The 50,880-nt window shown below is 62.9% G+C and carries 40 protein-coding genes, 8 tRNA genes and 1 pseudogene; 30 read left to right on the top strand and 19 right to left on the bottom strand.

Annotated elements, in window-relative coordinates; all coding sequences use genetic code 11:
* Positions 1-270, bottom strand: a pseudogene (locus Q358_RS17740) (IS481 family transposase); the annotation flags it as partial.
* A 185-nt stretch (positions 271-455) separates the two neighbouring features.
* On the opposite strand from Q358_RS17740, the gene Q358_RS18745 reads away from it, so the two are divergent.
* Positions 456-1,046 (top strand): hypothetical protein, encoded by a 591-nt coding sequence (locus Q358_RS18745; RefSeq protein WP_156940951.1) that lies wholly within the window; start codon positions 456-458, stop codon positions 1,044-1,046.
* Between the two features lie 537 nt (positions 1,047-1,583).
* Positions 1,584-1,784, top strand: a complete 201-nt coding sequence (locus Q358_RS0114810) for a hypothetical protein (RefSeq protein WP_027962687.1) — start codon at positions 1,584-1,586, stop codon at positions 1,782-1,784.
* 17 nt (positions 1,785-1,801) lie between these two features.
* Here the strand turns inward: Q358_RS0114810 and Q358_RS0114815 are convergent, their stop codons facing one another.
* The gene (locus tag Q358_RS0114815) at positions 1,802-2,878 is read right to left on the bottom strand and encodes a type I restriction endonuclease (RefSeq protein ID WP_027962688.1); all 1,077 of its coding nucleotides are present in this window, start codon (positions 2,876-2,878) and stop codon (positions 1,802-1,804) included.
* A 105-nt stretch (positions 2,879-2,983) separates the two neighbouring features.
* Positions 2,984-3,151: a hypothetical protein gene (locus Q358_RS18455; RefSeq protein WP_211248343.1), complete on the bottom strand. Its 168-nt coding sequence runs from the start codon at positions 3,149-3,151 to the stop codon at positions 2,984-2,986.
* 242 nt (positions 3,152-3,393) lie between these two features.
* Between Q358_RS18455 and Q358_RS18750 the strand changes: the two genes are divergently transcribed.
* Positions 3,394-4,593: a hypothetical protein gene (locus Q358_RS18750; protein WP_156940953.1), complete on the top strand. Its 1,200-nt coding sequence runs from the start codon at positions 3,394-3,396 to the stop codon at positions 4,591-4,593.
* Positions 4,594-4,641: 48 nt separating this feature from the next.
* On the opposite strand, the gene Q358_RS17745 is transcribed toward Q358_RS18750, so the two are convergent.
* Positions 4,642-5,196, bottom strand: a complete 555-nt coding sequence (locus Q358_RS17745) for a contractile injection system protein, VgrG/Pvc8 family (RefSeq protein WP_245598335.1) — start codon at positions 5,194-5,196, stop codon at positions 4,642-4,644.
* A 152-nt stretch (positions 5,197-5,348) separates the two neighbouring features.
* On the opposite strand from Q358_RS17745, the gene Q358_RS0114840 reads away from it, so the two are divergent.
* The 4 genes from Q358_RS0114840 to Q358_RS0114855 all read left to right on the top strand — a co-directional run bounded on the left by Q358_RS0114840 (position 5,349) and on the right by Q358_RS0114855 (position 7,936).
* Positions 5,349-5,951 (top strand): hypothetical protein, encoded by a 603-nt coding sequence (locus Q358_RS0114840; protein WP_051530439.1) that lies wholly within the window; start codon positions 5,349-5,351, stop codon positions 5,949-5,951.
* A 90-nt stretch (positions 5,952-6,041) separates the two neighbouring features.
* The gene (gene gltX / locus Q358_RS0114845) at positions 6,042-7,520 is read left to right on the top strand and encodes a glutamate--tRNA ligase (RefSeq protein ID WP_027962692.1); all 1,479 of its coding nucleotides are present in this window, start codon (positions 6,042-6,044) and stop codon (positions 7,518-7,520) included.
* A gap of 241 nt (positions 7,521-7,761) precedes the next feature.
* Positions 7,762-7,837, top strand: a tRNA-Ala gene (locus tag Q358_RS0114850).
* A gap of 23 nt (positions 7,838-7,860) precedes the next feature.
* Positions 7,861-7,936 (top strand) — tRNA-Glu (locus Q358_RS0114855).
* A 394-nt stretch (positions 7,937-8,330) separates the two neighbouring features.
* On the opposite strand, the gene Q358_RS0114860 is transcribed toward Q358_RS0114855, so the two are convergent.
* Both Q358_RS0114860 and gltA read right to left on the bottom strand, forming a co-directional pair.
* On the bottom strand, positions 8,331-9,221 hold the full coding sequence (locus tag Q358_RS0114860; RefSeq protein WP_027962693.1) for an NAD(P)-dependent oxidoreductase: 891 nt from the start codon (positions 9,219-9,221) through the stop codon (positions 8,331-8,333).
* Between the two features lie 107 nt (positions 9,222-9,328).
* Positions 9,329-10,612 (bottom strand): citrate synthase, encoded by a 1,284-nt coding sequence (gltA, locus tag Q358_RS0114865; RefSeq protein ID WP_027962694.1) that lies wholly within the window; start codon positions 10,610-10,612, stop codon positions 9,329-9,331.
* 452 nt (positions 10,613-11,064) lie between these two features.
* Between gltA and sdhC the strand changes: the two genes are divergently transcribed.
* From sdhC to sucD, 9 genes are all read left to right on the top strand, one after another.
* Positions 11,065-11,442 (top strand): succinate dehydrogenase, cytochrome b556 subunit, encoded by a 378-nt coding sequence (sdhC, locus tag Q358_RS0114870; RefSeq protein ID WP_027962695.1) that lies wholly within the window; start codon positions 11,065-11,067, stop codon positions 11,440-11,442.
* On the top strand, positions 11,436-11,783 hold the full coding sequence (gene sdhD, locus Q358_RS0114875) for a succinate dehydrogenase, hydrophobic membrane anchor protein (RefSeq protein ID WP_027962696.1): 348 nt from the start codon (positions 11,436-11,438) through the stop codon (positions 11,781-11,783). Before sdhC ends, sdhD begins: the two co-directional genes overlap by 7 nt.
* A gap of 3 nt (positions 11,784-11,786) precedes the next feature.
* Positions 11,787-13,559, top strand: a complete 1,773-nt coding sequence (gene sdhA / locus Q358_RS0114880; RefSeq protein WP_027962697.1) for a succinate dehydrogenase flavoprotein subunit — start codon at positions 11,787-11,789, stop codon at positions 13,557-13,559.
* A gap of 26 nt (positions 13,560-13,585) precedes the next feature.
* The gene (locus Q358_RS0114885) at positions 13,586-14,290 is read left to right on the top strand and encodes a succinate dehydrogenase iron-sulfur subunit (protein WP_027962698.1); all 705 of its coding nucleotides are present in this window, start codon (positions 13,586-13,588) and stop codon (positions 14,288-14,290) included.
* 268 nt (positions 14,291-14,558) lie between these two features.
* On the top strand, positions 14,559-17,393 hold the full coding sequence (locus Q358_RS0114890; protein ID WP_027962699.1) for a 2-oxoglutarate dehydrogenase E1 component: 2,835 nt from the start codon (positions 14,559-14,561) through the stop codon (positions 17,391-17,393).
* Between the two features lie 42 nt (positions 17,394-17,435).
* Positions 17,436-19,007, top strand: coding sequence for a 2-oxoglutarate dehydrogenase complex dihydrolipoyllysine-residue succinyltransferase (odhB, locus tag Q358_RS0114895; protein ID WP_027962700.1), 1,572 nt, complete (start codon positions 17,436-17,438; stop codon positions 19,005-19,007).
* A gap of 63 nt (positions 19,008-19,070) precedes the next feature.
* A complete protein-coding gene (lpdA, locus tag Q358_RS0114900) occupies positions 19,071-20,510 on the top strand; it encodes a dihydrolipoyl dehydrogenase (RefSeq protein WP_027962701.1) in 1,440 nt (479 codons plus the stop codon).
* 139 nt (positions 20,511-20,649) lie between these two features.
* Entirely contained in the window at positions 20,650-21,816 is a 1,167-nt protein-coding gene (gene sucC / locus Q358_RS0114905) for an ADP-forming succinate--CoA ligase subunit beta (protein ID WP_027962702.1), read from the top strand.
* Positions 21,816-22,688 (top strand): succinate--CoA ligase subunit alpha, encoded by an 873-nt coding sequence (gene sucD, locus Q358_RS0114910; RefSeq protein ID WP_027962703.1) that lies wholly within the window; start codon positions 21,816-21,818, stop codon positions 22,686-22,688. Before sucC ends, sucD begins: the two co-directional genes overlap by 1 nt.
* Positions 22,689-22,838: 150 nt before the next feature.
* Here sucD and Q358_RS0114915 read toward each other — a convergent pair whose 3' ends face one another.
* The 5 genes from Q358_RS0114915 to Q358_RS0114935 all read right to left on the bottom strand — a co-directional run bounded on the left by Q358_RS0114915 (position 22,839) and on the right by Q358_RS0114935 (position 28,131).
* Complete coding sequence (locus tag Q358_RS0114915) at positions 22,839-24,779, bottom strand: exoribonuclease II (RefSeq protein WP_027962704.1); 1,941 nt, start codon at positions 24,777-24,779, stop codon at positions 22,839-22,841.
* Positions 24,780-24,948: 169 nt separating this feature from the next.
* Positions 24,949-25,389 (bottom strand): universal stress protein, encoded by a 441-nt coding sequence (locus tag Q358_RS0114920; RefSeq protein ID WP_027962705.1) that lies wholly within the window; start codon positions 25,387-25,389, stop codon positions 24,949-24,951.
* 116 nt (positions 25,390-25,505) lie between these two features.
* Positions 25,506-26,549, bottom strand: a complete 1,044-nt coding sequence (locus tag Q358_RS0114925; protein WP_027962706.1) for a TIGR01620 family protein — start codon at positions 26,547-26,549, stop codon at positions 25,506-25,508.
* Positions 26,546-27,937: a YcjX family GTP-binding protein gene (locus tag Q358_RS0114930; protein WP_027962707.1), complete on the bottom strand. Its 1,392-nt coding sequence runs from the start codon at positions 27,935-27,937 to the stop codon at positions 26,546-26,548. Before Q358_RS0114930 ends, Q358_RS0114925 begins: the two co-directional genes overlap by 4 nt.
* An 11-nt stretch (positions 27,938-27,948) precedes the next feature.
* Positions 27,949-28,131 carry a hypothetical protein gene (locus tag Q358_RS0114935; RefSeq protein WP_027962708.1) on the bottom strand — a complete coding sequence of 61 codons (183 nt, stop codon included), beginning with the start codon at positions 28,129-28,131 and terminating at the stop codon, positions 27,949-27,951.
* A gap of 87 nt (positions 28,132-28,218) precedes the next feature.
* On the opposite strand from Q358_RS0114935, the gene Q358_RS0114940 reads away from it, so the two are divergent.
* Positions 28,219-28,764: a DUF924 family protein gene (locus Q358_RS0114940; protein ID WP_027962709.1), complete on the top strand. Its 546-nt coding sequence runs from the start codon at positions 28,219-28,221 to the stop codon at positions 28,762-28,764.
* A gap of 5 nt (positions 28,765-28,769) precedes the next feature.
* Here the strand turns inward: Q358_RS0114940 and Q358_RS0114945 are convergent, their stop codons facing one another.
* On the bottom strand, positions 28,770-29,525 hold the full coding sequence (locus tag Q358_RS0114945; protein ID WP_027962710.1) for a glycerophosphodiester phosphodiesterase family protein: 756 nt from the start codon (positions 29,523-29,525) through the stop codon (positions 28,770-28,772).
* Between the two features lie 121 nt (positions 29,526-29,646).
* On the opposite strand from Q358_RS0114945, the gene Q358_RS0114950 reads away from it, so the two are divergent.
* Together Q358_RS0114950 and Q358_RS0114955 are read left to right on the top strand one after the other, a co-directional pair.
* Positions 29,647-30,219: a hypothetical protein gene (locus Q358_RS0114950; protein WP_027962711.1), complete on the top strand. Its 573-nt coding sequence runs from the start codon at positions 29,647-29,649 to the stop codon at positions 30,217-30,219.
* Between the two features lie 137 nt (positions 30,220-30,356).
* Complete coding sequence (locus tag Q358_RS0114955; RefSeq protein WP_027962712.1) at positions 30,357-31,334, top strand: NADPH:quinone reductase; 978 nt, start codon at positions 30,357-30,359, stop codon at positions 31,332-31,334.
* Positions 31,335-31,341: 7 nt separating this feature from the next.
* Here the strand turns inward: Q358_RS0114955 and Q358_RS0114960 are convergent, their stop codons facing one another.
* Positions 31,342-32,259 carry a MurR/RpiR family transcriptional regulator gene (locus tag Q358_RS0114960; protein WP_051530441.1) on the bottom strand — a complete coding sequence of 306 codons (918 nt, stop codon included), beginning with the start codon at positions 32,257-32,259 and terminating at the stop codon, positions 31,342-31,344.
* 248 nt (positions 32,260-32,507) lie between these two features.
* On the opposite strand from Q358_RS0114960, the gene Q358_RS0114965 reads away from it, so the two are divergent.
* From Q358_RS0114965 to Q358_RS0114980, 4 genes are all read left to right on the top strand, one after another.
* Entirely contained in the window at positions 32,508-33,314 is an 807-nt protein-coding gene (locus tag Q358_RS0114965) for an enoyl-CoA hydratase/isomerase family protein (protein ID WP_027962714.1), read from the top strand.
* A gap of 108 nt (positions 33,315-33,422) precedes the next feature.
* Positions 33,423-35,636 carry an acetate--CoA ligase family protein gene (locus tag Q358_RS0114970; RefSeq protein ID WP_027962715.1) on the top strand — a complete coding sequence of 738 codons (2,214 nt, stop codon included), beginning with the start codon at positions 33,423-33,425 and terminating at the stop codon, positions 35,634-35,636.
* Positions 35,633-36,442: an enoyl-CoA hydratase-related protein gene (locus tag Q358_RS0114975; RefSeq protein ID WP_027962716.1), complete on the top strand. Its 810-nt coding sequence runs from the start codon at positions 35,633-35,635 to the stop codon at positions 36,440-36,442. The genes Q358_RS0114970 and Q358_RS0114975 overlap by 4 nt, the downstream gene beginning before the upstream one ends.
* 64 nt (positions 36,443-36,506) lie before the next feature.
* Positions 36,507-38,396: an SLC13 family permease gene (locus tag Q358_RS0114980; protein WP_027962717.1), complete on the top strand. Its 1,890-nt coding sequence runs from the start codon at positions 36,507-36,509 to the stop codon at positions 38,394-38,396.
* Between the two features lie 130 nt (positions 38,397-38,526).
* On the opposite strand, the gene Q358_RS0114985 is transcribed toward Q358_RS0114980, so the two are convergent.
* The 4 genes from Q358_RS0114985 to betI form a co-directional block, all read right to left on the bottom strand.
* Entirely contained in the window at positions 38,527-40,974 is a 2,448-nt protein-coding gene (locus Q358_RS0114985) for an acyl-CoA dehydrogenase (RefSeq protein WP_027962718.1), read from the bottom strand.
* A 145-nt stretch (positions 40,975-41,119) separates the two neighbouring features.
* Entirely contained in the window at positions 41,120-42,817 is a 1,698-nt protein-coding gene (betA, locus tag Q358_RS0114990) for a choline dehydrogenase (protein ID WP_027962719.1), read from the bottom strand.
* 55 nt (positions 42,818-42,872) lie between these two features.
* Positions 42,873-44,357: a betaine-aldehyde dehydrogenase gene (gene betB, locus Q358_RS0114995; RefSeq protein ID WP_027962720.1), complete on the bottom strand. Its 1,485-nt coding sequence runs from the start codon at positions 44,355-44,357 to the stop codon at positions 42,873-42,875.
* Between the two features lie 11 nt (positions 44,358-44,368).
* A complete protein-coding gene (gene betI, locus Q358_RS0115000) occupies positions 44,369-44,998 on the bottom strand; it encodes a transcriptional regulator BetI (RefSeq protein ID WP_211248344.1) in 630 nt (209 codons plus the stop codon).
* 152 nt (positions 44,999-45,150) lie between these two features.
* Between betI and Q358_RS0115005 the strand changes: the two genes are divergently transcribed.
* The 5 genes from Q358_RS0115005 (at position 45,151) to Q358_RS0115025 (ending at position 46,712) form a co-directional block, all read left to right on the top strand.
* Entirely contained in the window at positions 45,151-46,128 is a 978-nt protein-coding gene (locus tag Q358_RS0115005; RefSeq protein WP_027962722.1) for a choline ABC transporter substrate-binding protein, read from the top strand.
* Positions 46,129-46,215: 87 nt separating this feature from the next.
* A tRNA-Met gene (locus Q358_RS0115010) sits at positions 46,216-46,292 on the top strand.
* Between the two features lie 130 nt (positions 46,293-46,422).
* Positions 46,423-46,498 (top strand) — tRNA-Asn (locus tag Q358_RS0115015).
* Positions 46,499-46,532: 34 nt separating this feature from the next.
* Positions 46,533-46,608 (top strand) — tRNA-Asn (locus Q358_RS0115020).
* A gap of 28 nt (positions 46,609-46,636) precedes the next feature.
* Positions 46,637-46,712: transfer RNA gene (locus Q358_RS0115025), tRNA-Asn, on the top strand.
* Between the two features lie 220 nt (positions 46,713-46,932).
* Here Q358_RS0115025 and Q358_RS0115030 read toward each other — a convergent pair.
* On the bottom strand, positions 46,933-48,999 hold the full coding sequence (locus Q358_RS0115030) for a carboxy terminal-processing peptidase (RefSeq protein WP_027962723.1): 2,067 nt from the start codon (positions 48,997-48,999) through the stop codon (positions 46,933-46,935).
* A 140-nt stretch (positions 49,000-49,139) separates the two neighbouring features.
* Between Q358_RS0115030 and Q358_RS0115035 the strand changes: the two genes are divergently transcribed.
* Positions 49,140-50,441, top strand: coding sequence for a M18 family aminopeptidase (locus Q358_RS0115035; protein WP_043488567.1), 1,302 nt, complete (start codon positions 49,140-49,142; stop codon positions 50,439-50,441).
* Between the two features lie 160 nt (positions 50,442-50,601).
* Here Q358_RS0115035 and Q358_RS0115040 read toward each other — a convergent pair.
* A tRNA-Met gene (locus Q358_RS0115040) sits at positions 50,602-50,678 on the bottom strand.
* A 126-nt stretch (positions 50,679-50,804) separates the two neighbouring features.
* On the opposite strand from Q358_RS0115040, the gene Q358_RS0115045 reads away from it, so the two are divergent.
* Positions 50,805-50,880 (top strand) — tRNA-Glu (locus tag Q358_RS0115045).

The raw sequence follows: 50,880 nt of genomic DNA on the forward strand, positions 1-50,880 counted from the left end.
AACGACCAGAAGGTCATCCAGGCCGAGGCGCAGGAACTCACGAGCCGTGATCAGCACTTCCTCCTGCTCGGACGTGAGCGTCGCCAGGAGGTTGTGTCGCGTGTGAGATCGATCATAGACATTATCACGGTAACGCCAGCGCCGGATGGTCGCGGTGGCGACGCCATACTGACGGGCCAGCTCGCTATCCGTGATACTGGAGGGTGCTGCCTGAATCTCGGCACGGATCTTCGGTGTCGTCGTCGCTTGTTTATGCAGTTTGATGTCCATGAACCTGCTCCCGGATGAATTGCTGAAGAAGCTCCCTCGCGGCTAGCAGAGGATAACTCCTATAGGCGATTTGATCATCCGGTACCCCACATGTAGACTTTAATTTCTTTGCTATCAGAAAGGATACTTTTAAAGGGGTTTATCAGTATTACCATAACTCCTGTAGTCCTAATACTTTTGGGGATGTGTGCAAAAAGTTCTTTTATTCTAGCAAAAATGAGAAAATAAAAGATGAGTACGCAAGCTTAGCTCCAGGGGAAGAATTTTTTGTCAACAAAAAAGCACATAAAAAGGCAAGTTCAAAATATCGAGGCAGGCCTTTCTTTGCCATCCTTTTCGATAAAAGGAACATGGATCAAATAATCCGTTCTTTTAAAGAAGTTAAAGAGCTGGATGTTACGTTTGAAGCAGTGGATTCTCCAACAGACGCCGCCGTTGCAGCTAAACAACTCTCGGATACAGTGTCTTTGCGCTACAAATTTGGTATTACGCAGAAAGTTAACGATATTGCGCAAGCAGCTAATCAGCTTCTTTCTCGTTCAGGTTTTAGGCGTGGACGAGCTGTCGTGGTCAATGATTTTGATGAAGAAAGGACAGTCGATCTTATTAAATGTCCTCAAGGCTTTGGGCAAGAAAACTTTGATGAGCTGGCACAAAGGGTTGATGATTTAAAAGCTTCCGATTTTCAAAAAAATGATATAATAAATGATTTGATACATACGCTTGAGAGTAAAGAAAATGCACCCACTTTTGCGCAGATTGACAAGGCTTCGTAAGTTTTTGTTGTTTGATAAGCTTGCGAGGGATATTGAGGCAAGTCTTCGGCTACAAATTTTGATTTTGCTGCTCTTTTCTTTGATAATTTTGAAGTTTTCTATTTCCTTCTATTCGGTTAAAATAGATGACTTTGTCGTTTTCTATGATCAAAAGTTGCGAGGTTTTTTGTTTTCAGGGTTCTTGACTGTTGGGTCATTTCTCCTATCGCTTAAAACCTTCGTGGTTGTAAATTTAAAAGATAAGCTTTTTGACTCGGATGCCTATCTTGAAAGGTATATGAATAGGCATGGTTTTTCATCTCGAGAAGAAGTTCCTAATAATGAATACTACAGGCCGCTCTCTAACTTAACAGGGTTTCTTTTCTTGTCTATTCTTTTTTCAATATTTACAGCGGTGGCTCAGTTTTCAATAGGCTTAATCCCTAATATATGCTTGGTGGTTTTTTGTATATGGTTAGCTTTGTTTACTGTTATGTTGTTGATAAATAGCCTGCGCCTCATTCGAAGAAATTTGATGGTCTGGCTAGGTTATGAATAATGTGCGGCCGCTTCGCTCTCTATAGTCCTTATCCCAAGTTCTCCCAGGCCCTGCGTCTGCCGCTTGAGCCTGAGGAACTGACGCCGCGCTACAACGTGGTGATTTTGCCCGCCGCCCTGCTCACCCACAGGCCTGTGAGCACGCGGGTGAACAAGCCGACCAATGACGATGCCGGCTTGATTGAGATGCAGTTTAACTGATAATTGGAGAGTGGCTGCTACTTGAGGTATTCGCTGACCGTCGTTTTCAGCTGCTCCTTGTGCTGGAAGAGGTCACTGACGGAGTCTATATCGATGCGACTTTCTTTCCTTTCGTTGAAGAAGCCTACTCGCTTGACTGACTTTGCGTTGAAGTGAAAGCGGCAGATCGGTTTCCGATTATTATCGTCTAGTAGGACGGCGCAGTAGGACTTTGCATCCCGCATGGCGATTCTGCTGACATCGACCTGTTCCGCGAGGAGTGACCGGACGATGTTGTAGGCGTCGATCTCCTCTTGGGTGGTGATGATGCCGTCATCCTCTGTATCTTCGCCCTGCGAGGAGATTTCTTGATCAGTGGTGGGCTGAGGTATATCAATATCGTTGCTTGCCAAGGCGCCACGTAAGCGCTGGGCGACTTGTTCCTTGATGTAGAGCTTGCCAGCTTCACTGATGATTGGGGTAAACTCCTCGATTACCTGACGTGTCTGGCGCCCCTCATAGACCTTGCCCACGATGAACTTGACGAATTCTTCCGGTGTGTCTTTGAAGACTTCATCAATAGCCTGTTTGGCAAGGTTGGTGTACTTGAGCCGATTTGCCGTTCCGAGGATAGCGTCTACGTCGAAGTTGGGCTTTGTGAATTTTTGGAGTTCTTCGATATCCTGCTCGTTGAAGTCTTCCAAGTCGAATGTGAAAAAGGGGCGAGTATCTAGCTTGTTCTCAGAGTCCAGGTCAGAGTAGAAGCGGTACTCAAAACCGTTGGTCAAGATAGCGAATTTGGCATCTGTACAGGCAAAGTACCGGTAGAGTTGGTTGTATTGGACGTTGGCGAGGTTAGTACCCAGTGGCTTGCATTCCATGAGGATCGAGATGTTGCCATCGGCACGAATGGCGTAATCGACTTTTTCACCCTTCTTGGTACCTACATCTGCTGTGAATTCGGGGACCACCTCGCGTGTATCAAAAGGATCGTATCCAAGCGAGCCGATAAACGGCAGAACCAAGGCCGTCTTGGTCGCTTCCTCGTTCTTGATATGGTCAATCTGTTCTTCACCGCGGCGTGCGATGCCGTTCAGTTTCTCGCTAAGGTCCATTGTGCCTCCCTGCGTTTCTATTTTTGATGGCATTTCTAGTCTTACACTACTCGACTTTTCCTCTACATACCAAAAGGTCAAAGTCAAATCAGAGTCCTATCGGGGTCATACCTTGGTATGAACCAGCCGCTCGTTGAGGCCGAGCCTGCGGCCGACGTAGTCCTCCGCCGGCGAGGGGAAGCGGAAGATGCCGGCGCGGATGGTGGCCAGCGGATGGAGCAGGGCGCGGTACGGTGGTGCCGGGTGCGGATGATGGGTCTCGGGATCGCGCATGACGGTGTCTCTTGTCAAATACTGTTTTTTATACAGCTATTAGAAAACAGCACACCCCTAGGCAAACGCTAATATGAACAACGCGCCGGGATCGTAGGCGGCCGGGCCCGGCATGGCGCGGCTGGTGGCAGGATCGCGAATTGGCAGGGACGACATACGAGTGAACTACCTGGGCCCGGCAGTCGGAACTCAGAGGTGTGGTAGTGTATCAGAGAAGGTTAATGGTTGAGGGGCAGTATATTATGAGCGATGAAAAAGGCTCTTATAATACCTCCGAAGGGTCGGAAGGTTTGAAAATAGAACTAAAAAACTTTTCGTTCAATAGCCCTTCAGAAAAAAGAAGTGCGTTGGATGAAATAAGTCGTCAAGTTGATGTGAGAAATGATGAGCTTGAAAAAGCTTTCTCAGGAAGCGCTGTAGAGAAAGGTTTTCGACAAGAAGAAAAGCGAGATAAACTTCTAAGAAGGGCGCTCAGTGGAGGTGTCTCAGAAGAAGTTATGCGGCAAGCAGAAGAGCAGGAAAGACTTTTCAATACAGCTGTTGGCGGAGATTACGTAGCAGAGTTTTTGCGGAAAACCGAGGAGCAAGATCGTCTGCTTCGAGACTCTCTTGGCGAAAGTGGTGCAGAAGGTGTTCTTCGGCAAGTAGAGGAACAGAGTCGGCTGTTTCATAAGTCGCTGGCGGGAGGTGCTGCAACAGAGGCATTGCGTCAAGCTGAGGAGAAAGATCGCCTGTTGAAAGAATCCCTTGGTGGAAGTGCTGCGGAAGATATGCTTCGGCAAGCAGAGGAGCAGAGTCGGCTGTTTAATGAGACGCTGGCGGGAGGTGCTTCAGCAGAGGCATTTCGTCAAATTGAGGAGCAAGATCGCCTGTTGAAAGAGACCCTTGGTGGAAGTGCTACGGAAGATGTGCTTCGGCAAGCAGAGGAACAGACTCGGCTGCTCAATGATACGCTGGGGAGCGGTGCTGCAGCAGATTTATTTAGGCAGGTTGAAGAGCAGGATCGAATTTTTAGAGAGTCGCTGGGTGTTGGCGGCACCGAGGGTAAGGAAGGAGATAATCCATATGATGCCCTTCTACGGGATCTTCCTCCTCCAAGCGTTAATCCCAGAGAAAGTGTTTTACCATTAGACTTTGTTGATCCTGAAAGAAAGAAAAGGAAACAGCGTGAAGATGCAAGAGATGAAAGAGGTCATCGGTTGGAGGATGTTTTAAGGAAGCAGTTGGAAGTTGCTTCCCAGCAATATGTCGAGGGACAAGAAGATAAGGCTCATCAAAGGCGCTATAACAGGCTGAACATTGTGGTCCTCGTGGTCGCGACACTTTCCTTGCTATTTGAGCCAACAGATATCAGGCCTTTCTTGATGGTGACAATTCCTGACTTTCTTCAAAATGCATGGTCGTACCTTATATCTGCACTTGAATCAGGAGTGAGAAGCTAAAGATATTGTCCTCTACGCTGGTAAACGTTTTTCAATAGTTTTCTCAAGTTAAGGGTTCGTTTTCACCTCACACTGGACCCGCGTGCCGAAGCCGTTGTCGCCCAACGAGTGCTCCACCTCCGTCACCAACCAGGGCGTGGCGTCGATCTCTGGCTTGAAGCCGCTGACCCGCAGCGGCGACTCGGGCAGCACGTCGGCACGGCCGTGGGCCATGGTCAGCTCGAACTCGGCCAGGCCGCGCTGGATGCGGCGCCATTCGGCCCGGGCGGCGTCCAGGGCGTCGGCCTCGCTGGCGTGAGTGGGGCGTAGCTGCTTGGCGTTGTCGTCGCTGCTGGCGAGCACGCTCTGGCGCTCGGCGTCGTCAGTGTCGTTCCAGAAGGCCTTTACGCCGATGTAGGCGTCGCGGTCGGTGGTGCTGTAGCGGTGCTGGTCGCCGTCGCGGCGCGCCAGGGTGACGCCGGGCATGGTCAGGCCGCTGGCTGTCTGCGCCTGGCCCGCCTGGGTGAACAGGAGCCGGTCGTTCACGCGCGGGGTGATGTCGGTGCTGCCCAAGGTAATGCGGTAACCCGGGCGCCGGTAGCGGCGGACGGTAGCGTCGTTCATGCTTAGGCTCCCGCCAGGCGGGCGACCACTGAGGTGGTGAGGCAGTCGATCAGACGACGCGAGGCCTGTGCGGTGGTAGCCTGAAGCTTGATGATGCTGTCTGGAGAGAGCGGATGATAAGGGCGCTGTGCGCAGCATGTTCGTTGGCGATCATGCTGACAGGCTGTGGTGGCGAGCAGGAGGCGGATACCCAGTCTACCGATATCCAGTCTACTGAGACGCAGGAGACTACTGCTCAGTCGAGTACCTCCGAGACCCGCAAGGCTGAGGCGAGTACCGATGCGAAGAGTCGCGAGCCGGCATCCGATGAGGCGCCCGAGGTGCCGCCCTTCAACGAGGCGGTGACGTTCGATCTGGCTCCCAGCCTGGGTAGCGATCGTCGCCTGACGGTGGCGGGCGAGACCAACCTGCCCGGGGAGACTCGCCTGCAGGTGATCGTCGAGCGTGAGCTCAGCGGTGTCCGCTGGCGGGAGCGTGTAGCGGTGGCCGAGGGCCGTTTCGTGGCAGGCCCCTTCGGTCCGGGGAGTGGACTCCCCGATGGCGGTTATCGGGTCACCGTCGATGTCCAGGAGGGCAGCGTTCAGCCGGCCGCGGTGCAGGAGCGCCTGGGCGAGGAGAACGAGCATCTGAGCGGGCCTCTGGTTCAGCAGTCACAGCACGGTCTGGGGAAGGTGGCCCGCTATCGCCAGCGTTTCCTGGTGGGTAGCGAGACACGGCGTACCCACGACCAGGTCGAGGTATTGCGTGTCGAGTAGCCCTCGTGTGGCTGCCGAGGCGTCGGCAGGTGCGTATAATGCCTGCCATCACTCATCCATCCACCCCTGGATCCGGGATACCGCAACGACATGACCGTACGCACGCGTATCGCGCCGTCACCCACCGGCGACCCCCATGTGGGCACTGCCTACATTGCCTTGTTCAACCTGTGTTTCGCTCGCCAGCATGGCGGGCAGTTCATCCTGCGTATCGAGGACACCGACCGCGTGCGTTCCACCGCGGAATCGGAACAGATGATTCTCGACTCGCTGCGCTGGTTGGGTCTCGAATGGGACGAGGGCCCCGATGTGGGCGGTCCCCACGGCCCCTACCGTCAGAGCGAGCGCGGTGACATCTACGCCGAGTACGCTCGTCAATTGATCGAGTCGGGCCACGCCTTCAAGTGCTATCGCACCAGTGAGGAGCTTGACGAGCTGCGTGAGTCACGCAAGGCCGCCGGCATGCACCTGGCGCTCAAGCCCGCCGACCTGGCACTGCCCGCCGACGAGCAGGCGCGTCGTGAGACGGAAGGATGGCCCCATGTGGTGCGCATGCGGGTGCCCTCGACCGGTACCTGTGTGGTCCAGGACATGCTGCGCGGCACGATCGAGGTGGACTGGGCCCAGGTCGACGCCCAGATTCTGCTCAAGTCGGATGGCATGCCGACGTATCACCTGGCCAACGTGGTCGACGACCACCTGATGGGCATCACCCATGTGCTTCGCGGCGAGGAGTGGATCAATTCGGCGCCCAAGCACCAGCTGCTCTACGAGTATTTCGGATGGGAAATGCCGGCGCTCTGCCATATGCCGCTGCTGCGCAACCCGGACAAGTCCAAGCTCTCCAAGCGCAAGAACCCCACATCGATCAACTACTATCGGCGCATGGGCTATCTCCCGCAGGCGGTGACCAACTACCTGGGCCGCATGGGCTGGTCGATGCCCGACGAACGCGAGAAGTTCAGCCTCAATGAAATGATGGCCCACTTCGATATTCAGAGGGTCTCGCTGGGCGGGCCGGTCTTCGACCTGGAAAAGCTCACCTGGCTCAACGGCCTCTATATACGCGAGGAGCTCGACGACGAGGGATTCCTCAAGGCGCTGATGGAGTGGGCCTTTAACGAGCAATACGTGAAGGAAATCCTGCCTCAGGTGCGCCCGCGAGTCGAAACGTTATCAGAGGTGGCTCCCCTGGCCGGACACTTCTTCTCCGGCGTGCCGCAGATCAATGAGGCCAGCTTCGACGCCGTCAAGCTGGGGCGCGAGGATCTCGTCAAGCTGCTGCAGTTCCTGGTATGGCGCTTCGAGGTCGTGCCTGCCTGGCACAAGGAAGCACTGCTCGCCGAGGTGAAGGAACTCTCTACCCACTTCGAACTGAAGATGAAGGACCTGCTGGCGCCGGTCTTTATCGCCATCACGGGTTCCAGCGCGAGTACCTCGGTCATGGATGCCATGGCGATACTCGGTTCCGACATGACCCGGGCGCGGCTGCGACACGCCATCGAGGTGCTGGGGGGCGTCTCCAAGAAGCAGGCCAAGCGCTTCGAGAAGGAGTACAGACAGCTATAAGCCATACGCTGTAAGCTATACGCAACCCCCTTGTCGTGAGCCTTGATAGCGATATCCTGGCTTACGGCCTCTGCCAGGGGCTGGCCCCGGCCAAGCAGCCCCGGCTCGCCTTGCGCACCTTGCTTACGGTGTCCCCTCCTCGGGGGCCTGTCCCCAAGAGAGGCGGCTTATGAGCGAAGCACAAAGGGGTTGACGAAGGCGGGGGGAATCAGTAATATACGCCTCGTCTTCACGGCACGTTGGGGCCTTAGCTCAGCTGGGAGAGCGCAACACTGGCAGTGTTGAGGTCAGCGGTTCGATCCCGCTAGGCTCCACCAAACATGTTTCGCGTGAAGATCACGTCCCATTCGTCTAGTGGCCTAGGACACCGCCCTTTCACGGCGGTAACAGGGGTTCGAACCCCCTATGGGACGCCACCTTCCCCAAGCAAGGGCACTCCTTTCGAGTGCCCTTTCTTTTTCTCTCGCCGATACCAGTGGCGCCGAGATCCTTTATGGGATGCTTGCCTTGAGCACCCATTTTTTTGGCTATTCCTGCTTGACTTGTCCACTTTCCGTGGTTCCACGCCCTTTGTTTGTGCACAGAAGGCGCGACGCACTCCTCCTGCCGTGTCTTATCATAAAACTCTTTAAAAACAACGGGTTAGAGAAGGTCAAAAAGTGAACAATCTAAGGCCAGCCCGCTGGTCATGGCGATTGTGAGACCTTTTCGAGAGGTTTTGAACAGGCTTATCCACAGAAAGTGTGGAAAACGCGGGCGTAGTGGAAAAGTGTCGTTGTGGCGGCCTGTCAAGGCCGCCACAACGAGGAGTCAGTCGAGCCGCATGTCACGCAGTCGACGCAGCAGGGCAGAGGTGTCCCAGCGGCCGCCGCCCATTACCTGGAGATCGGCATAGAACTGGTCGACCAGGGCGGTGACCGGCAGGCGAGCCTGGAGACGCCGCGCCTGCTCGAGGCAGATGCCGAGGTCCTTGCGCATCCAGTCCACGGCGAAGCCGTGCTCGTATTCATCGGCAATCATGGTGGCGTGGCGATTTTCCATCTGCCAGGAACCGGCGGCACCCTTGGCGACAACGTCAACGACGCGTTGGCGGTCGAGTCCCGCCTGTTCGGCGAAGTGGAGTCCCTCGGCGAGGCCCTGGACCAGGCCGGCGATGCAGACCTGGTTGACCATCTTGGTCAGCTGGCCGCTGCCGGCCGGGCCCATTAGTGTCACCGCCCGTCCGTAGTGATCGAGGATCGGCTCGACACGGGCGAAGTGGTCCTCCTCGCCGCCGCACATGATGGTCAGGGCGGCGTTCTCCGCCCCTTGCTGGCCGCCGGAAACCGGCGCATCGATAAAACCGACGCCGCGCTCACGGCAAGCGCTATCCAGTTCTTCGGCGAGATCGGCGGAGGCGGTGGTGTGGTCCAGCAGCAGGCTGCCCTCGGACATTCCGGAAAGGGCACCGTGCTCGCCCCTGGTGACCTCGCGCACGTCATCGTCATTGCCTACGCACACCAGGACCAGGTCGGCGCCCCTGGCGGCTTCGCCGGGCGTAGCGTGATGGCTGCCGCCATGCTCTCCGGTCCAGGCCTCGGCCTTGGCGGGAGTGCGGTTGTAGACGCGCACATCGAGGCCGGCACGGGCCAGGTGGCCGGCCATGGGGTAGCCCATGACGCCCAGGCCGATAAAGGCGACTGTCGAGATCGTATTGCTCATGGCTCTCTCTTCATATGGGTGGTCGAACGCTATCAGGATGCAGAAAGCCGCCCGAAGGCGGCTTTCAACAGCATAGCGTGTGCGGCGGTGTATCGCGCGGCCAGGCCTTACTCGGTCGGATAGTCGCGCTGGGAATGACCGGTGTAGAGCTGGCGCGGACGGCCGATCTTGTAGCTGTCGCTGAGCATCTCGTGCCAGTGGGAGATCCAGCCGATGGTGCGGGAGACGGCGAAGATGACCGTGAACATGTTGGTCGGAATGCCCATGGCCTTGAGGATGATGCCGGAGTAGAAGTCGACGTTGGGGTAGAGTTTGCGTTCGATGAAGTAGTCGTCTTCAAGGGCAATCTGCTCCAGGCGCTTGGCGATCTTCAGCTGAGGATCGTCGATGCCGAGTTCCGCCAGCACCTCGTCGCAGGTCTCCTTCATTACCTTGGCGCGCGGATCGAAGTTGCGATAGACGCGGTGGCCGAAGCCCATCAGCTTGAAGGGGTCATCCTTGTCCTTGGCCTTGTCGACGAAGCGCTGGATGTTCTCTTCGGAGTCGTCGCCGATTTCGTCGAGCATCTTCAGCACGGCTTCGTTGGCACCGCCATGGGCCGGGCCCCAGAGAGCCGCGATGCCGGCGCTGATGCAGGCGAAGGGATTGGCACCGGTAGAGCCTGCCAGGCGCACCGTGGAGGTGGAGGCGTTCTGCTCGTGGTCGGCGTGCAGCATGAAGATGCGGTCCATCGCCTTGGCGTAGACCGGGTTGATCGAGTATTCCTCACATGGATTGCTGAACATCATGTAGAGGAAGTTCTCGGCATAGCTCAGGTCGTTGCGGGGGTAGTTGAACGGCTGGCCAACGTTGTACTTGTAGGACATCGCGGCGATGGTCGGCATCTTGGCAATCAGGCGGATGGCACTGATGATGCGGTCTTCTTCCTCGGTGATGTCCATGTGGTCATGATAGAAGGCGGCCAGTCCGCCGGCCACGCCGCACAGGATGGACATCGGGTGGGCGTCACGACGGAAGCCCTTGAAGAAGTTGTTGATCTGGTCGTGGACCATGGTGTGGTTGCTGACCCGCGACTCGAAGTCGGCGTACTGAGCGTCATTGGGCAGTTCGCCGAACAGCAGCAGGTAGCAGAGCTCGACGAAGTTCGAGTTCTTGGCCAGCTGGTCAATGGGGAAGCCCCGGTGCAACAGAACGCCCTTGCCCCCATCGATATAGGTGATGGCGGACTGGCAGGAGGAGGTGGCCATGAAGCCGGGGTCGTAGGTGAACAGGCCTTCGGCGCCGAGGCCGCGGACGTCTACCACGTCGGGGCCCATGGCGCCTGAATAGACGGGTAGCTCGATTGTCTTGTCCAGGCCGTCAACTGTCAGTGTCGCTTTCCTGTCAGCCATGAAAGGCCTCCTCTCGAGTTCGTGATTAGGGCGATAAGTCATTCATTCTTTGGCGTCTTCGCTGGGGGTGCCGGCGAATAAGGTTCGCCCACTATAGAAGCGTGCCAGCGATTGTCAATTAGTCGATGGCACGCTATAGCGTGTGCAAGTTGTTTACTCTTGTCCATGGGTTGTCAAGGAAATGATGCGCAGCACCATATGGGGCGGCGCCCCTGCCTGCGCTGTGGTAAAACCCGGATGAAAAAGGAGGCCAATCGAGTTTGCACCATGGTCTAGTCGAGGCCCTCTCGGTTTGTCATGGGGCTGGCGGCCCCCTATAATCCACCCCGCGCGACTGGCAGGTGCAGCCGGTCTTGCCGCTTCCGGCAATGGCCGATGCCTTCCCGAAACCACCGCCCGCCCTGAGCTTGTCCAAGCTTCCTGAGCGTGCCATAGAGAGTGTGTAGAGAGCCGTGAATAGCAAACGACCCGTAAATCTGGATCTGTCCACGATACAGTTTCCGTTACCCGCCCTGACGTCGATCGCTCACCGCATCACCGGCGTCATCCTCTTCATCGGCCTGATCTTTGCCTTCTGGGCGTTGAGCAAGTCGCTCGCTTCCCCGGCAGGCTTTGTCGCGGTCAGTGATGCCCTGGCCGGCAATTTCCTGGCCAAGCTGATCGCCTGGGGGCTGCTGTCTGCCCTGGCCTTTCATTTTGTCGCCGGCATCAAGCATATGCTGATGGACATGGATATTGGAGTGACCCTCGAGGGCGGCCACAAGAAGGCGCAGTTCACCGTGGTGGCCAGCGCCGTACTGATCATTCTGGCGGGAGTCTGGGTATGGTAACCAACGTCACGAACCTCGGCCGCAGCGGCCTTTCCGACTGGCTGATCCAGCGGGTATCCGCCGTGATCATGGCGGCTTATACGCTCTTCATGGTTCTCTTCCTGCTGTTCAATCCGGACCTCGACTATCTGACCTGGAGCGGCCTTTTTTCCCAGACCTGGATGCGTATCTTCTCGCTGCTGGCCTTTATATCGATAGCGGGTCATGCCTGGGTGGGGCTATGGACCGTGACCACCGATTATCTCAAGTCGACCGCTATTCGCCTGACCGTTCAAATTCTTGTCATCCTGGCCATCTTTGCCTTCCTGGTCTGGGGCATTCAGATTCTGTGGGGAGCCTGATTCATGTCCAACATGCGTAGCCTGTCCTTCGACGCCATCATCATCGGTGGTGGCGGTGCCGGCCTGCGGGCCGCTCTCGAGCTGGCCCAGTCCGGCAAGAAGACCGCGGTGCTCTCCAAGGTCTTCCCGACCCGTTCGCACACGGTATCCGCCCAGGGTGGCATCACCTGTGCCATTGCCTCCGCTGACCCCGACGATGACTGGCGCTGGCACATGTACGACACCGTCAAGGGTGGCGACTATATCGCCGACCAGGACGCCGCAGAATACCTGTGCTCCGAGGGGCCCAAGGCCGTCTTCGAGCTCGAGCACATGGGATTGCCGTTCTCTCGCTTCGACAACGGCCGCATCTATCAGCGCCCGTTCGGTGGTCAGTCCAAGGACTTCGGTGCCGGCGGCCAGGCCGCACGGACCTGTGCTGCGGCCGACCGTACCGGTCATGCGCTTTTGCATACCCTTTATCAGAATAACCTAAAGAACAATACCACCTTCCTCAACGAGTGGTACGCGGTCGATCTGGTCAAGAACGCCAACGGCGACGTGGTGGGCTGTATCGCCATGGATATCGAGACCGGCGAAGTGGTGCACGTCAAGTCCAAGGCCACCGTTCTGGCGACCGGCGGCTCCGGGCGTATCTACGCCTCAACCACCAACGCCCTGATCAACACCGGCGACGGCATCGGCATGGCGCTGCGTGCGGGCTTCCCGATGCAGGACATGGAGATGTGGCAGTTCCACCCGACCGGCATCTACGGAGCGGGGACCCTGGTGACCGAAGGTTGCCGCGGCGAGGGTGGCTATCTGATCAACAAGGACGGCGAGCGCTTCATGGAGCGTTATGCCCCCAACGCCAAGGACCTGGCCGGTCGCGACGTGGTGGCACGCTCCATGGTCATGGAGATCCTCGAGGGTCGTGGCTGCGGCGAGAACGGCGACCACGTCTATCTCAAGCTGGATCACCTGGGCGAGGAAGTCCTCGGCAAGCGTCTGCCCGGCATCGTCGAGCTCTCCAAGACCTTCGCCCATGTGGACCCGGCCAAGGAGCCGATCCCGGTGGTGCCGACCTGCCACTACATGATGGGCGGCGTGCCGACCAACGTGCATGGTCAGGCCATCATGCGCGGCGAAGACGGCAAGGATCAGATCGTCAACGGCCTGTTCGCCTGTGGCGAGGCGGCCTGTGTATCGGTGCACGGTGCCAACCGTCTGGGTGGCAACTCGCTGCTCGACCTGGTGGTATTCGGGCGTGCCGCCGGCATGTTCATCGAGGGCGCGCTCAACGAGGGTATCGATTACCTCGATGCCTCCGAGACCGATATCGAGACGGCGATGAAGCGCATCACTCGCTGGAACGAGTCGGAAGGTGGCGAGACCGTGCCGGAGCTCAAGCGTGAGCTGCAGTCCATCATGCAGAACTCCTTCGGCGTGTTCCGTGAAGAAGAGAACATGCAGAAGGGCGTCAGGCAGCTGGCCGAGCTGCGCGGCCGTATCGACAACGCCTATCTGCCGGACAAGTCCAACGCCTTCAACACCGCCCGCGTCGAGGCCCTCGAGCTCGATAACCTGATGGAAGTCGCCGAGGCCACGGCCGTTGCCGCGCTGGAGCGCAAGGAAAGTCGTGGCGCCCACTCTCGCTATGACTATCCGGACCGTGACGATGTCAACTGGCTGAAGCACTCGCTCTACTTCCCGGCCGACAAGACGGTCGGCCAGCGCGATGTCAACTTCGCGCCCCGGACCGTCGACACCTTCGAGCCGAAAATCCGCACCTACTAATTCAGCTAACACGAGGGTGAGTCACGATGCTTCAGGTATCCATCTACCGCTACAATCCAGAGACCGACTCCGCGCCTTACATGCAGGAGTTCCAGGTCGACACCCAGGGCCGCGACATCATGGTGCTCGATGCCCTGCACATGATGAAGGAGCAGGATAACGGCCTGGCCTTTCGTCGCAGCTGCCGCGAGGGGGTGTGCGGGTCCGACGGCATGAACATGAACGGCAAGAACGGCCTGGCCTGTATTACCCCGCTCTCCGATGTGGTGAAGGGTGGCAAGCTGGTGCTGCGTCCGCTGCCGGGCCTGCCGGTGATTCGCGACCTGGTGGTCGACATGGGGCTGTTCTATCAGCAGTACGAGCGTATTCAGCCCTACCTGCAGAACGATGAGCCGGCGCCGGCCATCGAGCGCCTGCAGTCGCCCGAGGATCGGGAGAAGCTCGACGGTCTCTACGAGTGTATCCTGTGTGCATGCTGCTCTACGTCCTGCCCGTCGTTCTGGTGGAATCCGGACAAGTTCGTGGGGCCGGCGGGTCTGCTGCAGTCCTATCGCTTCCTGGTGGACTCCCGGGATACCGCTACTCGGGACCGCCTGTCCGAGCTCGAGGACCCGTTCAGCGTGTTCCGTTGCCGTGGCATCATGAACTGTGTGGCAGTGTGTCCCAAGGGACTCAACCCCACCCGTGCGATCGGCAAGATCCGCGAAATGCTGCTGGCCGACAGCACCTGAGCGAGTGGCACTTAAATCGTGTCTCGTGGCTTGTTATCATGTGCCGCAGCTGTCACTTGCGGCCCTGAGTCGCAGGTGACGGGGGACACAGCGTTGAAAGCCGGTGCCCTGGGTGCCGGCTTTTGACCATGAAAGTCCAGGTTTCGGGCCAACGACGGCCTGAAACGCCGGAAACGCATGGGCCCCAGCCGGCAGGGCACTACCGATGTCGCCGTGGCCGCGTCGCGGTGACGCCGATTACACCCCATCAGTGCAGGGTGACCGAGAGATGCAACAAGGCATAATGGAGTTGATGTGGCGCTCCTCTCACGTCAGTGGCAGTAATGTCCACTATGTGGAAGCGCTCTACGAGCAGTACCTCGATGACCCCTCCGCCGTTCCCGACGAGTGGCGCCAGTATTTTGACGAGCTGCCGCGCCCCGAAGACGGCCCCCAACACGATGTTCCTCTGGCGCCCGTTCGCGATCAGTTCCATCAGCTGGCCAAGCAGCGCCGCACGGCACTGGCTCCCGCGGCCGCTGACAGCGACGCCAATCGCAAACAGGTCAGAGTGCTGCAGCTGATTAACGCCTACCGCTTCCGCGGTCACCAGAAGGCCGATATCGACCCGCTCAAGCTGCGCAGCGAAAAGCCGGTTCCCGATCTGGACCTCTCCTTCCATCAGCTGACGAAGAGCGATCTCGATACCGAGTTTCAGACGGGTTCGTTCTTCCTGGGAATGAACCAGGCCCCGCTCAAGGAGATCGTCGAGGCCCTGGAGCAGACCTACTGTCGTTCCATCGGCTGCGAGATCATGCATATCGTCGATACCGAGGAGAAGCGCTGGCTGCAGCAACGCTTCGAGTCGGTACGCAGTGCACCGGCCTTCAAGAACGGGGTTCGTCAACACGTCCTGGAGAGGCTGACCGCCGCCGAGGGGCTGGAGAACTACCTGGCCTCCAAGTACCCCGGCACCAAGCGCTTCGGCCTGGAGGGGGGCGAGACCTTCATCCCGATGATGGATGAGCTGATCCAGCGCGGGGGTGGCTACGGCATCAAGGAAGTGGTCATCGGCATGGCCCACCGCGGTCGACTCAACCTGCTGGTCAACATCCTGGGCAAGAATCCCGGTGACCTGATCGACGAGTTCGACGGCAAGAAGGTGATCGAGCGTGGCTCCGGCGACGTCAAGTATCACCAGGGCTTCAGTTCCAATGCCATGACTCCGGGCGGCGAGGTACACCTGGCCCTGGGCTTCAACCCTTCCCACCTCGAGATCGTCTCGCCGGTGGTCGAAGGGTCGGTGCGTGCCCGTCAGGACCGTCGCGATGACCTCGAAGGCACCAAGGTACTGCCGATCAACGTGCATGGCGATGCCGCGTTCGCCGGTCAGGGCGTGGTCATGGAGACCTTCCAGATGTCCCAGACCCGTGCCTACAAGACCGGCGGCACGGTGCACATCGTCATCAACAACCAGGTTGGCTTTACGACGTCGCACCCCGAGGACTCGCGCTCCACGGAGTACTGTACCGATATCGCCAAGATGGTTCAGGCACCGGTCTTCCACGTCAACGGCGATGATCCCGACGCCGTGCTGCATGCCACCCAGGTGGCGCTGGATTACCGTCAGCAGTTCAAGAAGGATGTCGTGATCGACCTGGTGTGCTACCGCCGTCGCGGTCACAACGAGGCCGACGAGCCCAGCGGCACCCAGCCGATGATGTATCGCAAGATCAAGGATCACCCCTCCGCCCGGGCGATCTATGCCGAGCGGCTGGTGGCCCAGGGCGTCCTCACCGAGGACGAGGCCAAGGCGATGATCGAGACCTATCGCGAGGACCTGTTGGCCGGCAACCATGTGGCCAACGCCCTGGTTCAGGAGCCCAACACCTCGCTGTTCGTCGACTGGAAGCCTTATCTGGGGCAGGAGTGGACCGGCCACGCCGATACGTCGGTGCCCATGAAGAAGCTGCAGCGCCTGGCGGCCAGGATGTGCGAGATTCCCGGCAACGTCGAGGTGCAGCGTCAGGTGGCCAAGATCTACGATGATCGCCGCAAGATGCAGGCCGGAGGTCTGGCACTCAACTGGGGCTTTGCCGAGACCCTGGCCTACGCCACGCTGATCGATCAGGGGCATCCGGTACGCATTACCGGCCAGGACGTTGGCCGCGGCACCTTCTCCCACCGCCATGCGGTGGTGCATAACCAGAAGGACGGCAGCGTTCATGTGCCGCTGCAGCATATGGCCGATGGCCAGCCGCGCTTCACCATCCACGACTCCTTCCTCTCCGAGGAAGCCGTGCTGGGCTTCGAGTATGGCTATGCCACCACCGCGCCCAATGATCTGGTGATCTGGGAGGCCCAGTTCGGGGACTTCTTCAACGGTGCCCAGGTGGTGGTCGACCAGTTCATCTCTTCCGGCGAGACCAAGTGGGGGCGGCTGTGCGGGTTGACCATGCTGTTGCCTCATGGCTACGAAGGGCAGGGCCCCGAGCACTCCTCGGCGCGTCTCGAGCGCTTCCTGCAGATGTGTGCCGAACAGAACATGCAGGTCTGTGTGCCGACTACGCCGGCACAGATTTTCCATCTGCTGCGTCGCCAGGTGATTCGCAAGGTCAGAAAGCCGCTGGTGGTGATGTCGCCCAAGAGCCTGCTGCGCCACAAGGATGCCACGTCGAGCCTGGACGAGCTGGCCGAAGGCAAGTTCCAGATGGTGCTGCCCGACCAGGCCAAGCTGGAAGCGCAGAATGTCGAGCGCATCATCCTGTGTGCCGGCAAGGTCTACTATGATCTGGCCGCCTGGCGCGAGGAAAATGGCCGTGACGACGTCGCCATCCTGCGCATCGAACAGCTCTACCCCTTCCCCAAGGAGGAGCTGTTTGCGGCGATCAGGGACTATACCAACGTCACCGATATCGTGTGGTGCCAGGAAGAGCCGCTCAACCAGGGTGCCTGGTACCCGAGTCAGCACCATATGCGTGCCGTGGCGGACATGCTCAAGGACGGCCTGGGTGGCAAGTTGAAGTTTGCCGGGCGTCCGGCATCGGCGGCCCCGGCGGCCGGTTACATGTCCGTGCATACCGAACAGCAGCGCCAGCTGGTGGAAGACGCCTTCAATCTGTAATGGCGCCCACCGGGACGAGACAGAACTTACAAGGGATACGTTATGGCTACCGAGATCAAGGCCCCAAGCTTTCCGGAATCCGTTGCCGAAGGCAGCGTCGCCGCCTGGCACAAGCAGCCGGGAGACAGCGTCGAGCGTGACGAGCTGATCGTCGAGATCGAAACCGACAAGGTGGTGCTCGAAGTGCTGGCCCCCGAGGCCGGCGTGCTCGCCGAAACGCTGGTCGAGGAAGGCGACACCGTGGAGTCCGAGCAGCTGCTGGGCCGCATCGGTGAAGGCGAGGCCAAGGGCGACAAGGCGGCGGAGCAGAGCCAGGAACAGGGCGGCACCGAGACCGGGAAAAAGAGCGACGCCAAGGCCGAGCAGCCGGCTGCCGGCGGCGGAGAGCAGCATGAGGTGAAGGCGCCGACCTTCCCGGAATCGATCCAGGAAGGCACCGTCGCCAGCTGGAACAAGCAGGTCGGTGAGGCGGTCAAGCGCGATGAAGTGCTGGCCGAGATCGAGACCGACAAGGTGGTGCTCGAGGTCGTCGCGCCCGCCGACGGTGCCCTGGCCGAGATCAAGGCCGAGGAAGGTAGTCAGGTCGAATCCGAGGCGGTACTGGCGGTCTTCGCCGAGGGTGCCGGCGGTGCGGCGAGCACGGCCGCCGACGTCGAGCCGGGAGCCTCCGCCGACGATGGCGCCAGCGATGAGAAGGTCGGCGACAAGATTCTCGCACCCGCCGCCCGCAAGCTGGTCGCCGAGCACGATCTCGACGTCAACAGGATCGAGGGTACCGGCAAGGGCGGACGCATCCTCAAGGAGGACGTGCAGCGCGCGGTCAAGGAGGGCTCTGCCGCCAAGAGTGCGAAAAGCGCCAAGGCGTCCGGCGGTGCTACCCAGGCCGCCGCGCCGGCACCGGCCGTCGAGGGCGAGCGTCCCGAGAAGCGCGTACCCATGAGCCGTCTGCGCCAGACCATCGCCAAGCGCCTGGTCCAGGCCCAGCAGACCGCCGCCATGCTGACCACCTACAACGAGGTGGACATGGGGGCGGTGATGGACCTGCGTGCCCAGTACAAGGACACCTTCCTCAAGGCTCACGACGTCAAGCTCGGCTTCATGGGCTTCTTCGTCAAGGCAGCCAGCGAGGCGCTCAAGCGCTTCCCGGACGTCAACGCCTCCATCGACGGCAGCGACATCGTCTACCACGGCTATCAGGACATCGGCGTGGCGGTTTCCACTGATCGTGGCCTGGTAGTCCCCGTGCTGCGCGACACCGACAGCATGAAAGTTGCCGACGTCGAGAAGGGCATCGTCGATTTCGGCAAGCGCGCCCGTGACGGCAAGCTCGGCATCGATGAGATGCAGGGTGGCACCTTCACCATCACCAATGGCGGTATCTTCGGTTCGCTGATGTCCACGCCGATCATCAACCCGCCGCAGACCGCGATCCTGGGCATGCACAAGATCCAGGAGCGCCCCATGGCGGTGAACGGCAAGGTCGAAATCCGTCCGATGATGTACCTTGCGGTCTCCTATGACCACCGCATGATCGATGGCAAGGATGCGGTGCAGTTCCTGGTGACCATCAAGGAGCTGCTGGAAGATCCGGCACGCTTGCTGCTGGACATCTGAGCGGCACGAGCCGCCGGTTGATGCCGGCGGCGCCTGAACCCAAGACATGCAACAGGAGCCGATATGGCCGACAAGTTTGATGTGATCGTGATCGGTGCGGGCCCCGGTGGCTACGTGGCCGCCATTCGTGCCGCTCAGATGGGCCTCAAGACGGCCTGTGTCGAGAAGTGGATCAGCAAGGAAGGCAAGGTCGTCTTCGGTGGCACCTGCCTCAATGTGGGCTGCATCCCGTCCAAGGCGCTGCTCGAGGCCTCCCACAAGTTCGTCGAGGCCAAGCATGACTTCGACGACATGGGCATCCAGGCCGGCGACGTTCAGGTGGACGTCAAGAAGATGATCGCCCGCAAGGACAAGATCGTTAAGAACCTCACCGGGGGCATCGCCGGCCTGTTCAAGGCCAACGGCGTGACCGGCATCGAGGGGACCGGCAAGGTGACCGGCAGCCAGCAGGTCGAGGTGACCGACCAGAATGGCAAGGCCTCCACTTACGAGGCCGACAGCATCATCATCGCCGCCGGCTCCGTGCCGGTGGAGATTCCGCCCACGCCGCTGACCGATGACATTATCGTCGATTCCGCCGGTGCCCTGGAGTTTACCGAGACACCCAAGCGTCTGGGCGTGATCGGCGCCGGCGTGATCGGCCTTGAGCTGGGCAGCGTCTGGAGCCGTCTGGGCGCCGAGGTCACCGTGCTCGAGGCCATGGACAGCTTCCTGCCGATGGTCGATGGTGCCATCGCCAAGGAGACCCAGAAGCTGCTCAAGAAGCAGGGGCTGGATATCAAGCTGGGCGCCCGCGTCACCGGCTCGGAGGTCAAGGATGGCGAGGTCACCGTCAAGTACAGCGACGGCGACAACGACCATGAAATGACCTTCGACAAGCTGATCGTCTGCGTCGGCCGCAAGCCCTATACCCAGGGCGTGGTGGGCGACGGGGTCGGGGTGGAAACCGACGAGCGCGGCTTCATCCAGGTCGACGACCAGTGTCGCACCAGCGTGCCGAGCGTCTACGCCATCGGTGACTGTGTCCGCGGCCCGATGCTGGCCCACAAGGCATCGGAAGAGGGTATCATGGCGGCCGACATCATCGCCGGTCACAAGGCCGAGATGAACTACGATGCCATCCCCAGCGTCATCTATACCTTCCCCGAGGTCGCCTGGGTCGGCATGACCGAGCAGGATGCCAAGGCCAAGGGCATCGAGGTGAAGACGGGCACCTTCCCGTTTGCCGCCAGCGGTCGTGCCATGGCCAATAACGCCACCGAGGGTCAGGCCAAGATCATCGCCGATGCCGAGACCGACCGGGTACTGGGCCTGCATATCGTCGGCCAGCATGCCGGCGAGATGATCGCCCAGGGCGTGATCGCCCTGGAGTTCGGCTCCAGTGCCGAGGATCTGGCGCTGACCTGCTATGCCCACCCGACCATGTCGGAAGCGGTGCATGAAGCCGCGCTGGCCGTGGAAGGCCATGCCATCCATATGGCTAACCGCAAGAAGAAGAAGTAAGGACAACAAGCGTCGCCCTGCGGGCGGCGTGCCCCCCTCCGGCCATGCATCGGAGGGGGACGGTGGCGTCCCTTGTGTCTGTCCCGCGAGGTCGAGGCGGGGCGCCGTTCGAGTCACATGCAACCAATGGCATGAATCGATGAACCTTCACGAGTATCAAGGCAAACAGCTGTTTGCAGACTATGGTCTGCCGGTGTCCAAGGGCTTCGCCGTGGACACCCCCGAGGAAGCCGCGGAAGCCTGCAAGAAGATCGGCGGCGAGATGTGGGTCGTCAAGGCCCAGGTACATGCCGGCGGTCGCGGCAAGGCCGGTGGCGTCAAGCTGGTCAAGAGTGCGGAGGAGGCCAAGACCTTCGCCGAGCAGTGGCTGGGCAAGAACCTGGTGACCTTCCAGACCGACGCCAATGGTCAGCCGGTCGCCAAGATCCTGGTCGAGACCTGCACCGATATCGCCGATGAGCTCTATCTGGGTGCCGTGGTCGATCGTGGCACCCGTCGCGTGGTCTTCATGGCCTCCACCGAAGGCGGTGTCGAGATCGAGAAGGTCGCCGAGGAGACGCCCGAGAAGATTCTCAAGGCCGAGATCGATCCGCTGGTGGGCGCACAGCCCTACCAGGCGCGTGAGCTGGCCTTCGCACTGGGCCTCAAGGGCGACCAGGTCAAGCAGTTCACCAAGATCTTCCTGGGCCTCTCCAAGCTGTTCCACGACAAGGATCTGGCGCTGCTCGAGATCAACCCGCTGGTGATCACCGACGAAGGCAACCTGCACTGCCTCGACGCCAAGATGGGCCTGGACGGCAATGCCCTCTATCGCCACCCGGACCTGCAGGCCATGCGCGATCCTTCCCAGGAAGATGAGCGCGAGGCCGAAGCGGCGGCGTGGGAGCTCAACTACGTGGCCCTGGATGGCAATATCGGCTGCATGGTCAACGGCGCCGGCCTGGCCATGGGCACCATGGATATCGTCAACCTGCACGGCGGCAAGCCGGCCAACTTCCTGGATGTCGGCGGCGGCGCCACCAAGGAGCGCGTGGCCGAGGCCTTCAAGCTGATCCTCTCCGACGACAACGTCAAGGCCGTGCTGGTCAACATCTTCGGCGGCATCGTGCGTTGTGACATGATCGCCGAGGGCATCATCGGTGCCGTCGAACAGGTCGGTGTCAACGTACCGGTCGTGGTGCGCCTGGAAGGCACCAATGCCGAACTGGGCGCCGAGAAGCTGGCATCCAGCGGACTCAACATTATCGCTGCCGAGAGCCTCACCGATGCGGCTCAACAGGTAGTCAAGGCAGCGGAGGGCAAGTAATGAGCATCCTGATCGACAAGAGCACCAAGGTCATCTGCCAGGGCTTCACCGGTGGCCAGGGGACCTTCCACTCCGAGCAGGCCATTGCGTACGGTACCCAGATGGTCGGCGGCGTGACCCCGGGCAAGGGTGGCCAGGAGCATCTGGGCCTGCCGGTGTTCAACACCGTCAAGGAAGCCGTGGAGACGACCGGCGCCGAAGCCAGCGTGATCTACGTGCCGGCCCCGTTCTGCAAGGATTCCATCCTCGAGGCCGCCAACGCCGGCATCAAGCTGATCGTGTGCATCACCGAGGGCATCCCGACCCTCGACATGCTCGACGTCAAGGTCAAGTGTGACGAGCTGGGTGTGCGCCTCATCGGGCCCAACTGCCCGGGCGTGATCACTCCCGGCGAGACCAAGATCGGCATCATGCCGGGCCATATCCACAAGCCCGGTCGTGTGGGCATCGTGTCGCGCTCCGGCACCCTGACCTACGAGGCGGTCAAGCAGACCACGGACCATGGCTTCGGTCAGTCCACCTGTGTGGGTATCGGCGGTGACCCGATCCCGGGTTCCAACTTCATCGACATCCTCGAGATGTTCGAGAAGGATCCGGCCACCGAGGCGATCGTGATGATCGGCGAAATCGGCGGTACCGCCGAGGAAGAGGCCGCCGCCTACATCAAGGCCAACGTCTCCAAGCCGGTGGTCTCCTATATCGCCGGCGTTACCGCGCCTCCCGGCAAGCGCATGGGCCACGCCGGTGCCATCATCTCCGGTGGCACGGGAACCGCGGACGAGAAGTTCGCCGCCCTGGAAGACGCGGGTGTGAAGACCGTGCGCTCCCTGGCCGAGATCGGCGACGCGCTGAAGGCAGTGACCGGCTGGTAAGCCGAGCACGACTCGCGTAGAGTCAGACGCAAGGGCGCCCCAAGGGGCGCCCTTTCTGTCTCGTGGGGCCCCGTCCTTGAACGGGTGATCACAAGAAGGGCGGCCCGTGGGCCGCCCTGATGAGATGTCGAATGCCGCCTGGCGGCCGACTCAGCTGGCCGGGCGTGCCACCAGCGAGCGAGTCTCCTCGCGGGCCTCGACCAGTGCCACGCGCACGGAGTCGCCGAGCTTGTAGCGCTCCTCGCTTTCGATCTGGATACGCCCTTCCTTGTCGTCGATGGCGACCTTGTTGCGCTCGCTGTGCATCATCGGCGCAGGAACGAAGGCGGTGGCCCCATTGGCCGTCAGGCGCACACGCATGCCGCCGCGGTTGATCTGGATGATCTCGGCGTCGAAGGTCTCCTGGGACTCGGCCGCGGGGGTCAGGTAGCGCACATAGAGCCAGTCCTTGACGTCGCGTTCGGCCATGCGATTGAGGCGCCGCCGCTCCGTGAGCTGCTCGGTGAGCTCGAGGCTCGCCTCCGCCGGCGCCTGCTCGCCCTTGAGGACCCGCTTGATCAGTCGATGATTGACCATGTCGCCGTACTTGCGGATCGGCGAGGTCCAGGTGGCGTAGGCCGGAAGCCCCAGGCCGAAGTGGGGTCCGGGTCTTGCGGACATGCTGGTAAAGCCCTGGAAGCGGCGCAGGCGGGCATCGAGCCAGGCGTCATCGCGGCCTTCCAGCTCGCGCTTGAGTTCCTTGTAGCGCGGCAGCTGGGTCAGCGCCTCACGCTCGACCTCGATGGACTGGCTGGCCAGGAATTCCTGGGCGGCATCGGCCTTGTCTTCCTCGAAGGCGCGATGCACGTTGAAGATGCCGTGGCCCACATGCGCTGCCAGCAGGTCGGCACAGCAGGCGTTGGCGACGATCATCGATTCCTCGATCATGCGGTTGGCGATGCGCCGCTCCTCGGTGCGGATCTCCAGCACGTTGCCGGCGCTGTCGAGATCGAAGACGAAGTCGGGGCGATCCTTGAACACCAGGGCATGCTCGGCGCGCCAGGCGCTGCGCGCCTCGGTGAGGTCGCGTAGTGCCTTGAGCTGCTCGCCGATGCTGTCTGTCGGCGCCCAGTCGCCCTGGCCTTCCAGCCAGTCGGAAACCCGATCATAGGCCAGTCGGGCATGGGACATCGCGGTGGCGGCAAAGAAGCGATAGTCGCCCAGGCTGCCGTCGGCATGCACGGTGAGCGTGCACGCCAGCACGGGACGCTCCTGGTCTGCCCACAGCGAGCAGAGATCGTCGGCCAGCTGCTCGGGCAGCATGGTGACGTTCTGCCCCGGGAGGTAGACGGTGAAGGCGCGGGTGCGTGCCTCGAGGTCGGCGGCGTGGCCCTCTTCGATGTAGGCGGTGGGGTCGGCAATGGCCACGCTTAGGTCCCAGCCGCCGTCCGACCGAGTCACGATGCGCAGGGCATCGTCCATGTCGCGGGTCTTTTCCCCGTCGATGGTAAAGAACGGCTCGGCGGTCAGGTCCTCGCGCTCGAGGCTCTCGTCACGCAGCGGCCAGTCGTCGCCGGCATCCGGGCATTCCTGCTCCAGGGCATGGCGGGCGAGGGTCACGCGCCATGGCACGGCCGGGTTGTCGGCCTTGGCCACCAGTTCATCGATCTGGGTGAAGAAACCGCGGTCGTCGGTCTTCATGGGGTGGCGCACCAGGCGTGCCACCACCCAGTCGCCATCATCGATCGTGTTCTCATCGAGGCTGCGCTTGATGCGTGCCTTGAAGATGTTCTTGATGGAGGGATGGTCGGCCACCACGGCCAGGCGGCCATCGCGTTTCTGGACCCGGGCGATAAAGCGGTCCAGCCCCTGCTCGATCAGGGTGTCGGGTTCAACGCTCTTCTTCTCTCCCTCCTCATGAAGCACGGCTGCCACGCGGTCGCCATGCAGTACCTGCTTCATGGCGGGAGGGGGGACAAAATAGGAGTCGCCTTCGTCGGTCTCGAGGAAGCCGAAGCCCTTGTCGGTGGCCTTGATCACGCCCTCGACACGAGGGGTGGTAGAGCGAATCTGTTGCTTGAGCTGGGCAAGCATGGCGTTGTTTTGCAGCATGATCACGAACGTGTGGCGGGGATAGGCTGGTCACTATACGGATTCCCGGGCGCCGCGCCAAACGCGACATGCGGGCGTGTCGTGAATGGGCGGCGCGGTCGGAAAGAGCGCTTCGAAGCGCCTGCCGGCGCCGTCGGGCACCGGTGGGAGAGGCGGGTAGACGTCGGGGTCAGCGGACCGTGATCACCGTGCACTCGGCGGTATGCGCCACCTTGTGGGACACGCTGCCGACCACGAAGCCCTTGAGATCGCTTAAGCCACGACTGCCCATGACGATGGCATCGACGCCACGCTTGCGCGACTCGGAGAGGATGGCGCGAGCCGGATCGCCCTGGGCGATCACGGTTTCGACCCGGGTGGCACCCTGTTCGCGAGCCGCCTCGGCGGCGCGGCTGGCCACCTGTTTGCCGGCCTCTTCGCGCTCTTCGCGAGAGGCCTCGATGGCGATGGCGCCGACGCCCCATACCAGAGTGGTCTCGTGGGAAAGCTCCTCGGGGATATGCACGAGGTGCAGGGTGCTGCCGTCCTGGCTAGCCAGCTGGCAGGCCACGGTGAGCGCCTTCTGTGCGTGTTCTGAACCATCGATGGGAACCAGGATGGAGGTATACATGGAGAGACTCCTTGCGGGCTGGGAGTGATGATCGATCTGGGTATCCTTTGAGCCTACCCACTTTCCCCGCCGGGGTCATGCTCCATGATGCTCGGCGGAAACAAGCTTGATCTGTATCAAGCCTGTCGGCGCTCGCCATCCGCCTCCAGGCGACGCAGCTGTTGCCATAGCTCCCGGCGCAGGCTCGCCAGGCGCGGCGCCTGGCCTTCGTCGAAGGGCAGTGGGCGAGTCAGGCGCTGGGTGCGCAGCCCCAGTCGAGCGCTGGTCAGGCCGATACCCAGCCCCTGGGCGGCCCGTGTGGAGAGACGCCCGGCGAGGTTCATCGAGAGCATTTCCATTCCGGCGTCGCCGGCCATTTCGGTGGCGCCGGCGAAGGCCATCTGGTGGAGCACCTCGCGCAGCAGGCGCAGCCGCGCGGCATAGCCAAGCTCCAGCCCATACAGGCGGCACAGGCGGTCGACCATTGCCAGGCTGCGCCAGGCCACCAGCGCCATATCCACCAGGGTGAGCGGGCTGACCGCCACCATGACCGCGGTCTCGCCGGACATGCGTGATACCAGGCGGCGTGCCGCCCGGTCCCGCGGGGCCAGCAGATGGTGGTCGAGGAGGGGATAGAGTTCGGCCGCCCCATGGTGGGACTGTCTCGCGGCCAGGAAGGCCTGCCAGTGCGGATGGTCGGTATCCAGCCCCAGGGCCCGGCGCAGGGCGTCGGCGGTGGCGTCGGCCTCGCGGCGGGAGGCGCTGGGGAGCTCGCTCAGGCGCTTGCGTAGCCGGTCATGGCGACGCAGTCGGCGCAGGCGCCACAGCTCTCGGCCCAGCGCCGAGCCGCCAAGCGTCAAGGCGAGCAGCAGCAACAGGCTCCAGGCGCCGTCTAGCCAGTTGCCCCCCAGGCTCGCCGCATAAAGGGTGGTGCCGGCCTCCACGGCCCCGAGTCCCAGGGTGGCGCCGAGCAGCACGAGTAACCCCCAGCGTCGTTTGCGCGGGCGTCCCAGGCTGGCCTCCAGCGCCGGCTCGGGCGGCGCATCCCGAGGCGCCAGCGCCTGGCTCGGCAGGTCGTGGGCGAAGGCTTCGGGCGGGCGGGGATCCGTCACCGTCGACGAGGCGGCCGGCGCGTCGGGGGCAAAGCGCCGACCGGGGAGAGGGTCACGCGGTGTACTCACGTCAGTTTGTCTCCGATCAGCCAGTCGAGGGCCGCATCCATGCGGATATGGGGCAGGGCGCCGTGGGCCATGGGCAGTGGGCGGAAGGCCGGGAAATCGAAGCCCTGGCGGGCCCAGAAGGCGTCGTCGGGGAGGCGCTTGGGCACCTCACCGGGATATATCAGCAGGGGTTCGCCGTCCAGGCGGGTGCCGCGCAGTGCCGGGGTGTGACGCCCCTGGGTGTCGACCTCGCGTGACTCGCTGGCACGGATCGCCGCCAGCGACAGGGCACGCACGGGGACATCGGCGAAGCGCAGGTCCTTGAGCGGCTCGGCGAGCAGCGCCTCGAGCAGGGATACCAGGTGGGGGTGCTGCTCGGGGGTGACATGGTCGGCCTTGGTGGCGGCGATGGCCAGGCGGTCGATACGCGGGGCAAACAGCCGCGAGAGCAGGCTGCGCTGGCCGTAATCGAAACTCTGCATCAGGTTGGCGAGTGCCCGGGAGAGGTCCTGGAAGCGCTCGGGGCCGGCATTCAACGCCCCCAGCAGGTCGACCAGCACGATCTGGCGGTCGAAGCGCCGAAAATGGTCGCGGTAGAAGGGGCGCACCACATGCTGCTGATAATAGCGGAAGCGCCGCGCCAGGGTGGCGTAGTTGCTCGACTCGGGCAGGTTGGCCAGCCGTTCGGGATCCGTCTCGCCTACCCCGGGTAGCGGGAAGAACTGCAGTACCGGGGCGCCGGAGAGCTCGCCGGGAAGCAGGAAGCGTCCGGGCTGCAGGTCGGCGAAGCCCGCCTCCCGGGCGCTGCGAAGCCCCGCGGCGAAGTGTTCACTGATCTCGGCCAGCTGCGCCTCGTTGGCGTCGGCGGCGAGGTCGAGTCCGGCGACGGCGTCGTGCCAGGCCGCAAAGTGGGTCGAGCGCTGCCGGCCTTCCAGGGTGAGCTGGCGCGCGCACCAGCCAGGGTAGTCGAGCCCCAGTAGCGGCAGGTCGAGCAACCACTCGCCCGGGTAATCGAAGAGGTCCAGGGTCAGCTGGCGGGAGTCGCCTCCCAGCAGGCCACGGCGTGCCGGGCGGTAGCGAATGGTCAGGCGCAGCTCGCTGATGCCGTGGGTGGGCTCTGGCCAGCGTGGCGGCGCAGCGGAAAGGGCCGCCATGGCCTGGTCGTAGGGAAAGCGGGGCACCCCCAGGTCCTGCTGGTTCACGCGCCGGGCCCCCAGCAGGCGCCCCTCCCTGGCGGCGGGCAGCAGATCCAGGCGCGCCTCCAGGCCGGCATGGCGCAGCTGGTTGACCAGGGAGGTAAGAAAGGCGGTCTTGCCGGCGCGGGACAGGCCGGTAACGGCTAGGCGAAGCTGGCGGTCGCGGCCCCGTTCGAGCAGGTCCTGGAGCTCACGGGTAAAGGGCTGGCGCATGGGAGACTCCGTCAGCCGGCGATCAGGCCGTAGAGGGTCGGGGAGGCGGCCAGCAGGAATCCGGCTCCGGCGATGATCCGTCCCGGCCAGAGGTGGCGGCCATAGTGGGCCAGACTGAGGCCGCCGAGGCAGACCAGCATGCCGATAATATTGCACAGGTAGGTAATCATCGACCAAAGGGGGTCGGGGTTCATGCGATAACGCTCCTCGCTTGTGGTGTCACGCCGGGGATGGTATCAGGAGAGCTGCCCTGGAGGCAGCGCAGCGACTAAGGATAATACATGACGACGCCCCCCGATGAGGTGCTGACATTCTGGTTCGATGAGCTCGGGCCGGCCCATTGGTTTCGCAAGGACCCGCGCCTGGATGCCGATATCGCCGAGCGTTTCGGGCCCTGCCTGGCGGCTGCCTGCCGTGGCGAGTTGTGGGGCTGGCGCGAGACCCCCGCCGGGCGCCTGGGCGAGATCATCGTGCTCGACCAGTTCTCGCGCAATATTCACCGTGATACCCCCATGGCCTTTGCCGCCGACCCCATGGCACTGGTGCTTGCCCAGGAGGCGGTGGCCGGTGGCGATGACCGACGCCTGGCGCCGACGCGGCGGGCCTTTCTCTACATGCCCTTCATGCACAGCGAGTCGGGGGTGATTCATGAACAGGCATTGCGTCTCTTCAGCCAGGAGGGCCTGGAGAAGAGCCTGCCCTTCGAGCGACGCCACCGCGACATTATTCGGCGCTTCGGCCGCTATCCGCACCGCAACGCCATCCTCGGCCGAGACTCCACGCCCGAGGAGCTCGCGTTTCTGGCACAACCGGGGTCTTCCTTCTAGGGCTTTCACCCCTCATCCAAAAAGCCCTGAAAACGGCCCGGGTCGTCGCTTATCGCCGTATCGACACCCCACTGCCATCGATGGGCGAAGGCGGTGGGGTCGTTGGGGGTATAGCAGAGCAGGGCGTAACCATTCTCCTTGACGGCCCTGGCCCCGCGGCGGTTCAGGCGACGCCAGTCGGCATGGATGCTGTAGGGCGTGAGCCCGGCGCAGCGATTCTGCCAGCCGCGACCGATTCCCTCGAAGAGCACACCCAGCGCCAGCCGCGATGGAGAGGCCAGCTGGCGTGTGTGGCTCAGGGCCTCGTCATTGAAGGAGGAGACGATCAGCCGTTGCGGAGCAAGGGCCTCGAGGGTGGCCGGGACCGCCGCCTCGACCAGTGCCGCGGCACTGCGTCCGCGATTGACCTTGAGCTCCAGGTTAAGGCCCATGTCGAGTTCGACAACCAGCCGTAGCATCTCGTCCAGGGTGGCGATGCATTCACCACGAAAGGTATCGGAAAACCAGGCGCCGACATCCAGCCGCCGCGCGGCGGGCAGGCTCAGGTCGGCTAGCCGGCCTCGACCATCCGAGCAACGCCGTATCCCGGCATCATGCCAGATCACCGGAGTGCCATCGCCCAATAACTGAACGTCCAGCTCGACCCAGGAACAGCCGGCGTCGTGGGCGGCGCGCACGGCGGCAAGCGTGTTCTCCGGGGCCCGGGAGGAGAGGCCGCGGTGGGCCATCAGGCGGGGGAGCGTGATATCGGGGTGGGGCATCGGCCATCGTCCTGGTCAGCGTATCGACATTCATACTCTACCGGATATGGTAGGCTTCGCGATTTTCGACGCAGCTAACGCGCCGCCGTCGGTGCCAGGGCGTCAGTGTCAGGAGAGTCATATGAGAGTCGTGAATATCAAGGATCATAGCCAGCGCGAGGCCTGCCTGGCCCGACTGTGTGCCGAGGCCTACGGCCATGAGGCGGGGCTTCGGCCGTTGGCCATCTTCGCCGGGACCCTGGGGGTACTGTTCAAGCAGGAAGCGGCCAGGGTGCTGGCACTGGTGGATGACCACTCTCGCCCGGTTGCGCTGGCCCTGCTGGTGCTCGATGAGCTGGGCAGCAGCATGACCGTGACGCTGCTGGCCGAGCTGGATCAGGAAAGTGTGGTACGGCCGGCCGAGCGCCTGGTCGCCGAGCTGGCGCTCAAGGCTCCCTTGCGGGTTGATGTCCTGGATGCCGAACAGGAGGCACGCTTCACCGAGGCGGGTGTCTCACGCTGGCTGGACGGCAAGGCCGGGGTTCGCATCGGCCTGGGCCCGAAGCATCCGGCTACCACCCTTGCGGAGCTTCCACGGGCGCTGACCTTCGACGAAGCCTCGGTGATTCAGTCCTTCAAGCAGGACCAACAACAGTTCGATGACTACAAGGCGCGCTTTATCCGTGGCCTGGAAGCCTTTCCCGCCACGCTCTGAGTACAGGGCTATCGCCGATGGCTTGACGGCTCGGTAGCGCGGGGCGTGTCCGGCGGCACGTGGAGATGGCTTGACCGTGTCGGTGTATGACGCTTGACTGATGAGTTCATTCAGCAGGCAGCATAAGGAACTCCCCCATGGCCAAGCGTATTCAGTTGTCCTGCACCGGCGACTCCGATGTCCTCGAGTTGACCGATGTCGCCCCGGTGGACCCCGGTCCCGGAGAGGTGAGGGTCGCCAACCGTGCCGTCGGCCTCAACTTTATCGATATCTACTTTCGCACCGGCCTCTATCCGGCACCCGCGCTACCCACTGGTCTGGGAACCGAGGCGGCCGGCGTGGTCGACGCGGTAGGCGAGGGGGTGACCCATCTCAAGGCAGGCGATCGTGTCGCCTACGCCCAGGGCCCCCTGGGTGCCTATGGTGAACTTCACACCCTGCCCGCCGATAAGGTAGTGGTGCTGCCCGACGGCATCGACTTTGAAGCTGCTGCGGCCAGCATGCTGAAGGGCCTGACCGTGCAGTACCTGATGCGTCAGACCCACCGCCTGGAAGCCGGAGAGACCGTGCTCTGGCATGCCGCCGCAGGCGGCGTGGGGTCCATCGCCTGCCAGTGGGCCCGGGCGCTGGGCGTGAAGCTGATCGGTACGGTGAGTTCGCCCGAGAAGGCGGCCCTCGCCAGGCAGAACGGTGCCTGGGCGACCATCGACTATACGCGGGAGAACGTGGTCGAGCGGGTCCGTGAGCTGACCGATGGGGCCATGTGTGATGTGGTCTATGACTCGGTGGGCAAGAACACCTGGGAAACATCACTGGACTGCCTCAAGCCACGCTCGCTGATGGTCAGTTTCGGCAATGCCTCGGGAGCCGTGGAAGGTGTCAACCTCGGTATCCTCAATCAGAAAGGCTCGCTGTTCACCACTCGTCCCAGCCTCAACGGCTATGCCGATACTCGCGAGCGCCTCGAGGTGATGGCCGCCGAGCTGTTCGACATGCTGGAAAGCGGCAAGGTCAAGGTCGATATCGCCCAGCGTTATCCGCTGGCCGAGGCCGGCAAGGCACAGGATGCCCTGCAAGGTCGCCAGACCACCGGTTCCACCATCCTGCTTCCCTGACCCGGGGTCAGCCGCTCTCCGCATAGGCGCCCATCCGGCGCATTCGCGACTCGAAGTTCGCCACGTTGCCTACCAGCTCATCGGGGCCGAAGGCCACGCACTCGGCCAGCAGCGTCTCCACCAGAGTGATGGCGGAGAGGATCGACGGGAAGAAGTGGGGGGTGGCGTTGGCCACCGGGAAGGTGATCGCCGCGCCCGGCACCAGGGGAGAACGCAGGGTATCGGTGATGACGATGGCGTTGACGCCCGCCGCCCGGGTGATTTCCAGGGCACGCATGGTCTCGGCGCAGTAGGGTTCGAAGCCGAATACCACCACCACATCGCCTTCGCCGAAGGGGGCAAGCTCCGTGAGCAAGCCGCCTTCCTGACCGCGTATCAGCTGGATATTCGGCATGGCGATACGCCCCACGTAGGCAAAGTGGTAGGCGCAGGCGAAGGCGTCGCGAAACCCTACCACGGGGATCCTGTCGGCCCCCAGCAACAGCCGGGCGGCCTCGCGCACCCGTACCTGATTGTCCGCAGTGAACAGCCGTCCGATATTGTCAAAGGCGGCATCCCCCACATCCAGAAAGATCTGATCGTCGGTCTGGCTGGCCATGTTGCGTAGCTGGCTGGCTCGGCCGGAGAGTTCCACCGGTCCGGCCTGCACCGCCGACTGAAATACCTCGCGAAACTGCTCGTAGCTATCGAAGCCCAGGCGCTTGGCCAGGCGTACCAGTGACGAGGCGGTGATTCTTGCCGCCGAAGCCGATTTGCGGATCGACTGGAAGGCGACCTCCACCGGATGTTCCAGCACGTAGCCGGCGGCCAGCTTGAGCTGAGGGCTGAGCTCCGGGTAGGCCTCGGCGAGTCGCTTGTTGACCGCATCCAAGCGGTTTGGACCTGTCTCCAGAGGGGCGTCGTCTCGGCGATCGTTGTCCAGCACGGCGGTCTCCTGAAGGGCAGTACGTGGGTCAGACATTGTAACCGATGTGTTCGGGGTGGGTGCGAAACAATCGTTTCTCTTTGTTGTTTTGGGTAAAACGATCGTGTTGACCTCGAGGGGGGCCTTGGCTAGGATGGTGACAAAACAAACGTGCTGATTTTTTTTTGTCAGTGACACGCTTGTTTCCATGATCAGTAATGCCAACGCGCCGTTATCGAATCTCATCGCCTCGGAGAGGCAACGACTTCATGAGCCAAGCTGCTATCCCCTCGTCCCGTTACGAGACCCTGATCACTCGCCGTCATGGACACGTTCAGGAAATTCGTCTCAATCGACCTCATCGCCTCAATGCCGTCACTCAGGCCTTCTATGACGAGTTCAACGCCGCCCTGACCGTCGCCGAGCAAGACCCCGAGGTGCGGGTGGTCGTGGTCACCGGTGAAGGGCGCGCCTTCTGTGTCGGCGCCGATTTAAAGGAACACAAGGCCGGGCGCACCGCCTTCGATCGCCGCCAGTACCTGCAGGGCGAGCAGATTGTCTGCAAGCGCCTCTTGCAGATGAACACCCCGGTGATCGCCGCGGTCAACGGCTATGCCCTGGGCGCCGGTGCCGAGATCGCCCTGGCCGCCGATTTCATGCTGATGGCCGATACAGCCCAGTTCGGCCTGCCCGAGGTGTCCATTGGCAACTTCCTGGGTGGTGGCGTCACCTGGCTGCTGCCGCGTCTGGTCGGCCTCGCCAAGGCCCGTGAACTGGTCTTCCTGGGTGAGCGTATCGATGGGCCCGAAGCGGTGCGCATCGGCCTGGCCAATCGCCACTATCCCCAGGAAGGCTTTTTCGACGCCGCCCTGGCGTTTGCGAAACAGATCGCCGGCAAGGCGCCGTTTTCCATGCAGCTGGCCAAGGAGCAGCTCACCATGTCGGGGGAGCGCACCCTGGATGCCTGCCTGACCGCCGAGCTGGAGGGCATGATGTTCGTCGGCACGACCCGCGACTGGCAGGAAGGCGTCGATGCCTTTGCCGAGAAGCGCACCCCGCGCTTTCAGGGTGAATAGCGTCGTCATGCCCCGCCGACAGGCCCGGCAGCACCCGGGCCACCATCCCCGCTTTCGCGACACCCCTGCGCTGCCACCCAGCGACTCTAGAGACCAAGGTCATCCCTAATGAACCCCATCGAAGGACATCTCCCGACCCGCAGCCCACTGCACGATATCCTGGCCCCCGGCGGAATCGCCGTGGTGGGGGCCTCCGCCGATCCCACCAAGCGTGGCTACAAGGCCATGGTCGGGTTGATCAAGGAGGGGTATCCCGGTGATATCTATCCGGTCAACCCCAGGGCCGACATGGTCCTCGGGGTCAAGGCATGGTCCAGCGTGACCGAGATTCCCGGCAACCCCGAGCTGGCGCTGATATGCACTCCGGCGCCGACGGTGCCCGGGCTGGTCGCCGAGTGCGGTCGCCGAGGCATCAAGGGGGCGGTGATCCTGGCCAGCGGCTTCAGCGAGATCGGCGATGAGGGAGCTTGCCTCGAGCGCGAGATGCTGGAGAAGGCCCGCGCCCACGGTATTCGCCTGATCGGTCCGAATACCTCGGGTATCTTCAATCTTCATCATCGAATCAACCTGTTGGCTCTGGACAACGTGAGGCCCGGCGATGTCGGCATCGTCTCTCAGTCCGGGAACATGCTGCTGTCGCTGGCGCTGGAGGCGCAACATAACGGCCAGGTAGGCTTCTCCACCTATATCGGTCCCGGCAACCAGAGCGATATAGGCTTCAACGATTACCTGCGCTACCTCGGTGAGGATCATCACACCCGGGTGGCCACCCTCTATGTCGAGGGCTTTCGTGATGGTCGCCGCTTCCTGGATGTGGCCCGCGAGGTCACCGCCATGAAGCCGGTGGTGGTCTACAAGTCGGGCTCTACCGAGGCGGGCCAGAAGGCGGCCAGCTCGCACACCGGTGCGCTGGCAGGCAGCTATGCCATGACCGTGGACCTGCTCAAGCAGTCCGGTGTCAGCGTAGTGCATCAGTCCGACGAGATCCTGCCCGTGGCCGAAGGGCTGGGGCTGCTGCAGAAGGCGCGAGGCAAGCGTGTCGCGGTGATTGCCGATGGTGGCGGCCAGGCGACCATCGCCTCCGATCGCCTGACCGAAGCGGGCCTCACGCTCGCTGAGCTCTCCGAGGCGACTCGGGCGAAGCTGCGCGGGGTGCTCTTCCCCCAGGCCTCTACCGTCAACCCCGTCGATGTGGCAGGCTCCACCGATGCCGAGCCGTCGTTGTTGGCGACCTGCATGGAGATCCTTGCCGCCGATGACGGTGTCGACAGTGTCTTTCTGGTGGGCATGTTCGGCGGTTATAGCCTGCGTTTCGCCGAGTCGCTGCTGGGCGACGAGATGCGCGGCGCCGAAGCGATGGTGGATCTTTCCAATGCTACGGAGAAGCCGCTGGTGATCTACAGCCTCTATGCTCCGGTCAAGCCGCCGGCGCTGCGCCGCCTGCACGAAGCGGGTCTGCCGGTCTATGCCTCCATCGAGAATGCGGTGCGGGTGCTCTCGGCACTGGGCGAGAGGGGACAGTACCTGGCCCAGTACCATGGCGAGAGCCGCCTGGGCAGTGTGGCGCCGCTGCCCGAGATCAACGCCATCTTCCGCCAGGCCAAGGCCGAAGGGCGGGACCTCTTCGAATACGAAGCCAAACGGCTGTTGCGTGATCATGGCATCGAGGTACCGCTGGAACTGGTGGTGCGCGACGAGGCCGAGTTGGCGGAGGCGGCGAGCCGGCTTGCAGGAGATAGCGGCGAGACGCCCCTGGCCATGAAGGTGGTGTCCAAGGATATCCTGCACAAGTCCGATGCCGGCGGGGTCCGGCTCGACGTAGCGGGCGAGTCGGCCATGCGCGAGGCGTACCGGGGGATCCTTGGCGCCTGTCGCGACCATGACGCCGCGGCCGAGATCGAGGGCGTGCTGGTCACCCCCATGGCACAGAAGGGTGTCGAGGTGATTCTGGGGGTGATCCGTGACCCCATCTTCGGGCCGGTACTGATGTTCGGCCTGGGGGGCGTCTTTGTCGAGATCCTCGAGGATGTCGCCTTCCGTTCGATTCCACTATCGCCGCATGACGCCGAATCCATGGTCGAGCAGATCAAGGCCAGGAAGATTCTCGGTGGGGTACGCGGCGAGAAGGCGGTGGACAAGGCCGCCCTGGTTGATCTGCTGCTGAAGGTGTCGCGTATCGTCGAGGCCTACCCCGATCTTGCCGAACTCGACCTGAACCCGGTGATCGTCAATGCCGAGGGCTATGCGGTGGTCGATGCCCGGGTTATCGTCGAGCGTGAATCCGTTCCTGAACTCCGTCGCGACAAGGAAGCCCTGTCATGAGCCAGTCGAATTCTCGACCCCACCTGACCGATGCCGACCTGACCCTGGAAGGGCGGGTGGCGACCCTTACCTTCGATCGTCACGATGTACGCAATGCCCTGACCGGCACGGCCCTGGTCGATGACATCCTCGCCGTGGCGGAGTGGGTCAATGCCTGCGATGACGTCTCGGTGCTGGTAATGACCGGGGCGGGAAGCGCCTTCTCCGCCGGCGGTAACGTCAAGGACATGGCCAGTCGCGGCGGCGATTTTGCCGGCGATGTGGCCGAGGTGTCGGCGCGCTATCGTCGCGGTATCCAGCGCATTCCGCTGGCGCTTGCCGAGGTGGAAGTGCCGATCATCGCCGCGGTCAACGGCCCGGCCATCGGTGCCGGCTTCGACCTGGCGAATATGGCCGATATTCGAATAGCCTCGGCCCGGGCCAAGTTCGGCGAGACCTTCCTGAATCTCGGCATCATCCCCGGGGATGGCGGCGCCTGGTTCATGCAGCGCCTGATCGGCTACCAGCGTGCCTTCGAACTGACGCTGTCGGGCCGGGTCATCGATGCCGAGGAAGCCAGGGAATATGGCATCGTGCTCGAGGTTACCGAGCCCGAGGCCCTGATGGAGCGTGTCGGGGAGCTGGCGGGGCGCATTGCCGCTCAGCCGCCCAAGGCGACCCGGCTGACCAAGCGGTTGATGAAGATGGGGCAGCGTACCGAGCTCAAGGACTTCCTCGACCTTTGTGCGGTGTTTCAGGGCATGTGCCACAACGAGCCGGAACACCTTGAGGCAGTCAACGCCATGCTGGAGAAGATGGCGAAATAACACTTGTCGCCTGGGGCCTGCCTGGCGATGCTGGGACCATCCGATCTCACAGGGAGGTGAAACGATGGCCGACAGCACCCTGGTCTTCCTCGTCCTCGGCGCGACCCTGGCGGCCTTCGTCTGGGGTCGCTTTCGCTATGACCTGGTGGCGATGGCCGCCCTGCTTGGCTCGGTGGTGCTGGGCCTGGTCCCCGGCGACCAGGCCTTCCGGGGCTTCGGCCATCCGGCGGTGATTACCGTCGCGGCGGTGCTGGTGCTCAGCCGAGGATTCGAGTACTCCGGTGTGGTGGACCTGATTTCCCGGCAGGTCCTCAAGGTAGGAGAGCGGCTCTTCCTCCAGCTGCTGGTACTGGTGGGTACGGTGGTGGTGCTCTCGGGCATCATGAACAACGTGGGAGCCCTGGCGCTGCTGCTGCCCGTTGCCATGCACATGGCCCGCGAGCACGATATTTCCCCCTCGCTGCTGTTGATGCCCCTGGCATTCGGCTCCCTGCTGGGGGGATTGACCACCCTCATCGGCACGCCTCCCAATATCATTATCGCCAGCTATCGTGGCAGCGTGACCGGCGAGAGCTTCGACATGTTTTCCTTCTCGCCGATCGGCGTGGCGGTGGCTCTGGCGGGGCTCGCCTTTATCGTGCTGCTTGGCTGGCGGCTGGTGCCTCAACGTGCCGGCAAGGCCTCCACGGAGGCCATGTTCGACACTGCCAACTATCTCGTCGAGCTGCGGGTCGGTGACGACGCCGAGGCCAGGGGCCTGACCCTGAGAGAGCTGCAGCAGAGCCTGGATGAGGCGGTGCCGGTACTGGCGGTGGTGCGCGATGAAAAGCGTCACGCGGGTCATGCCTTCTTCGGCGTGTTGAAGGAGGGCGACATCCTGCTGGTGGAGGCGGGCCCCGAGGAGATGAAGCTGTTGGAGGACAAGGCGGGGCTGCGCCTGGGCAAGGAGGCCGCGGAGGAACGGGAAAGTGTCGAAGAGCAAGACGCCACGGCGCTCAGCGAAGGCGAGCCGCAACCGAGGCATGCCGCGGCAGAAGCCGACGGGAAGGCTGACGGAAAGTCCGACAGGGAGCGCAAGGGAGTCGATACCGAGGGACTACAGCTGGTCGAGGCGGTGGTGCGTAACGACTCCAGGATGATCAATCGCACGGTGGCCCAACTACGGCTGCAGAATCAGTTCGGCCTGCACCTGGTCGCCGTTGCCCGGGATGGCGGGCGTCTCAGGCAGCGCCTGCACGAGATCCGCTTTCGCCCGGGTGACGTGCTGTTGCTGCAGGGGGATGAGGGCGAGCTTGCCGAGAGCCTGTCGACGCTGGGATGCCTGCCGCTGGCAAGTCGTAACCTGTCCCTGGGCCAGCCGCGCATGCTGCTGGTATCCATCGCCATCTTCGCCGCCGCCATCCTGGCCATGCTGCTGGATCTGCTGCCGGCGGCGGTGGCGCTCTCCACGGCGGCCCTGGCGTCGCTGCTGGTCGGCGTGTTGCCGCTGCGTGAGGGCTATCAGGCCATCGACGGGCCGGTGATCGTGCTGCTGGGGGCGATGATCCCGGTGGGCGAGGCGCTGGAGACCAGCGGCGGGGCAACGCTGATCGCCGAGGCGATGCTTGCCTGGGGCAGCGACTGGCCGGTGATCGTCACGCTGTCGGTGCTCTTCCTGCTCTCCATGATCCTCTCCAATATCATCAACAACGCCGCCGCGGCGCTGTTGATGGCACCGATCGCCGCCAGCCTGGCGTCGGGCTTCGATGCCTCGGTGGATCCCTTCCTGATGGTGGTAGCGGTCAGCGCCTCAAGCGCCTTCCTGACGCCCATCGGCCACCAGTCCAACACCCTGGTGATGGGGCCCGGCGGCTACCGCTTCGGCGACTACTGGCGGCTGGGCCTGCCACTCTCGCTGCTGACGCTTTCGGTATCCGTGCCCTTGATCCTGCTGGTCTGGCCCTTGTCGGGGTAAGTGCCTGTCCCTTCATTCGTGGGGAGGCCTCAGGGACTGTCCCCGGCGGAGCCATCAGATCAGTGTTGATGCTCGTCGCCACTGCCGGGGACAGTCCCTTCTCGCTTGGGAGGAAGGGGGAAGATAAGCGTCAGGCGGCGTTATGACGCAGGACCTTGGACTTGTCGGTCACGAAGGCGTCGTATTCGAAGTCGTCCACGGTCAGCAGCTCCAGCACCTGGGCCTCCCGCTCGCGCATGAAGGCGGCGTCCTCTTGTGAGATCACGCCCTGCTCCAGGCCGGCTTCCACTCGCTGCTCGGGGTGCAGCGCCTCGGCGGCGAGCTCACCCTTGGCATAGGCCTTGTTGAGCGTGCGGTAGAGCGCCTCGGCGCGCTCCTGGGTCGCCAGCAGGCTGTTGTAGCGGGCCAGGAAGTTGGTTTCGCTGCCGTCGTCGGCGCTCCAGGTATTGGCCAGCAGCTTCGTGCGCAGGGCGCTGTCGCGGGACACCGCCTGGGCGATGCGGCGGGTCAGGTCGTCGTGGGGATGCTTGAAGCGCTTGCCCCGCGGCATCACCACCCGGCGCAGCACCACGGCGAGGGCGCGGTTGGGCAGGTTGTCGAACAGCCCGTCCAGGGCCTGTTCGGCGCGGCCCAGCAGCAGCTGACAGCTGTAGTGGAGCAGGGCCTTTTCATCGTCGACCCGGTCACCCTCGTGCCACTGCTTGATCACCATGGAGGCGAGGTAGAGGTTGGCGAGTACGTCCCCCAGCCGTGCGGAGAGCATCTCGCGCAGCTTGAGGGTGGCGCCGAGGCTCGCCATGGCGGCGTCGGCGCACAGGCCGAAGCCGGCGGAGAGGCGGGCGATCTCCTGGGCATAGCCGGCGGCCTCGTCATCGAAGGGGACCGCCGACTTGCCGATACCCAGCCCCTGGGTGAAGGCGCGGGCGGCGTTGCCGAAGATCAGCCCGGCATGACCGAAGAAGGCGCGATCGAAGGCCTGAATATCGTCGGCGTCCTTGGCGGCCAGCTCCTCGAGGACATAAGGATGGCAGCGGATGGCGCCCTGGCCGAAGATCATCAGATTGCGGGTCATGATATTGGCGCCTTCCACGGTGATCGCCACCGGGTTGGCGCTGTAGCCGATGCCCAGGTAGTTGCGCGGACCCAGGGTCACCGCCTTGCCGCCGTGGATATCCATGGCATCGCCGAGAACCATCCGCTGGAATTCGGTGAGCTGGCTCTTGAGGATCGCCGATGGTACCGCCGGCTTCTCGCCGCGATCGATGGTGTTGGCGGTCTGGTAGACCGCGGCCTGGGCGATATAGCCCAGGGCCGTCATGCGGGCCAGCGGCTCCTGCACGCCTTCCATCTCGGCCACGGGCACGTTGAACTGACGACGGATGCGGGCAAAGCCGCCGCTCCAGCCGATGGCGTAGCGCGCGGTGCCGGTGGCGCCGGAGGGCAGGGTGATGCAGCGACCCACCGAGAGGCACTCCACCAGCATGCGCCAGCCCTGGCCGATCATCGTCTCGCCGCCGATGATGGTATCCAGGGGCACGAAGACATCCTTGCCGCGGATCGGGCCATTCAGGAAGGGGCTGCCGATGGGATGGTGGCGACGGCCGATCTCCATGCCGTCGGTATCGCGGGGAATCAGCGCCAGGGTGATGCCGCGGTCTTCCTCATCGCCGAGCAGGTGCTCCGGGTCGAAGAGGCGGAAGGCCAGACCCACCACGCTGGCGATGGGCGCCAGGGTGATCCAGCGCTTCTCGAAGTTGAGGCGCAGGCCGAGCACTTCCTTGCCGTCGACCATCTGCTTGCACACCACGCCGGTGTCGGGCAGCGAAGTGGCATCACTGCCGGCGCGGGGGCCGGTCAGACCGAAGCAGGGAATCTCGCGGCCGTCGGCCAGGCGGGGCAGGTAGTGATTCTTCTGCTCGTCGGTACCGTACTTGAGCAGCAGCTCGCCCGGCCCCAGGGAGTTGGGGACGCCAACGGTGACCATCAGCGTCTCGTTGATCGAGAGTTTCTGCAGCACCAGAGACTGGGCCTTGGCCGAGAAGCCGAGCCCGCCGTATTCCTTCGGGATGATCATCCCGAAATAGCGCTCCTGCTTGAGGTGGTCCCAGAGTTCCTGGGGCAGGTCGGCCCGCTCCTTGGCGATATCCCAGGCGTTACACATGCCGGCGGCCACCGAGCACTGGTTGTCGAGAAACGCCTGTTCTTCCTCGCTCAGCCCTTCGTCGGCGTAGTCGAGCAGTGCCTGCCAGTCGGGCTTGCCGGTGAAGAGCTCGCCGTCCCAGGCCACGCTGCCGGCCTCGAGGGCGATACGCTCGGTCTCGGAGACCTTGGGCGAGACCTTCTTGAACAGGGTGAACAGGCGCGGGGTCAGCCACTTGCCGCGCAGGGCCGGCAAGCCGGCGGCGGCCACGCCGGCGGCACCGAGCAGCAACAAGGTACCCAGCACGGTCGAGGCGAGGAACAGGCTGGCCAGGCCGGTCACGACGAGCACCGCCAGGGCGGGCAGGGCGCCCGCCTCGCGGCGCATGACCGTCAACAGGCCGATGATGGCCACAATCAGCAGAATCAGGGTGAACATGAAGCGACTCCGGTGGTAGTAAGCGACAAGAGTTCGAACAGATGTTTGAATTCTTTCAGGATAGCTTACATCACCGGAGCCGGCCAACGCGAGAAGATGTCATGCTGCCGGCCCGGGAGCCTTTGCCATGCCGGCAGCCAGAGGCTCAGCCGTGCGCGGCAGGTCGTTCGGGTTTACCTCGGGCCGGGGCATCGCCGGCCACATGGTAAGGGGCTTCGCTTTTCGGCAGCGCATCGCGGCCGCGAATGCGGTCGGCCATCTTCTCGGCCAGCATGATGGTCGGCGCATTGAGGTTGCCGGTCGGAATCAGGGGGAACAGCGAAGCGTCCACGACGCGTAGCCCCTCGACGCCGTGCACCCGGCCCTGGCCGTCTACCACGGCATCGTCGCCCTCGCCCATGCGACAGCTGCCGCAGGGGTGGTAGGCGGTCTCGGCGTTGCCGCGCACGAAGTCGTCCAGCTCGGCATCGCTCTGCACGTCGGGGCCGGGGGAAATTTCACGGCCTCGGTAGGCGTCGAAGGCCGGCTGGCGGATGATATCGCGGGTCAGGCGGATGGCATCGCGAAACTCCTGCCAGTCCTTCTCCTTCGACATGTAGTTGAACAGGATGCTCGGTGCCGCCTCGGGATCCCGGGAGGTCAGGCGGACGCGGCCACGGCTCTCGGAGCGCATGGAGCCCACATGGGCCTGGAAGCCATGGGCCTGAACCGCGCTCTTGCCGTTGTAGCTGATGGCAATGGGCAGAAAATGGTATTGCAGGTTGGGCCATTCCTCCCGGTCATTGCTGCGGATGAAGCCGGCCGCCTCGAACTGGTTGCTGGCGCCGACCCCACGCCCGAGAAACAGCCATTCGGCGCCGATTTTCGGCTGGTTCCACCACTTCAGCGCCGGATAGAGAGAAATGGGCTGGCTGCATTCGTACTGGATATACATCTCCAGGTGATCCTGGAGGTGTGCGCCGACATTGTCGTTGACATGCACCGGGGTGATGTCGAGCGCCTCCAGGACCTCCCTCGGGCCCACACCGGAGCGCTGGAGGATCTGCGGCGAGGCGATGGCGCCGCCGCACAGCAGCACCTCACGGCGAGTGCGAACCCGCTGTTCCTGGCCGCGATGGCGGTAGCGCACGCCCACGGCGCGCTTGCCTTCGAACTCGATCACGTCGGTGATGGCGCGGGTCTCGATGGTCAGGTTCGGGCGCCCCTTGGCCTGGTCCAGGTAACCGCGAGCCGTCGAGGCACGACGGCCGTTGGGTGTGACGAAGCGGTCCATGGGGCCGAAGCCTTCCTGCTGGTAACCGTTGACATCGTCGGTCTCCGGATAGCCGGCCTGCTTGCCCGCTTCGATGAAGGTCCGGTAGAGCGGGTTGTTGCCCTCTTTCGGCGTCGTGACGCTCACCGGGCCGTCGCCGCCGTGATAGTCATTGGCGCCGATATCGCGGGACTCGGACTTGCGGAAGTAGGGCAGGCAGTCGGCGTAGGTCCAGTCCTCGAGCCCCGGTGCCTTGGCCCAGCCGTCGTAATCCAGGGCGTTGCCGCGGATATAGCACATGCCGTTGATCAACGAGGACCCGCCCAGCCCCTTGCCGCGGCCACATTCCATGCGCCGGCCGCTCATATGCGGTTCCGGGTCGGTCTCGAAGGCCCAGTTGTAACGCTTGCCCTGCAGTGGGTAGGCCAGTGCCGCCGGCATCTGGGTACGGAAGTCGAAGCGGTGGTCCGGGCCGCCGGCCTCGAGAAGCAGCACCGAGACATCGGCGTCCTCGGTCAGGCGGGTGGCCAGCACATTGCCGGCGGAGCCGGCGCCGATGATAACGTAGTCGAATTCGCGGATCTGGGTCATGGGAGAATCTCTCAAGGCAACATCAGTACAAGGGGCGATTCCGGCGGCACGGCGCTTAGAACACCGATTCGAAGGGCCCCATCTCCACCTGCACCGACTTGGTCTGGGTGTAGTGGGCCAGGGTCTCGAGACCGTTCTCGCGGCCTACACCGGACTGCTTGTAGCCGCCTACCGGCATCTCGGCGGGAGAGTCGCCCCAGGTGTTGATCCAGCAGATGCCCGCCTCCAGGCGATGAATCACTCGATGGGCTCGATTGAGGCTCTCGGTGAAGAGGCCGGCGGCCAGCCCGTAGTGGGTGTCGTTGGCGCGGCGGATGACCTCTTCCTCATCATCGAAGGCAAGCACGGCCATTACCGGGCCGAAGATTTCCTCGCGCACCAGGCGCATATCGTCGGTGCAGTCGCTGAACACCGTGGGTGCCGCCCAGGCCCCTTTCGACCAGGCGATGCTCGCCTGATCGTCCTGGTCCCAGCGCTCCCCGCCGGCCAGCAGTGTGGCGCCTTCCTGCCGACCCAGCTCGATATAGGAGAGCACCTTGGCCTGATGCTCGAAGCTCACCAGCGGGCCGAAGTTGGTGCTCGGATCCAGCGGATCACCGGCCTTGATGCGCGCCACGCGCGCCTTGAGTTTCGCCTCGAAATCGGCCTTCACCGATTGCTCCACGAAGACCCGGGTGCCGTTGGTGCAGACCTGACCGCTGGAGTAGAAGTTGGCCATCATGGCGGCATCGGCGGCGCGGTCGAGGTCGGCGTCGGCGAAGACGATCAGCGGTGACTTGCCGCCCAGCTCCATGGTGACCTCCTTGAGGGTCGAGCCACCGGCGGCCGCCATCACCTTCTTGCCGGTACCGACCTCACCGGTGAAGGTGACCTTGGCGATATCGGGGTGCTCGGTGAGCATGGCACCCACCTCACCGGCGCCGTGCACCACATTGAACACGCCATCGGGCAGGCCGGCCTCGGTCAGGATCTCGGCCAGCTTCATGGCGGTAACCGGGGTTACTTCGCTGGGCTTGAAGACCACGGCATTGCCGGCAGCCAGGGCAGGCGCCGCCTTCCAGCAGGCGATCTGGATGGGATAGTTCCAGGCGCCGATGGCACCGATGACACCCAACGGTTCGCGGCGGGTGTAGACGAAGGAGTCTTCGCGCAGCGGGATCTGGGTGCCTTCGATGGCGGCGGCCAGCCCGGCGTAATACTCCAGGGCATCGGCGCCGGTGACGATATCCACCGCGGCGGTCTCGCTGATCGGCTTGCCGGTGTTACGCGTCTCGAGCTCGGCGATCTCATCATTCCGGTCTCTCAACAGCGCCACGGCGCGCTGCAGGATACGCCCACGCTGCATGCCGCTCATGGCGGCCCATTCGCGTTGCCCGCGCCTGGCGGCAGCCACGGCCCTGTCGACATCGGCGCTGGAGGCCTGCTGCACGCGGGTCAGCAGGCTGCCGTCGAAGGGGTTGTGAACCTCGAAGGTGTCACCCGAGGTAGTGTCGACCGTGTGGCCGTCGATATAGAGGGGGAGGGCATTTGTTGCGGTCATGAATCTCTCCTTCAAGAGGCGGTGGTGGCAGCGTCGGAAGTGGAAAGCGGTCGGTCGGAAATGGATAGCAGTCGGTCGAGGGTGGCGAGTGCAACACGCCTCGCGCCGGCGGCATGCAGCCCCTCCGGCGTCAGCGCCCCGCGCAGCCACAGCCCATCGATCACCGCCGCCAGGGTGCGGGAGGCCAGGCGAGCCTCGTCGAGCGGCATCAGGCAGCGGAACTGGGCGCACAGATTTGAGTATAGGCGCCGGTCATTGATCTGCTGTAGTCGAGCGAGACGCGGCTTGTGCATGCTGCTGGCCCAGAAGGCCAACCAGGTCTTGGCGACCGGGTCAGTCACCTGGCTGCGGTCGAAATTGCCCTCGATGATGGCTTCCAGGCGAGCGCGCGGGGTGTCGTGCCGTAGCGCTTGGCGGTTGGCGGCCACGGCATCGCCCAGGTCAGTCAGGATCTGTCGCATGGTGGCCTCGAGCAGGCCGTCCTTGCCGCCGAAGTAATGGCTGATGATGCCGGCCGAGACCCCGGCATGCCGTGCGATGCGTGCCACGGTAACATCTGACAGGCCGACTTCATCAATGGCCGCCATGGTCGCCTTGATCAACTGCTGGCGGCGGATGGGTTCCATTCCGACCTTGGGCATCGTTTTGCCCCTCTTTTATGCGGATGACTTGCCACCACACCGGTATGTGCGGTTAGGATAGGCACAGCTTGCCATTTCTTTATTGAACGTTCAATCAATAAAAAGATGGCAGATTTCGGCCATACTCAAGTTTCTTCCCCAGAGGATTTCTCATGAACGCATCTCGCCTGTCTCGTCGTACTCACCGCCGCATGGGCCTTGGCCTGGGCGCCGCCACCCTGGTCCTGGCTGCCTCCCCGCTTTATGCTCAGGAGCCGGAAAGCTGCAGCACGCTGCGCTTCGCCGAAGTGGGCTGGACCGACATCACGGCGACTACTGCGCTGGCCACCGAGGTGTTCGAGGCGCTTGGTTACGACACTCGTATCGATACGGTTTCCGTGCCTATCGCCTACCAGGGGATGAAGAATGGCGACTTCGATATCTTCCTGGGCAACTGGATGCCCTCCATGGCATCGATCAGTGACCCCTATGTCGAGGATGGCACCGTCGACCGTCTGCGCGCCAACCTCGAAGGGGCCAAGTACACCCTGGCGGTGCCGCAGTACGTATACGATGCCGGCGTCACGTCGCTGGCCGACCTGGATGAGCATGCCGACAAGTTCGACAGCAACATCCATGGTATCGAAGCCGGTAACGACGGCAACCAGATGATCCAGAAAATGATCGATGACGATGCCTTCGGCCTGGGCGGCTGGCAGCTCGTCGACTCCAGCGAGGCGGGCATGCTGTCCGAATTGGGTGCCAGGGTCCCGGATGAAGGGTGGATGGTGTTCCTGGGCTGGGAGCCGCATCCGATGAACACCGATTTCGATATGGCCTATCTCACCGGAGCCGACGACTACTTCGGCCCCGACCTCGGTGGTGCCACCATCTATACCAACACCCGGGCCGGCTTCACCGAAGAGTGCGGCAACGTGGGGGCGCTGTTGGATAATCTCGTGTTCACCCTCGAGATGGAGAGCCAGCTGATGGGCGAGATCATGGAAGAGGGCGAGAACCCCCGTGATGCCGCGCGTGACTACCTGCAGGCCAATCCCGAGGTGCTCGAGGGCTGGCTCGACGGGGTCGAGGCTCGCGACGGCGACAACGGCCTGGCCACGGTGCGCGAAGCGCTCGATATCGAGTCATAAGAACGCTGCTGCGGGCTTGCCAAGCGGTGAGTCCGCGTGCATAATACGTCTCCATTGCTCGGCCGAGGTCGAGCAATGTCGTGAAAAGGCTACGTAGCTCAGCTGGTTAGAGCACATCACTCATAATGATGGGGTCCCCTGTTCGAATCAGGGCGTAGCCACCAGGTTTCTTCAGCGCCCGCCGGCATACGTCGCGCGGGCGCTGTGCGTCAGGGGCGACAGAACAGGAATCATCGCCTGGGTCCTTGACCTTCCTGGCCGTATCCGTATACTACGCACCGTGTTCGACGCCATTCCCGGATAGCTCAGTTGGTAGAGCAAGTGACTGTTAATCACTGGGTCGCAGGTTCGAGTCCTGCTCCGGGAGCCAAGATGGCATCAACATCGCAGCGATGCGGCGTGATTCCTCGATAGCTCAGTTGGTAGAGCAAGTGACTGTTAATCACTGGGTCGCAGGTTCGAGTCCTGCTCGAGGAGCCAACCGCCTACTATCGTCGCCTCAGGTTATTCCCGGATAGCTCAGTTGGTAGAGCAAGTGACTGTTAATCACTGGGTCGCAGGTTCGAGTCCTGCTCCGGGAGCCATCTTTTCCCCCTGGCAGTGCTCCATTCTTTCTGTCGTTATCATCGCCCTGGACGCGTTCCGGCGTTTTCGCGTGTCTGCCTGTTGGGCGCCGCTAGCCGCCTCGGCAATGCTGTCGCCATCTGCTAGATATCGCTAATGCACGATGGGCGGAAAAAAAGGCCGTCGCCACTGGGGCGACGGCCTTTTTGTGATGCTTGCCGGGCCGAGGCGTGAGTGCCGCTAGTCTCGGTGGGCGAAGCGGAAGTTGTTCTCGAGCTGGGCGTAATCGAGCAGGATCTGGGCGGCTTCCTGAAGCTTCACTCGTTCCACCGGCTCTTCGTCGTCGTCGCTCTCATCCTTTTCGTCGCGGGTGTCGGTCCATTCTTCCAGTAGTTCCAGGCCGAGTTCGTCGCGGCGCTGGTTCTCCAGGGCGAGCTGTTCGGCTTCCTGGGCCTCGGTCTCCGCCTGGCGTACCTCTCGATTCAGGCTGACGCTGGTGGTTTCCTCGCGCATCCGGCGATTCAGCTCGGCTCGTTGTTCGAGGTAGCGAAAGTTGGGTTGTGTCACGGCGCGCCGGCGGTGGCGGTCGCGAAGCGTCTCCAGGAACCGCCACGGCTCGCCATACTCTCGGTACTGCACCGAGCGCACGGTATCCCAGTCCAGGGCGTTGTCGAGACTGCTTTCGCCGATCAGGTCGGGGTCGATCAGACTCGGGAAGATGATGTCCGGCTCCACGCCGCGATGCTGGGTGCTCTCGCCGGAGATGCGGTAGAACTTGGCGCGGGTCAGCTTGATTTCGCCGTGGCTAAGGTCATTGAGAGTCTGCACCGTGCCCTTGCCGAAGGTGGGGGTGCCCACCACCAGGCCGCGGCCGTAGTCCTGGATGGCGCCGGCGAAGATTTCCGAGGCGGAGGCCGACAGGCGGTTGACCAGCACCGTCAGGGGGCCGTCGTAGACGGCGCCGGTTTCGGTGTCGCCGTAGAGACTGATGCGCCCGCGTGCGTCGCGCACCTGAACGGTGGGGCCGCGATCGATAAACAGCCCGATCAGGGAATTGGCTTCCTGCAGGGCGCCGCCACCATTGTTGCGCAGGTCGAGTACCATGCCTTCGACCCCCTGGCTCTGCAGCGCCTCGATCTCCTGGGCCACATCCCGGGTGGTGCTGCGATAGTCTTCTTCGCCGGCCTGCCAGGCGTCGAAGTCGACATAGAAGGTCGGCACGGTGATCACGCCGACGCGGTGCTGGCCGTCATCGCGTTCGATCTCGATCACTTCGCTCTGGGCCGCCTGGTCCTCGAGCTTCACGGTGTCCCGGGTGATCTGGACTTCCTTGGAGCGCGTCATGTCCACCGCCTGGGCGGGGACCACGTCGAGACGCACCACCGAGCCCTTGGGGCCGCGGATCAGCTCCACCACCGCATCCAGACGCATGCCCACCACGTTGACCATCTCGCCGTCTTCCTGACCCACTCCGATGATGCGGTCGGCGGGCTCCAGCACGCCGGCCCGCTCGGCGGGGCCGCCGGTGACGAGGCTGGCGACCTTGACGTACTCGCCGTCGGCCTGAAGCAGGGCGCCGATTCCTTCCAGCGAGAGACGCATCTGGATATCGAAGGACTCGCCCTGACGGGGAGACAGATAGCCGGTGTGAGGGTCGATGCTGCCGGTGACCGCTGCCATCAATAGTCCGAAGACGTCTTCTTCGTTGGTTTGACGAAGACGGTTGAGCTGACCCTCGTAGCGCTGACGAAGATTGGTCTCGACCTGTTCGGCGTCCTGGTCGCTGATCGCCAGGGTCAGAGCGGCATTCTTGAGACGACGCATCCATAGCTCATCGAGGGTCTCGTGGCTCGCCGCCCAGGGGGCATCCTCGCGGTCCACCTCCAGGCGCTGTTGCCCGTCGAAGGTGAAGTCGAGGCCCTCGTCGAGGCGTGTCAGGAGCCACTCGAAGCGGGCCTCGGCGCGCTCGTGGTAGCGCTGATAGAGCGCGAAGAAGGGAGCCAGCTCGCCATCGAGCAGGGCGTCATCGACCTGCTCTTCCAGCGGGAGAAACTCGGCCACGTCCTGCTGGGTAAGAAAGGCGCGCTGGCCGTCGAGCACATCGAGATAGCGCTCGAAGGCCTGGCGTGACCAGCCGTCATCCAGGCTGATATCGGCATAGTGACCGTAGCGCAGCGATTCGGCCATTTCGGTGGCAACCTGGCGCTGGGCGTCGGTGGGTTCTGGCTGAGCCAGGGCGACGCCGGCGGCCAGCAGTAGTGCTGCCAGCAGGGCCATGGATCGTCCCGTATGGGCAAGCGGGCTCATCAATGAAGCTCTCCCGGTTTGATGTACACTCATTTCCCTTGACCGTTATCCGTCCCGTGAGTTGCGCGGGCCGGCGGATCATTGTAGCAGCTTACCCGCTGTGCCCATCATCTACACCCTGACTTGACCCAGAGGACTCCATGTTGTCCCAGGACGATCTCCTTCAGCGGCTTCTCGATTTCCTGCATCGCTCGCCTACCCCCTGGCATGCCACCGCCATGATGGCCGCCCGCCTCGAGTCCGCCGGCTTCCGGCGCCTCGATGAGCGCGAGGCATGGGCGTTATCGCCCGGTGAACGAGTCTTCGTGACGCGTAACGATTCATCCATCATCGCCATGCAGCTGCCCGAGGGCCGGCTCGAGGCGTTGCGCATGATGGGCGCGCATACCGACAGTCCCGGGCTGCGGCTCAAGCCCAATGCCGCCCAGACCACCGCCGGCTGGCTTCAGCTGGGCGTCGAGGTCTACGGCGGGGCGCTGCTGGCGCCCTGGTTCGACCGCGACCTGGGCCTCGCCGGGCGAGTGAGTGTGCGCCACCCCGATGGACGCCTCGAGGGGCGGCTGCTTCACGTCGACCGTCCCGTGGCGATCATTCCCAGCCTGGCGATTCACCTGGATCGCGAGGCCAACAGCGGCCGGGCGCTGAATGCCCAGACTCAGATGCCGCCGGTGCTGCTGCAGGGCGGGGAGGGCGATGATCTGACGCGGCTGCTCAAGGCATGGATCGCCGAGCAGCATGGTCTCGAGGCGTTCGAACTGCTCGACTTCGAGCTGGGCCTCCATGATATGCAGCCGCCCGCCCGGGTCGGGGTCAACGGTGAGCTGATCGCCAGTGCTCGGCTCGATAACCTGCTCTCGTGTTTTATCGGCCTGGAGGCGCTGTTGGCCAGCGATGGCCGCCAGGGTGCCCTGCTGGTAGCCAACGACCATGAAGAAGTGGGCAGCGCCAGTGCCTGCGGTGCCCAGGGGCCCTTCCTGGGGGATGTTCTGCGGCGGGTCAACGAGCGGCTCGGCGACGGCAGCGAGGAGGGGTTTATCCGCTTGATCCAGGCCTCCCGGATGGTGTCCTGCGACAACGCCCATGCCCTGCACCCCAATTTTGCGGACAAGCACGATGCGGCCCATGGTCCCGCGCTTAATGGTGGCCCGGTGATCAAGGTCAATGCCAGTCAGCGCTATGCCACCAATAGCGCCACCGCGGCACTGTTTCGTGATCTCTGTCGCGAGGCCGAGGTGCCGGTGCAGAGCTTCGTGACCCGCGCCGATATGGGGTGTGGCAGCACCATCGGCCCGATCACCGCCACCGAGCTCGGTGTGCCGACCCTGGATGTGGGGGTGCCCCAGTGGGCCATGCACTCGATTCGTGAGACGGCGGGGAGCCAGGATGTGGCCTATCTGGCGCGAGTGCTGACCGCCTTCTGCAACCGGGGCGTCCTGGAATAGCCTGCATCGGACGCCATGGGCTTTGTTGCCCGGTGCTCTCGTGCCACGAATGGCCGAGAGGGCAGGGCGGCAAGGCAAGAGCAGGAGAGCATGGCAAGGCAGGAAAGGCGCAAACCAAAGAAGCCCGCCCGGCGAACCGGGCGGGCTTCTTCGTGTTGGCTGGTGGCTACGCCCTGATTCGAACAGGGGACCCCATCATTATGAGTGATGTGCTCTAACCAGCTGAGCTACGTAGCCAGCGGCGCGTACTCTATCCATCGACGGGTGGCCTGTCAACTGCCTGATCTGGAAGGCATGTCAAAGCTTGACACGCGGTCAGGGGGAAGATAATATGCGCGCCATCTCGACGAGGCGAGACATTGCGTCCCATTCGTCTAGTGGTCCAGGACACCGCCCTTTCACGGCGGTAACAGGGGTTCGAACCCCCTATGGGACGCCA

The sequence above is a fragment of the Halomonas halodenitrificans DSM 735 genome (assembly GCF_000620045.1).
In the GTDB taxonomy this organism is placed as follows: domain Bacteria; phylum Pseudomonadota; class Gammaproteobacteria; order Pseudomonadales; family Halomonadaceae; genus Halomonas; species Halomonas halodenitrificans.

Coding starts and splice junctions, on each gene's coding strand:
- Q358_RS0114810 (WP_027962687.1), top strand. CDS start 1,584: ATGTGCGGCCGCTTCGCTCTCTATAGTCCTTATCCCAAGTTCTCCCAG.
- Q358_RS0114815 (WP_027962688.1), bottom strand. CDS start 2,878: ATGGACCTTAGCGAGAAACTGAACGGCATCGCACGCCGCGGTGAAGAA.
- Q358_RS18455 (WP_211248343.1), bottom strand. CDS start 3,151: ATGCGCGATCCCGAGACCCATCATCCGCACCCGGCACCACCGTACCGC.
- Q358_RS18750 (WP_156940953.1), top strand. CDS start 3,394: ATGAGCGATGAAAAAGGCTCTTATAATACCTCCGAAGGGTCGGAAGGT.
- Q358_RS17745 (WP_245598335.1), bottom strand. CDS start 5,196: ATGAACGACGCTACCGTCCGCCGCTACCGGCGCCCGGGTTACCGCATT.
- Q358_RS0114840 (WP_051530439.1), top strand. CDS start 5,349: ATGCTGACAGGCTGTGGTGGCGAGCAGGAGGCGGATACCCAGTCTACC.
- gltX (WP_027962692.1), top strand. CDS start 6,042: ATGACCGTACGCACGCGTATCGCGCCGTCACCCACCGGCGACCCCCAT.
- Q358_RS0114860 (WP_027962693.1), bottom strand. CDS start 9,221: ATGAGCAATACGATCTCGACAGTCGCCTTTATCGGCCTGGGCGTCATG.
- gltA (WP_027962694.1), bottom strand. CDS start 10,612: ATGGCTGACAGGAAAGCGACACTGACAGTTGACGGCCTGGACAAGACA.
- sdhD (WP_027962696.1), top strand. CDS start 11,436: ATGGTAACCAACGTCACGAACCTCGGCCGCAGCGGCCTTTCCGACTGG.
- sdhA (WP_027962697.1), top strand. CDS start 11,787: ATGTCCAACATGCGTAGCCTGTCCTTCGACGCCATCATCATCGGTGGT.
- Q358_RS0114885 (WP_027962698.1), top strand. CDS start 13,586: ATGCTTCAGGTATCCATCTACCGCTACAATCCAGAGACCGACTCCGCG.
- Q358_RS0114890 (WP_027962699.1), top strand. CDS start 14,559: ATGCAACAAGGCATAATGGAGTTGATGTGGCGCTCCTCTCACGTCAGT.
- odhB (WP_027962700.1), top strand. CDS start 17,436: ATGGCTACCGAGATCAAGGCCCCAAGCTTTCCGGAATCCGTTGCCGAA.
- lpdA (WP_027962701.1), top strand. CDS start 19,071: ATGGCCGACAAGTTTGATGTGATCGTGATCGGTGCGGGCCCCGGTGGC.
- sucC (WP_027962702.1), top strand. CDS start 20,650: ATGAACCTTCACGAGTATCAAGGCAAACAGCTGTTTGCAGACTATGGT.
- sucD (WP_027962703.1), top strand. CDS start 21,816: ATGAGCATCCTGATCGACAAGAGCACCAAGGTCATCTGCCAGGGCTTC.
- Q358_RS0114915 (WP_027962704.1), bottom strand. CDS start 24,779: ATGCTGCAAAACAACGCCATGCTTGCCCAGCTCAAGCAACAGATTCGC.
- Q358_RS0114920 (WP_027962705.1), bottom strand. CDS start 25,389: ATGTATACCTCCATCCTGGTTCCCATCGATGGTTCAGAACACGCACAG.
- Q358_RS0114930 (WP_027962707.1), bottom strand. CDS start 27,937: ATGCGCCAGCCCTTTACCCGTGAGCTCCAGGACCTGCTCGAACGGGGC.
- Q358_RS0114935 (WP_027962708.1), bottom strand. CDS start 28,131: ATGAACCCCGACCCCCTTTGGTCGATGATTACCTACCTGTGCAATATT.
- Q358_RS0114940 (WP_027962709.1), top strand. CDS start 28,219: ATGACGACGCCCCCCGATGAGGTGCTGACATTCTGGTTCGATGAGCTC.
- Q358_RS0114945 (WP_027962710.1), bottom strand. CDS start 29,525: ATGCCCCACCCCGATATCACGCTCCCCCGCCTGATGGCCCACCGCGGC.
- Q358_RS0114950 (WP_027962711.1), top strand. CDS start 29,647: ATGAGAGTCGTGAATATCAAGGATCATAGCCAGCGCGAGGCCTGCCTG.
- Q358_RS0114955 (WP_027962712.1), top strand. CDS start 30,357: ATGGCCAAGCGTATTCAGTTGTCCTGCACCGGCGACTCCGATGTCCTC.
- Q358_RS0114965 (WP_027962714.1), top strand. CDS start 32,508: ATGAGCCAAGCTGCTATCCCCTCGTCCCGTTACGAGACCCTGATCACT.
- Q358_RS0114970 (WP_027962715.1), top strand. CDS start 33,423: ATGAACCCCATCGAAGGACATCTCCCGACCCGCAGCCCACTGCACGAT.
- Q358_RS0114975 (WP_027962716.1), top strand. CDS start 35,633: ATGAGCCAGTCGAATTCTCGACCCCACCTGACCGATGCCGACCTGACC.
- Q358_RS0114980 (WP_027962717.1), top strand. CDS start 36,507: ATGGCCGACAGCACCCTGGTCTTCCTCGTCCTCGGCGCGACCCTGGCG.
- Q358_RS0114985 (WP_027962718.1), bottom strand. CDS start 40,974: ATGTTCACCCTGATTCTGCTGATTGTGGCCATCATCGGCCTGTTGACG.
- betA (WP_027962719.1), bottom strand. CDS start 42,817: ATGACCCAGATCCGCGAATTCGACTACGTTATCATCGGCGCCGGCTCC.
- betB (WP_027962720.1), bottom strand. CDS start 44,357: ATGACCGCAACAAATGCCCTCCCCCTCTATATCGACGGCCACACGGTC.
- betI (WP_211248344.1), bottom strand. CDS start 44,998: ATGCCCAAGGTCGGAATGGAACCCATCCGCCGCCAGCAGTTGATCAAG.
- Q358_RS0115005 (WP_027962722.1), top strand. CDS start 45,151: ATGAACGCATCTCGCCTGTCTCGTCGTACTCACCGCCGCATGGGCCTT.
- Q358_RS0115030 (WP_027962723.1), bottom strand. CDS start 48,999: ATGAGCCCGCTTGCCCATACGGGACGATCCATGGCCCTGCTGGCAGCA.
- Q358_RS0115035 (WP_043488567.1), top strand. CDS start 49,140: ATGTTGTCCCAGGACGATCTCCTTCAGCGGCTTCTCGATTTCCTGCAT.